Origin of the sequence: Lysinibacillus sp. NPDC096212 (assembly GCF_044763105.1) — a bacterium.
Classification (GTDB): Bacteria; Bacillota; Bacilli; order Bacillales_A; family Planococcaceae; genus Lysinibacillus.
The window spans coordinates 1-57,671 of record NZ_JBIWFQ010000013.1 but is presented as its reverse complement, the minus strand read 5'-3'; the positions used below and the strand labels follow the sequence as shown (position 1 = coordinate 57,671).

Genomic DNA, 57,671 nt, shown 5'->3' with positions numbered 1-57,671 from the left:
TGAGTGAAAAGCCCATCGCTTTAATGATTGGATCTGGAGCTAACATGAATCCAGTAAATACTGAAATCATAATCAACCCTGCAGCTGTTACTACTCCACCACTATCTTTCATTCCGACTAAAACAGCTTTGCGTGCATCCCCGGTATGTGTAAATACTTCACGCATTCTACTAACTAGAAAAACCTCATAGTCCATTGCTAATCCAAATAAAATTCCAATCACAATGACTGGTAAGAAGCTTAATACAGGATTGGCAATAGGAAACCCAAATATATCAATTAAATTTCCATCTTGAATAACAAATACAGTGAATCCTAATGTTGCACCTAAAGATAGTAAAAATCCTAGTACTGCCTTTAATGGAACTAGAATAGACCTGAATACTAGTACTAATAAGATGAATGAAAATCCAATAATTAATAAAGCGAATATAGGCAATGCTTCACTCAATTTTTGTGATATATCAATGTTTACCGCAGTAGTACCTGTAACCATTAATTTTATATGATTGGATTTTTCCAAGGTCTTTGCCTTTTCTCTAATATCGTTTACAAGATCTTTTGTTTCTGAATCGGCAGCTCCTGTCTCTGGAGTTATAGAAATAAGATACAATTCTCCTGAAGGTCCAGGAATTGCTGGACTAACATTTTTTACATTTGATAACCCACTTAACTCTTCTATAGTATCACTTAATGCTACTTGTGGATTGGTTGTTTCGCTTGAGGTTTTAGCCGCTACAATTAATGTTGAAAGATGACCAGGGCCATAGGCTTTGGTAAGTAAGTCATAAGCTCTTCTTTCTGTTGTCTCTTCACTTTTCGAACCGTTATCTGGTAATGCGAGTTCCATATGGAAAATAGGGATAGCAATTATAGATAGAAGTGCAATTCCAATAATTGCTACCTTCCACGGGCGTTTTGCTACGAAATTTCCCCATCTTTCGGAAGTAGTTTGTTTTTTATCACGTTTAATAATTTTGCTTAAAAAACTATTCTTTCTATCTGGTCCCACTTTATGTCCCATCAGACCTAAAAAAGCTGGAACCACAATTATTGCAATAAATATTGCGAATAATACGCAAAGGGCAGCAGATAGACCCATCATTGTTAAAAATGGTATTTTTGCAACAGATAAACCTAAGAGCGCAATGATGACTGTTATACCAGCAAACACTACAGCACTACCGGCTGTTCCATTTGAAATTGCTACAGACTCTTGGACAGAATATCCTTCTTTCCTTTGTTGTCTAAAACGAGTCATAATAAAGAGAGCATAATCAATGCCTACTGCCAGTCCCAACATTGCTGCTAACGTTATTGAAACTGAGGTAATATCCAAATAATTTGTTCCAATCATAATTAAAAAAATTCCTGTAGCTAGTCCAATAACCGCCGTAATAATTGGCAACCCAGCCGCTAATAAGGAAATAAAAGTAATTGCCAATATAACGAAAGCAACAACTACCCCAATTACTTCTGTTATTCCTCCAATTTCCATTTCAGAAAATGAAACATCACCAGAAAGTTCTGTTTGAATACCAGCATCACGTATGTTTTCGATGTTTTCTATAATATTTTCCTTTGATTTTTCCGATACCTTGTCTGCTGCTACATTATAAGTAACAATTGCATAACCAATATTCTTATCTTTATTTATATTCCCTAACTCTAATGGGCTTGCTACAGAAACAATATAACTATCTTTTTCTTTTATCACTTTCAATGTATCTGTAATTACATTATTAATCTCTTCAGAATCTAGGGTTTTATTTTCAGGTGCATTAAATACTAACTGTACTTGACCTGTATTAGAGGGGAATTCCTTTTGAATGAGGTGAAGGGCTTTTTCTGATTCTGATCCAGGTATAGACATATCCTCAGAAAAATTTGATCCCATGTTCATTGCAATAATTGCAAGCACAAAGAGAACAGTTACTGAGCCCCCAATTATTTTTTTACTATTGTTTGCCGCCAATTTTCCTAATTTATAAAGATACTTTGCCATTAACAGCTTCCTTTCATCCTAATATTACAGACAGCACATTAAAACAACTAGTTATTAATCGTACACTCTGTTGATTTAATGGCGTAGACAAAGTATATTAAAGCTAATTGAAGGTAACAATAAGCAAAATGAAGACATGTGTTATTAAATAATCATTTATTAATATTTTGTCTGTTTAAAAACATATTGAAGTGATTTGCTTAATAACCAGGAGGGAAAAACGTGGTTGGTACACCAGGAAACAGAAGAACACTGTATAGTAAAAAGGTAATAATAGAGGCTTTTTTACTGCTGCTACAAGAAAAAAACTTAAATAAAATTACTGTTACGGATATTTGCAAAATAGCAGATATTAATAGGGGAACTTTTTATTCTTATTATAATGATCCCTTTGATTTAATGAGAAGTATTGAAGAAGAATTGATCGAGAAAATGATGAGTACAATTAATATTTCAGAAGAACAAAATATACTAAATGAACTTTTAAATTTGATACTTATAAATAAGGATCTCTGTAAAATTATTTTTAATGAAAAAAATGGTTCTCATGTACTTAATACAGTTTTGAATTCTGCTCATGGTATAACAATTGCAGAAATACAAAAAAAGTTACCAAATGCTAATGAGACTCAGTTAGAATATTTTTTCACCTATTCAACAGGAGGGATCATTGAAGTAATCCGAAAATGGATAAATGATGATATGAAAATTCCGACTGAAGAAGTTGTCCAAATCTTAGAAAGTATGAACGTCACCTAATCTCCACTCCAATAAACTTACATATGGCAAAAACTTTTAAAAGGTACAAAAAAAGCTTCACGAAAATGTTTGGTCATATACATCTTCGTGAAGTTCAAACACTCTATATTCGGTTAGAAGAAAAGGAGGCCGATACTAATAATAATGCCCGTAAAGATTAAAACGAATAAACAGAAGCCCATTATATCTTTAGCCTTTAAGCCAGCGATTGCAAGGGCTGGTAGTGCCCAGAATGGTTGAATCATATTCGTCCAAGCATCACCCCACGCGATAGCCATAGCGGTTTTAGCGTAGTCGGCACCTAAAGTGGTTGCAGCATCTAGCATAATAGGAGCTTGCACCGCCCATTGTCCACCGCCTGACGGTATAAAGAAGTTAACGAGTCCCGCTGAGAAAAATGTAAACAAATAGAATGTATGTTCATTGGAAATATTAACGAACCATTTTGAAAATACGGCAGCTAAACCAGAAGCGGTCATCATACCCATAATCCCTGCATAAAACGGGAATTGAAAAACGATGCCTGTAGTTGTTTTAATGGCATCTTGTGCAGCAGCGAGGAAACGCTGTGGTGTCCCGTGGAAAATGATCCCTAACACAATAAAAATCGTATTAATCACATTTAAATCAAGAACAAAGCCTTTCGTCATAAAATGATGAACTAAATAAACAAGTCCGATAATAGCAATTAAAATCGTTAAAATATAACTTCGTTCAGAGCGACTGGCAAAGTTGTTTTCAGGCTTAGGTAACTCTGTTTTTTCTTCTACTAATAAAGTGGGGTCAACCTCAACCGTATCTTCTTCCTTTGGCATCATCCAACGGTTAAACAACGGTAAAGTGAAGACGATAACAATGACTATAAATAAGTTATATGTTGAAAAAAGTGTAACATTTGTTGGGATGATACCCATAATGTCAGCAAACTTATGACCTTCCGTCGCAATGGATAACGGAATGGAGCCAGCTAATCCGCCATGCCAAATTACAAAGCCTGAGTAGGCACTAGCGATTAATAAGCGATAATCTACCTTTTTAACATGACGAGCAATTTCCTTTGCAAAGAGAGCACCAATGACAAGCCCGAATCCCCAGTTAATCCAGCAAGCTATTAGTGATACGAATGTAATAACGATAATTGCCATGCCTGGTGTTTTTATTTTACTTGCAATGGCTGCTAATCCTTTCTTGAACACAGGACTATTCGCTAAAATGTGACCTGCAGCTAAGACAATCACCATTTGCATTGTAAATTCTAATAGTTCCCAAAAACCATCTCCCCAATAGATCACCATATCGAGCGGAGAAGAATCTGTTAATGCAACCCCTAATAATAACGTTAATACAGTGAGGATAGTGACAAATATGTATGGATCAGGTAAATATTTTTCCATAATAGCATTTGAAATTCTTGTTAACGTTTTCATGTTAGAAATCCCCCTTCCTTTTCTGCCATCCCTTATTGCTAATTGTACATAGAAAAACGAATTAAGGAAGATAAAAATGGTATTAAGCACAATAAGCGGGATGTAATGTAGAAATGAAATCATGATCGTTATTGTCCGATTAAATACTATTGAAATCATAGCAAAGCCTTAGTTCTATTGTATTTATCTACTTATTTTTAAGAAGAAGGATTAGTAGAAAATGAGGAGAATTTATTACTAAATAGGGGTTTTAGGAATATTATTTATAACAATTTAGAATAAATAGGGGGAATGTATATGGAGTTGCGAGATTTAAAAGCATTTATGACTGTTGTTGAACATGGGAGCTTTACAAAGGCAGCTAATGAATCCTTTGTATCACAACCTTCATTAAGCAAAAGCATTAGAAAGTTGGAGAATGCTCTTCATGTAGAGTTATTAAACCGCTCTACACGCAATATAGAGTTAACAGACGCTGGTAGTATCGTCTATAAACAAGGACAAAAAATAATACGTTCTGTACATGATTTACATATATTATTGGGTGATTTATCGAACATCGAGACAGGTACGATTAAATTAGGGATACCCCCATTAATTGGCACACTATTTTTCCCTGAAATCGCGCGAAAGTTTCATAAGCAATATCCAAAGGTGCATTTAGAGCTTGTGGAACGTGGAGCTAAAATGATCGGAACATTAGTAGAAAATGGCGATGTTGATATGGGGATTGTTGTCATACCTACAGATGAAAGAAAATTTACGGTCCAATCATTTGTGGAAGACCAATTTTTTGTCTTTATTAATGAGTCCCATCCATTGGCTCAGCAAGAACATATTCTATTACAAGATTTAAAAGATGAATCATTCATTATCTTCACAGAGGAATTCACACTGCATGATTATGTTATTAAATCATGTAAAAGCGCAGGATTTACACCAATAATCGGCTATAAAAGCTCGCAATGGGATTTAATAGTGGAGCTAGTTTCCTCGAATTTAGGGGTGACACTTTTACCATATTCAATAGCCGCAAAGCAGACGAATAAAAATGTCAAAATTATTCCGTTACTTAATTTTGACATGCCATGGCGTTTAGGTGTTATTACGAAGAAGAATACATATCAATCTTTTGCCTTAAAGCAGCTACTTAATACAATACGTTCAGAAAATTGATTTATGCACTTTTAGAATAAATAGTATTCTAATTTATTCCTTTACTTATAAAATAGTGTTGAGGTAGAATTTTTCTTAATAACTGAGCAATTTTAGGGGGTTTCGATATGGAGAAGGGGAAAGTGTGGAATTCGTTTGAGGAAGCCGTCGCCGACATTAAAGATGGAGATACATTAGCTGTAGGGGGCTTCGGGCTATGTGGTATCCCGGAAAAATCAATTGCGGCACTAGTCCAAAGGGGAACAAAGGATTTAACAGTTGTAAGTAATAACTGTGGTGTGGATGATTGGGGTTTAGGGCTTTTATTAGCAAATAAACAAATCAAAAAAATGATCGCATCCTACGTAGGTGAAAATAAAATTTTTGAGCAGCAGTTTTTAAGTGGGGAGCTTGAAGTAGAATTGACACCACAAGGTACGTTGGCAGAACGTATGCGAGCTGGAGGAGCTGGAATTCCGGGCTTTTACACAGCTACTGGGGTTGGAACACCCATTGCTGAGGGAAAAGAAGTAAAGGTTTTTGATGGCAAGGAATATATTTTAGAAAAAGGTGTTGTTGCAGATTTTGCTCTTGTCAAAGCATGGAAGGCAGACAAGCTAGGAAATTTAGTTTTCAGAAAAACATCACGTAACTTTAATCCTCTCGCTGCAATGGCAGGAAAAATTACGATTGCAGAAGTAGAGGAAATTGTTGAAGTAGGAGAGTTAGATCCAGATCATATTCATACTCCGGGAGTGTTCGTGCAACGCGTTTTACTAGGTGGCAATTATGAGAAGCGTATCGAGCGTTTGACAGTGAAAAAGGGGGATGCGTGATGGCTGATACAAGACAAAGAATCGTAAATAGAGCGGTAAAAGAAATACAGAACGGCATGAACGTCAATTTAGGTATTGGTATCCCAACGCTAGTGGCCAATGCAATTCCGTCTGATTATGACGTTCTTTTACAATCAGAAAACGGACTTCTTGGCATTGGACCATACCCAGTAGAAGACGCAGTCGATCCTGATTTAATTAATGCAGGTAAAGAAACGGTTACAGTTGTTCCCGGCGCTTCCTTCTTTGATAGTGCCGAATCATTTGCCATGATTCGTGGCGGTCATATTGATCTTGCTATTTTAGGTGGCATGGAAGTATCTGAAACGGGTGACCTTGCGAACTGGATGATCCCAGGGAAAATGGTGAAAGGTATGGGAGGCGCCATGGATCTTGTAGTCGGGGCAAAAAGAGTAGTCGTCGTGATGGAGCATGTCAATAAAAACGGCGAGTCCAAAATAAAAAAACAATGTGAGCTACCGTTAACTGGAAAGGGAGTTGTGCATAGATTAATTACAGATTTGGCTGTTTTCGATTTTACCGATGAAGGGATGCAGCTTATAGAATTAACAGAGGGTGTAACTTTAGAAGAAGTAAAAGAGAAGACAGCTGCTTCTTTTAGTGTCGCCTTAACAGTATAAAGTGGAACTTTAATCAGTGGGGATTTTCTTCATCCCCACTGATTATTAGTCTTCACCAATCGGGCGTTTACGGGCAGTTAAACCTCCTATAACTTTTTTGCTTCTGATTAATCTCCAGGTTGTACCCGACGCTTCTCTTTCGGTACACGATTACTGGTCGTTAATGCGAGGTAAAGTGATTGAATGTAACCAGTTCTTTGAATAGGGCTGGTTATTTTTCATTCGGAATGTCAATCAAAGGATAAATATGCGATTTTTTGTCACTTCGCGGGTATTTCTGAAGAGCATTAAAGTTGATTGCGATTTTTCAGACTATTGGCTGTTCCTTAGCTCTATTTTGCGATTGTACAATGGTTGAAAAGGAGAAAAATAACAATGAGACAACAATGGTCAGATGAATTACAGGTAGCGCAGGTACGTGTTGCACGGCCGACTGATAAAATAAAGGAAATTGAAAAATTTTACTGTGAAGGCGTAGGGTTAGAAAAAATCGGTTCGTTTTCAGGACATCGGGGCTACATTGGTATCATGATTGGTCTTCCGAATGCTGGTTATCATTTAGAGTTTACAGAGCATATTGAAGGAAGCCCGTGCCCAGCACCAACAAAAGATAATTTGCTCGTATTGTATATCCCGAAGCGTTCAACTATACAGTGTATTGCTGAACGCTTATTGCAAATGGGCTACCCTGAAGTGGAACCAGAAAATCAATATTGGGCCGTAAAAGGTGTCACAATTGAAGATCCTGATGGCTGGCGTCTCGTATTGATGAATACAGAGGGAATTTAAATCGGTAGGAGCCTATAATTTTATACCCTGAGCGGTATATGATTGCGACCTTTAATATCGAAAGATGGAAAAGGTATCTGGCAAAAAAAATTGTCTGAAGCAATTAGTAAAAAGAAAAAAGATACCTCTTCGTTATACACGGAGGGGTATCTTGTTGTTAGAATATTCTATTGTCCTAAAGAAGCACTTTGATGATAATGAGTAGCAATGGATTCAATATCTAGCTGGGTATAGTTTGCCCAATTAGCCTTTCTAAAATCTTCTTCACTAAAATAAATATTCAATAGCTCCGTCATAGATTTATCCCCCTTAGGGTCCGTTAAAGGTGCATACCAACTAATAGCTGGAGTTTTAACACTTTGAAGCTTAGACAGCTCTGCAAATATTTTTGTGGAATCCTTCAGCATTTGGCTTTTCATACCTTTTCTCACATCGGTATCCTGTATAGAGATTGATACGATACCATTCTTTTCTTCAACAGTGAATTTGTTTTTAATGATTGCTCCTACTATATCTTCAACGGAAGTATTTTTATCGACTGCAACTTCCTTTGGAGCGGTATTTTTCCCGCAAGCGGATAATAGTAGTGTGGCTAGTAAAAACAAATAAAATAACTTCTTCAATGTAATAACCTCCCTTGTTACTACCATATATGCGCAAAATGGAGGTGAATTATACAAAAAGAAGGGAGGTAATAAAAAAATCAATTATGCCCCAGCATAATTGCCGCTGACGCTATGTTTTCGCGCAGTTAACAATGTAAGAAGTTAAATTATAATGGAGCTGCATAAATCTGTTTTTCAGTTGGATCCCAGAGGACAATCCCGATATCTTGGTTTTGATCTTTAATACGAATAGAAATAGGAATATAATCAAATAAAATAGTATTCAATTTAGTACTAGTTAACTGTAAAAGACCTATCAATTCAGTATCATTTATTAAAGGCGCATTAACCTCTATTTTTAACTCGGTTAAATTCCCGTTTTCATATCGAAGTTTACCAACTATTTTAGGATTTATATGTTTAAAGCCTTCTTGGATATCTTCTTTGAAAATTAATAATTTACTATAAGTTTCTTTGTCTAAGCTATAAAGTGAATCTGAAGGGAATGTATAATTTTTTATATCTATACCAGCCCATTTATCTATTTTATCTTCGCCTTCAGGAATAAATGTTTGAGCTAAAAATATTCCGGGAATTATATCGTTTTTATTGGATTCTTGATATAAAGTTAAATAAATAGGGACATTGGGTATTTTATTATTTTCTCTTATATTTTTTATTATAGTTCCGGCTATTTCCTTACCGTATTTTTCTACGTCATTAACCTCATCTTCGTTCGTATCGACTTTAACTTGATCTGTATAAGTTAAGCCTTTATCATCATGTACTCTAATGTCATAAAATTCATTTAAGGATATGGCTAAAGACATTCCTTCTACTTTTCCGTTTTCTTTGTTAATAAAATTTTGTTCTAAGACATGAGATAATATTTTAGGATTATTTTTTTCATCCTCTAAAACATCTCCAGTACTTTTTTTAATGGGTGGGTTTAAACCAAAACCTTCTTTTGATTTTCTATCTAACCATTTATTTATAATCTCACCATCTAGATATTGACCTTCCTGCATATAAAATTTCTTTGTAGGAAAGTAATCGCCTGATAAATCCATTAATCCTTCTTCAATTTCACTGACGTTTAATGAATTGTTCATATTACTAAGTATCAACCCTCTTGAAACATTAGATTTTGCAGGTTGTTTAATTTCATATATCTCCTTTTGTTGAATTGATGATGCATACATTTTCTCATTATTTTTAATAACTGGATCATCATCACTACAAGAAGCTAATAGAAATAGTGGTGATATAAAAAACAACATACTCTTCTTTATTTTCATTTAAAATACTCCTTACTGATTCTTATGTAATTAATCGCGTATCAAAAGGTACGCTAATTTCAGTTTGGCTAATCAAACCTGAAATTGTTCCGATAAATCTTCAAAGTATTCCTATAAAAATGAATTCATCACAATAACGTGGAGTTGATTTCGTTCCACTTTGCGTATCCTATGAGCCACTTCGCTCCAGGATGTCTCCTCAAACTTTTGGTAATATAACAGTATATTTACATTTTAAGTTTGATTCTGGTAAAAGTATATAATAAAAAAACTGATATCTATTTCGTACGTCATAAAATCAAAATCCGCCTTACATCATCGCTTTAATTTTGGCTGTTTTCGTAAAGATTGTTGCTCTTCAACTCCCATGAAAGAACTTAATCATCTTTCATTTTTTGTGGTGAAGAGCTGATTTTTGCGCTTCATGGATGGCTAACGGGGCAGTTTAGTTGAAGAGTGTTGTTTAATTTGTGTTCAAAAATAGGAGCAATTTAGTAGAATAAGAATCAGTATATTGGGAGGATTTTTTTATGGAAAATAATTCATTTCGCAAGTTTCTTGATTTGTATCTAGAAGTTTGGAGAAATTCATCATTAACAGACTTGAAAAATATAATTTCCAAGGATTATAAAGCAAGAGAGATTTCAAGTGGCGAATTAGTAGACTTTGGTTATGAAGAGTCGATAATTGGTTGGGAACAAGGCTTTAATTTTTCAAAAGAAAAAGAAAATAAATGGGATTTAAATGAAATTTCAATAGTTCCTTTACGAGAAGATGAAGTTATGGTTATCTTGTCTGCTACATTAGTTATCGGTGGAAAGAAGTTAGAAAATGTTAGCTTGTTTTTTCAAACGTTTAAAAAGAAAGAAAACGATGAATGGAATTTGATACGAAGTTACATAGAAACAGGAGTACCTAATGAAAATATTAAAAAAATCCAATTCAACTAACGGGGTGCTTAAGTTAAAGAAGATAGCCAAACGTGAAGCAACAATCTTTGAGAAAACGGCCTTAATTTTTTAATAATTAATTAAAAACTATTGGAGGCATTGATAAAATGAATTTTCCGGAGTTTAAAAACTATCTTTTGACAATAAGCGAAATAATTTATTTTGATAGCAATGAGTATCTCCGCGAAAAAACTTCTAATCCTTTTAGATTAAAAGAAATGATAGACATTGCTGAAAATTTACTAGCGAATATAACGAATGAAAATGAGAAATATTTTCTAAAGGGAACGCTGGGGAATTTATATAGAATTTACGGGGAACCACAAAAAGCTGTTAAAATTTTAACTGAATGCTTTAATTTTGCTAGCAATCAGAATAACAGCAATCGAGAAATCGTATCATTAATACGTCTTGGAGAGGCAATAAAATATAATGGTAATCCAATAAAAGCATTAGGGATCTTCAACGAAGTTTTGGATAAATGTAAGGCAAATAATAATTTGGCATATTTGGACTTTGCCATACAACATAAAGGCAAGTGTTTGTTAGAATTAGGGGAAATTGCTGAGGCGGAAAAATGCTTTAAGGAAGCATTAAAGTTAAGGGAACTTAAAGGTGATGTATCACTTATTGAATCGACCCAACAAGCATTAAATTTTATAAAGAAATTGAAATGCTAATGAATAATCATAAAAAATTTTCGTAGGTGATGGGTGGTTTAAAAGTCACTTAGGTTATTGATTATTGGTATTTTTATGTAAAATAATCCGACAGATTTAAAGACATGATTCTTATCAGTTCATTTAAATCATTAAAATTTGAATAAAGAATACAAAAACTTGTAGCAAGCAGAGACCATCATATATGATGGTCTTTTTTTTATCAAACGATAATTTTGTAAGCGTATACACTTTTCGCATAGTTTTTTTCTTTTAACTATTGAATTGCTAGTGAAAACAATGTATAGTGAAGTGATTTGTCTGACGTCTGACTAACTACATATTTTCAGTTTTAAGATCTATAGCTGTTATTCAAGTTTCAATAATGGAACATAATGAGTGAAAGGATTTGTAGTTTCGGATATCGAACGCGCAAAAATTATCAATATATTTATGGAGGAACTCATGAGATACTTAATATCCTTTTGTGGATTGTTACTTGTTTTTGGTTTAGCTCTGTTAATGAGTAAAAACAAAAAAGAAATAAAATATAAAAACATAATTATTATGCTAATCATCCAATTTGTATTTGCAGCTATACTGCTAAATACAAAGGTTGGTTATGTTCTAATCAAAGGATTTACGAAAGTATTTGATCATTTATTGTCTTACGCAAGTACGGGCATAACTTTTGTTTTTGGTGGTTTAGCGAATGAAGGGGAGTATTCCTTCTTCCTAAATGTGTTATTACCTATTGTTTTTATATCTGTATTGATAGGGATCCTACAGCATTTTAAAATTCTTCCTCTCATCATGAAAGGGATAGGTTTACTTTTAAGTAAAGTGAGTGGTATGGGGAAATTGGAATCCTATAATGCTGTTGCTTCTGCAATGGTAGGCCAATCTGAAGTATTCATTACTGTTAAAAAACAATTAGATAAGATTAGTCCACAGCGAATGTATACATTATGCGCATCAGCAATGTCGACTGTTTCTATGTCAGTTGTTGGAGCATATATGACGATGATTGAACCAAAATATGTTGTAACGGCGATTGTCTTGAACTTGTTTGGCGGTTTTATTATTGTTTCAATCATTAATCCGTATACAGTAGAAGCAAGCGAAGATATTTTAAAGATAGATGAACAAAAGCAATCGTTCTTCCAAATGCTTGGAGAATATATCATGGATGGGTTTAAAGTAGCCATCATTGTTGGCGCTATGCTGATCGGTTTCGTAGCATTAATGGATTTAATCAATTCACTATTTGATATGATTTTCGGTATATCCTTCCAAGATATTTTAGGTTATATCTTTGCACCAATTGCTTTCTTAATGGGGGTACCTTGGGCAGATGCTATAACTGCTGGAGGAATTATGGCAACAAAATTAGTAACGAATGAATTTGTTGCAATGATAAGCCTTGGAGAAGTAGCTAAGTCTATGAGTGCGCATACACTGGCTATTATTTCAGTCTTTCTTGTATCCTTTGCAAACTTTTCATCTATCGGTATTATTGCCGGAGCAGTAAAAGGTTTGAATGAAAAGCAAGGGAATGTAGTTGCTCGTTTTGGCTTAAAGTTGTTGTATGGAGCTACACTTGTTAGTATCTTAACGGCTACAATTGTTGGTTTAGTTATTTAATTTATAAAAAAGAAGCAGTTGACTGCACTCTATCTATTGGAGTGCAGTTTTTTTATGATTAAAATTCGTACACAGACACTTTTACATTAGTACATATAAAAAAGCCACTTTATTTAAGTGACTTAAAAAACGACAAAGACCACCTTGATTAAGATAGTTTTTTTGTTGAAGTATTGGTTGTACCTTTTCTAACAAAATGAATAAAGATGAGTAGCATTAGTTGAAATAGTACAACAAATAAAAATACAATACCCAAAATAATAAATGAGACCATTCTAACTTCAGGAGTTTGCACTACCCCTGCATAATCAACTTCTCTTACTCCAATAAATATGGCCCCAGCAGCAAAAATGAATAGCCATACAATGTTTAAAGCCCACCATATTTTCATACTCAAAAATAAACACCTTCTTCTATTCGTAATTGTATATGGTTCACCACCATAACTTAGGGTTGATCTCCTTTTGGACGAGATGACCTTTGTGCCACTTTGGGGAAACAGGATGTTGGACACGAAGGAGTCACCCTTGGAACGTAGAACAATGAGCATTCTAAAAGCAATACGCTCTTTCATAAATGTAATTCCGACTTCTGGTGATGAATCTTAATGCTCCAATTAATGTTTTTTAATTGTAACACTTTTCCTTTTTACTGGAAACAAACTTTAGGCGGTGCCACTTCTCAGCCTTAAGACTGATTAAATGAACAAAAAAGTACACAACCAATATTTGTTATCTTTTTTAAACTTTTGGGAAGTAATAACGTAATATAGACATTAATGAAAACGTGGAAGTCTTAGTTGCTACAGGAAGAAAGAAAACAGGAGTTAATATAAGGGTAATAGTGGTTCACTGAACAAATTGAATTAAGGAAACGCTATTTAGAACTGGAGTTGCAAGGTGAAATAGATACGTATGTGTAACGGTAGCGTACCCGCAAGCTTCATTCAAAGTGAGGCAAGCAGGGGAGACAGGAAACACATAAGGCGCATATCAATCCTCCCTGACATAAACAACATTTCTCCATTCAAAAAAGCGCCAGTTAACCGTAGTTAACTAACGCCTTTTCATTATTGTTAAGAAGGTTTTATTTCTTTTCCTTCTTTATCTTTGAATTTGCCGACAATAATCATAATTAAATCGATCAATGCCCAGATACCTAGTCCGCCCAAAGTTATAATCATTAAAATACCAGTACCAATTTTACCTACGTAGAAGCGATGTATTCCTAGGCCACCTAAAAAGAAACATAGTAAAATCATTACTATATAGTTTTTTTCAGAAGTTTGTTGTTGCATTTTTATCAATCACCTTTCTTTTATGTAGTAATAATTAACTATATTTCCATTCAAAAGTCTATCATTCTTTTATGTTTTTCTCTACTTGAAATAAGTGCCAACCATAGTTAACCAAAGGATTATTCGTTACTGTTTATTAAGGTGGATTTTATAACCTTATTAGGGGGTGATTTTGCCGATGAAAATCATAAAAAAATGATTAATACCCAGGTACCCAAGCCTCTTAAAATTGCAATCATTAATATAAAGAACGGAGAATTAAATAAAGGGTGGTAGAGTCAAATGAAAGAGAAAAAGGAGGATGGGATGGGAACTATGAATCAAGAAGAAAAACAAGTCCTTTTACTACTCGTGAACCAATCGGTGAAGTGTTATCGGGGGAAGCGTTAGCTAAAGCAGCAATTAAGTATAAGGCTAATGGAGGTAAAAGAGGCATATAGTATTAGGTGAGCATCTTAATGATGGATTTTAATAAAATGAAAAAAGTAAATATGTTTCATAATAGATTTGCTTTTTCTTTTGTAAATATAGCTATCGTGATTAGATATAAACCATAGAGCAAAACTGTAGAATGTTTATTTCCCCCAACAATTCCCTTGTTTTTTCCCACAACAAAAAATCCCCCATAGTTTTCACTATGAGAGAAATGCTTCAAAGCCCTGAGGCCATATGATTAAATTAAAAAGCCGCGTATGCCGTAGTTATTATAGAAAGTTTTAAACCACCACTCCTCAAAGTGGGTGTTCGCAGAAGCTTTCCTGCTTATCCTCATGCACCTTAGTGTGAGGCCCGTCATTCCAACTCCAATAATAAAACTCCCTTTTACAGCTTAAAGGTTAAAACTTAATATTATACGAACAATGCAGCCTTTAAGGATATAATAAGGCATGTTAAACAAACTTGCAAGTAAGATGGTTTGTACAAAAAAGTCAATGGGCGAGTGTCCCAAATCATGAATATCCAGAATGAAATATCTCCAAAAGCATAAAACAGATTCAAATATTTTTCACAAATACGAACGAAAAATGCGAACATCCTTTACTTAATAGGGCGAAGTATGTAAAGATAAGAGAATATATAGGGTTTACCTTCATTCAGTAGAAGGCTACACATCTCAACAGGTGGTGAGATGAATGCAGTTTTGATTACCTTTCAGTGGGTATCCAAATCCCTACTGAATGAAGATAAAGCCTCCGGCGGATGTCATGGATTTTCAAAGGAATGAATTGTGCGGGCACAATTCAAAATCCAGACGCAATTACGCCAAGGCGAAATTGATCTAGGAGCAAAAAAGTAAAAGGAGGAAGCGGAAATGGCAGCTTATCCAAATTGTCCAAAATGTAATTCTGAATACACATATGAGGATGGAACAAACTTTGTATGTCCAGAATGTGCGCATGAGTGGGGCACTGATGTAACGGAGCAGGAGACAGATACGTTAATCGTAAAGGATGCTCATGGCAATCTACTTGCAGACGGTGATTCCGTTACAGTTATTAAGGATTTAAAGGTTAAGGGTAGTTCTTCAACGCTAAAAATTGGGACAAAGGTGAAAAGCATTCGTCTCGTTGAAGGCGATCACAATATTGATTGTAAAATCGATGGCTTTGGTGCAATGAAATTAAAGTCAGAGTTCGTTAAAAAAGCATAATTACTGAAAAAAGAGTCGTGTAATGAGGCGTCCCATTCTCGGAAATGATGTTGGGTGGCTATTCAAAACTGACTCTTTTTTTATTTCTGGATAAAAGGAAGTTGCCTCAATATATTGAGACAACTTCTTTCTGCTGGTGTAACATTATTTTGTAAACCTACGAAATAGAATAGCAAAGGCAGAACCGAATAGTGCAAAAATAGTATGTAAAATGGCTATGAAGCTAGCTCCAATCAACAGTGTCCCAATTTCTGTTAAGGAGTAGTGGGTGACGTAGAGAGAATTATTGATATTGTTAACAATAGCCCATACGAAAACAGGTATAAAGCTGATAGCAAAAACAATCCAAATATTTCTGTAAAAGAAATAAGTAAGACAGCCGAAAATCGCGTAAGATATAGCAAAGCTTGTTTGATTGCCAAGTAAGGAAGAGTTAATGGCAAACATAAAGGATAGTACGATAAAAACAAGGTGGAAAAACGTGAGCGTTCTTTTCATTAATAAATGATAGCCAAGTATTTGCTTTGAAGTAGCGAGCTGCTGACAATGCTCACAAGTAGCTAAATGTTGTTCGACGAATTCTACAGTAGTTGCTTGGAGCGCTTGTTTTTTATACAAAGGCCATAAATCCTCTACAATTGAACATTCCTGTGACAAAAGCTTCCCTCCAATCGATCTCCTTCTATTATACGACTTTTTAACTTCTTTCAGCAGATGAATGCGGGTTTAAGTTAATTTTCAGCGGGTGTCCAAACATCTGTACCTGTCGCTACGCTTTCGGTACAAAAAACATCCGCTGAAAGAAGTTAATGCCTCCGGCGGATGTCACGGAATCGAAAAGGCGTTCACATAGGATGTTAGCCTAAAATCATCGCATCCATGCGATAACGGCTAACTGACCTGCCTCACGCAGGCCTAGGCACGAAGCAGATTCCAGACGCAATTATGCCAAGGCATAATTGATGAAAATAAAAAAAGCCTTCCGTGAGTTAATTCGTTCGGAAAACTTACATGCACCTTATTAATTTGATGTTAATACTTCATTGGTCAAAGCTTGAATATCAATATGTGTTTTTTCCTTCACAGCATCCTTCAGAATCTCAGTACGGAAATAGTGAACCGACGCTTCAAGAGGAATAGTTAAAATCTTGGAAAGGGCTGATTGATACATATGCACAAATTCTTTATCTGTGTTTCCACGTTTTAACTCAGCAAAGGCTTCGTAGAATTGGTCAAGCTTATCAGCAAACTCGAGTAGAAGACCTTCTATAGTTTTATCCTTACCTTCTTTCATGCGCTCAAAGAAGACAGCCTGAAACTCTTGTGGGATCTCATCAATAATAAATTTCTCCATCATTTTTTCTTCCACATGTGCAAGCATTTGTTTAAGCTCTGGGCTCGCATGCTTTACTGGAGTTTTAATATCACCGATAAATACTTCAGCAAAGTCGTGGTTAATGGTTTTTTCATACAATGATTTCCAATTGACCGTAGCTCCGTTCATTTCTTCAAGTGTGGCAAAGAACATCGCATACTGCGATACCTTCCAAGAGTGAGCAGCCACATTGTGCTCTTCAAATTTGAAGCGTCCAGGGCAACGAATAATACGCTCTAGATCATTAAGACTTGTAAAAAATTGATGAATTCCTATAAAAATCACTCCTTTTTGGTCTATATGTGCATGTTACTATAATCCATACCCTCTTTGTGCAAATTTCAAACAACTTAACAATGATTCATTTTGCGTTTACAAAGGATTCACAATTGACGATAAAGCACGCTTATGTTGGTGCTATAATGAGGGGGACTGATTAAAAGGGAGTATGCACCGTGATTTCAATTTATACACTTCTTCTTTACATACATATTTTAAGTGCCATTCTTTCGATTGGGCCTTTGTTCGTGGTTTTAACAATTGTTAAAAAAATGCGTACAGCATCCCATGTTGAAATGTCACCATATATTGAAGCTTTTAAAGGAGCAATTACGATCGTCAAGCATTCGGGGCATGTCCTTGTTGCATCCGGTATTTTATTAATGTGGCATGCGGGTTATCATTGGAGTACCTCGTGGATTGTTCTTACATTTCTTGTGATGTTAGCCTCCATTGTTTTTTTAGCAAGAGCGTTCAAACCGACTTTACAGACATATAATACACCTGCCTATGACCAGCAAAAATTTGCTTCATTGTTACATCGCAAAGCATGGATGTACATTTTGTTATTGCTAATTATGTTATGGCTAATGGTAGCAAAGCCTGTGCTTTGGTAAGAAGCTAGCTCATCACCAAAACGTGTGGTTGATTTCCGTTCTGACTGGGCGCTTTCCTGGGGGCGTCCGATGAGCCGCTTCGCTTCGCTGCAGGGTCTCGGGCCAACACGATGTTGGTCACGAAGGTGTTATCACAGGATGTGATGGTTTTAGCCTTCGTTCCTCTATCGCTTATCCCCAAGGAGTCGCCCAGTCTCCACTCCCATCAACCACTTCACATAGCAAATATCTTCTGGCATGACACTCTAATTTATAGTTATAAAACGATACTAAAGCAATTTTATGCAATAGCGTAGTGCTAACGTAGCGGCAGCAACAGATGTCTTAGAAAACGAAGCATTAGAATAACAGGCGTACAATTGCGTCACTGTAATAAGTCTTTTTTGTAGATTAAGGTGGGTAGCAATAGTGTTCACTTTTGAAATGAATAAAATTTATAAAAGTTCTACACTATTGCTGATTGGAGTGGAAGGCTACTCGACTCCCGTGGGAAAGCGAGACAGGCGAGACCCTGCACGGAGCGCAGCGGAGGAAGCGGCTCGACGCTCGCCCACAGGAAGCTCTGCGCGAAAGCGAAGCGTCAGCGGCAAAGCGAGTAGCCTGGAACGGAAATCACCCTCATTCAATGTGCCACAACATTCTCAAAGACCACCTATAATTTTGTTTTTCAACACTATGAAAAATCGCACTCCACAAAGGGTGCGATTTTTTTCATTATAGACTAAGCAAGCGTTTGAAATAGCTTTTGCGAATAAAAATATAACTAACGAAGAACAGGGCAAAGAAGCATAAAGAGCTCATCGTAGAGACTTGTAAAAATGCTGCTGAAACCATTGTTCGCATGGCAAATAATGTAGCGAATAACATCGTAATGGCTATCGCGAATGGTACAAATATAAGGATTGCCAGCTCTTTAGAAACTACAGTGAATAACTCTTTTTTAGATAGCCCAAGTTTTCGTATGCCTGCATACTTTTCTTTTTCCTGAAGAAGTGTCGTTTGTAAATAGAAGTAGAGGATACTCATAGCTGCACTTAAGAAAATCAAGCTCAACATAGAGCCGATAAAGAACATAACACTTTTTGTGAACATCTCTGCGTCATACAATTCGATTTTTGAAGTTACATAACGTTCATCATATATATGTGGGAAATCCTTAATAATTTTTTTCGCCAACTCTGTATGTGCCGTCCAATTGTCTAGCTCAAATAAATAGGCTTTGTAGACAGGATATTTGATGCTGTTATAAACTTTATCAGGCACAATAAAATACGTTTTCTGGAAACCTGTTGTTAATAGATTTTTTTCATTTACAGATATAAGCTTAAAGTGCTGTAGATATGTGTCATCACTTACATTAGTAATTGGCAAAGTTTTACGATTACCAGCAACTGCTATAAATTCATTTGTACCTAAGCTTTCTTTTTCAGTGTGTAACAAATTATAATCAGAAACTGACATATAACCAATTCTACGTTCTTCATTCGATTTAAATTCAATAAAAAATTTATGTGAATCCACTGTGGATAATTGTTTTTCAATACTTTCGATATCAGCTTCTACCATACTTGGATCAGCCTTAGGCGTGGCAATATACTGAACACTGTATGGATAATTCTCTTCACTATCCTTTTTAACATTGTAGTAAGAGCTAAATAAAATGCTTGTACTTAAAAACACACCGCTTAACAAGAGAGTGATTAAAAATAGTATATTTGCGTGTGATTTCATTTTTGCATTCAGATTGGAAGCCAGTAGCATATTCGTTTGTTTCATATAGGCTGACGATCTCTCAAAAGCCTTTAGGAGGAAGCGCATTCCTTGTGAGATGATTAAATAAATTGTACAAAGAAAACTCACGAAAAAAGCTACATAGAAAAGACTACCGACAATGTCATGATCTCTTTTTAAAAAATAACCTAAACCAATGGAAATCATAATACTAATGAATAATAAAAGATAATGTGGTTTTATTGACTTTTCGATGACAACATCACTTTTTAATAGTTGAATGGAAGCTTCTTTATTAATAAATCTTGTCATTACTTTTGAAATAACAACGAATAATACAAGGAATAAAGCAATCGTTAGCATGATTGCTTTCATAGGGAAATACATACCGAAAGTTTCTGCATTTAAAACAACTTTGGCACCCATTAAGAAGAGTGGCGAAATGACAAGCCCAAGAATGATTGCTGTAATAATCGCCAATACACCGATAAGAATATTTTCACGAAAAACGAGCGTACGAATTTGTTTCATGGATGCACCAGTAATCATAAAAATACCTAGTGTTTTTGTTTTCTTCTTTAAAAAGGCCATGATGGAATAGGCGATATAAATAAATGAAAACAAATAGATGAGCAAACTCGCTAACATTAATGCAAGGCCAAGTGTTGAGTCTGGATCTAAACTTGCAAGACTTGGATGAAATACAATGACCGTAAACAGAAAGAAAATAATAATAGAAAACATACTGCTAAGGAAATACGAAACATAGGTCCATTTATCACGTAAAATATTTTGGATAACGATATGATTAAAGCTCATGCTGTCCACCACCTAAAAAAGCAAGTGTGTCCATGATTTCCTGGTAAAATTGTTTACGATTATGACCACGATGAATTTCGTTATATAATTTACCATCCTTAATGAATATAATACGATTTGCGAAGCTTGCTACATAAGGATCATGTGTCACCATTAAAATGGAAGTTTTCAGTTCTGTATGAATAGAACTAAATAAATTCATGACATCATTTACTGCTTTTGAATCGAGATTTCCTGTAGGTTCATCTGCCAACAGTAAACTCGGTTCATGAATAACCGCACGAGCAATAGCTACACGTTGTTTTTGCCCACCGGAAATTTCATAAATTCGTTTTGAAAGAAGTTCTTCAATTCCTAGAAATTGAGATACATGTTTAAGTCGTTGCTGCATTTTATCGGCAGGTAAACTATCTAAGGTTAACGGTAATAAAATATTTTCTTTCACCGTTAATGTGTGTACAAGATTAAAATCTTGAAAAACAAAGCCTAATTCTGAGCGACGGAACTTTGCAAGCTCTTCATCATCTAATGAATATGGATTTCTGCCATTTATAAGAATTTCACCAACAGTAGGGCGATCGATAGTTGACACGCTATTTAAAAATGTAGTTTTCCCACTTCCAGAAGGCCCCATAACGGCTACGAATTCATTCTCACCAAGTTGAAAATCTATGCCATTCAATGCTTTATATGTGATTTCCCCGATATATTCTTTTTGCAGATTGGTCACTTGTAGGATTGAGTCTCCCATCTTTCAACAACTCCCTTACTTCGATTGAATAGCTTAAGTATAAAGAAGGAGCAGCATTTTACCTATTTGGTTAAATGACGTCAATATGACAAAGTTGTCATATTACGAGCTTACAATGATGATTTTTTTACGCTATTTGAAAAATCTATAGAAAAGGTAGCGACGCACTCATGGGACTGTAAAGTAAAAGGGTGCTCTAATTCAGTTAAAATCTTTTTCACTAAATACAAGCCTATACCTGTTGCCTCACCGCTCGTTCTACCTTTCACACCTGTATAAAACAAATCAAAGACACGTGAAATTTCATTCTCAGGAATCGTATCTCCATAGTTTTGAATGCGTAAAGTAGCTTCGTCATAAATAATTTGAATAGAACTTTCGGACTCACCGTATTTAATGGCGTTATTGATGATTTGATAAAGCACAATTTTTAACCATTTTCGATCTGAATAAATAATAGTATTTTCAACAAGCGTCACTTTTGGAAAAACTTCTTTGGCAATGAAATAATCCTTTAAATCGTTCACAACTTCCTTAATAAGATCTTTTAATGAGAGTGCTTCTATTTTTAAATCCGCCACAAGATTGGACGTACGTTCATAAGTTAGTAACTGATTAAGGGTAAACGTCAGTTTATCGCATTCTTGATTAATTGTTTGCAAATGCTCGGATTGGCTATTTGCATTCGATTGGATCATCAGTTGAATAACCGACAATGGCGTTTTCATTTGATGGGCAAAATGAGAAAGCACAAGCTGCTTTTCTTTTCCTTGCTCTTCTAAATGTTGTTGCTGTGTTAAGTATAGATATTGCATTTGCCGTAGTTTTTGGCTATAGGCTTGCTCAATCATAGCCTGTGGTTCATACAGATGGAGGTCATCGTTTGTTAATGTGCTGTTCTGTAAATGAACATAGAGCTTTTTTCTGCGATAATAACGTCCGATCAGCCAAATGGTAAATAGGAAGCTAACGAGAAAGATAAAATAAAGATAGTGTGAAGATAAATCATCTAATGAATGAATGATCCAAGGTAATAATAGAAAACTTACACAATAAAGAATGATGACACTTACATGATCTCGAAAGAACAGCTTCATTCTTCTGCCTCCACTAATTGATAACCAAGTCCGCGAATTGTTTTAATTTCTAGTCTAGATTGAATAGCCTCGAATTTTTTGCGTAATCGGCCAATATTAACAGATAAAGTGTTTTCTTCAACGAAGGATTCATCATCCCAAATGGCACTTAACAATTTTTGACGAGGAACAACATTAGGATAAGCTTCAAATAGTAATTTGCTAAGTTGCATTTCTTTTAACGTTAACAGGCTCTCGTGTTTCTCGGTGTAAAGGCGAACTGTATTGGAATTTAACGTTGTATTAGTAATTGATATTGAATTAGATTCGGAGGAAGCATATTCTCCGTATGTACGGCGAATAAGCCCATTCACTTTTGCCATAAACACATCTAGTGAGAAGGGCTTAGTAATAAAATCATCTGCACCATTTTCAATCCCATGCACTTGATCGATATCATTCACACGAGCAGATACAATGATAATCGGGCATTTGGATAGCTGACGGATTTTGCGCGACCAAAAGTATCCATCATAGGTTGGTAGGTTAATGTCCATAATAACGAGATGAGGTTGAATAGCTTGAAATTCTTCTACTACATGATTAAATTGTTGAACGGTATAGCATTCAAATTGATATTTTGATAAATGCTCCACAATAATCTTTGAAATATTGGGATCATCCTCTATTATGTATATTTTGTACATAGTATCGACCTTTCTTTATAGACTATCACTAAAAAGTGGGTATTTAGTTAAAATATACGAAGGTATATTGGTTGATTGGAGTGGAGACTGGGCGATTCCTTGGGGATTAGCGTCACAGATGAGGCCCTGGAGCGAGCGCAGCGAGTGAAGCGGCTCATCGGACGCCCCAAGGAAAGCGCCCAGTCGGAACGGAAATCAACACTACGTTATGGTGAGCAGCCTTCTTTATTTATATATTTTTAATGTACCCTGATTTTTAGAAATCCATTAATATTATTCATTGAATACAATAATTGTAACTTGAAACTATAAAAAAGAGCCACCACAAACCCTATTGGGAAGGTGATGGCCACTTTATTTATTTTTTTGGAATATGGAAGGTGACAGTTGTTCCTTCATTTAATGTGCTTTTAATTTGTAACCTCTGTCCGTAAATCCTTTTAAGACGTAAATCTGTATTACGTAAACCTACGCCATTGTTTGGCGAAGTACTACCGGATAGTAGTTCATCTAATATACTTGGATCAATCCCAACGCCATCATCTACAACACTTACTGCCACATGATCCTGAAAATCCTTTATACGGATACAAACTGTACCGCCTTCTTCCTGTTTCAATACACCATGACAAATTGCATTTTCGATTAAAGTTTGTAAGGAGATAGGGGGGATTTCAATATTGATAGTGTCATCTATATCCCATTCGATGTTTAGTAAGTTCCCAAAGCGCTGCTGATTAATATAGAGATATGAGCGTACTAGTTCTAACTCATCCTTAAGTGGCACTACCCGCTGTAAATTCCTCACATCAAAGCTAGCATGTAGATACTCACCAAAATGATGCATTAAGTCAACCATTCGATCTGTATCGATTGTACTTAGTGATGCAATTGAATTTAATGTATTAAATAAAAAATGAGGCTGTATTTGGGCCTGAAGCCAAGCTGTTTCCAAATGCAGTCGTTGATTGATACTATATTTTAAATCGATTAAGGCTCTGCTCCTTACCTTTAACTCTAATGAATTAATAGGCTTCGTAACATAGTCATTTGCACCATGGGCGAAACCAGTATAGACATCCTCGGAATAACTACGAGCTGTTAGTAATAAGACAGGCAATTCAAGTAATGAGTAGTGTTCTCGAATACTTTCAATTAACGCATAGCCAGATATATATGGTAGCATCGCATCGATAATGACTAAATCCCAATCGTCTTGCTGTAGCACTTCTAATGCCTTTTCACTGCAAGTAACTGTAGTAACAGCATATTCTGGTGTTGCAAATAAACTTCGCATAATTGTTAAGTTTACCGGATCATCGTCGACCATTAAAATTTTAAATTGCTTTTCCATTGTCGGTGGGGAAATATGTTCTTCAATAGGAATATGTATGTCTTCTTCCTCTATATAGGATTGCTCCTCATTAAAGTCTCCTTCTGCTAATGGCAAAGTGAAATAGACATCTGATCCTTTGTTAGGAATAGAATGTATTCGCAAAGTTCCACCATGTAATTCGATGAGCTTCTTTGAAATTAATAAACCGAGACCAATTCCATCATTGTTGTCATTGCCTTGTTCGTAAGGGGAAAATAGACGACTTTGGATATCATCATCCATTCCTAACCCGGTGTCACGAATATGGATAACAGCCATACTATTTTCTATATGGGCACTGATTTTTATAGATCCTGCACTCGTATATTTAATGGCGTTGTGTAGGAGATTAAAAAGAATTTGAATCAATCGATTTTCATCAACCATTACATTAGGGAATGCCCTAGGAATCGTTGAATTCATTTGAATCTGTTTTCCGCCTATTACAAAGCGTAACATGTCAAAAACACCATAAACTATACTTTGGATGCTAACGTTCTTTTTATGGAGATGTAAATTACCTTCCTTTAAACGAGTAAAATCTAGTATGTCATTTAACGTAAAGGACATGCTTCTCCCGATATCAATTAAATGCTTCAGGTTTTGTTTATCATCAGTCATAAGCTTATTGTTTGGATTATCATAAATGGACTGTCCTAATGTAATCATTTTATTCATGGGATCCCACAGCTTTTGTGAGCTACTGGATAAAAATTCATCCTTTAATGCATCATCCTTTTGTAATTTAGCAATCAATTGATTAATTTGCTCTTTATTTTCAAAAAAGCGTTTAAACCAATAACCCGAAAAACCGAGCATGACAAATAAATAATCGAACGGATACATGGGTATATCAAAAACATAGATGGATTTGATATACGCCCATATGATGCCATTCATTGCACCAAGGGCCGTCAATGCAATAAAAGCAGTGCTCTGTTTTTGATCTTCAAGATACTCTCTTAAAGCGAGTACTACTACAAATAAAAATGAAACGACATAAAGTATAAAGTAAAAAGGATTTATTGCGAATAACCAATCAATCGGTAAGACGACAGTGAAAAATGCTGAAAGGAAATAGAAAGCACAGAGCCACTGAAAGCATTTAGCATTATGATATGTGACTAGTAAAACACGCATAAATTGGATAAAGAAAAAAGAAGACCCGAGATAAATGATAGTAGATAGCTTAAATGACCATACATAATCGAGATGTAACCAAGTGATAATAGATTGGTCATATGAAATTAATTCATCTGCTAAAGGCAAAAGAAAACCTACTGTGAACAGTAAAACAATTGGCTTTGGATTAATAAAAAAGAACACAAGGGTGCTAAAAAGTGCGAACAATATGAGCGTTATCGAAATTGTTGCAAGAGATAGATCGTTAATCATTTGGTGATGTGCCATAGCAGAAGCAGAGCCAAATAAAACTCTTTTATCAATGTTGGAACTTACTGATGTATCAAAATTAGATACATGTAAAATTAAGTCAATTTCAGGCTGCTTATTTGTAAAGTAAAGAGTATAAGGAGCGGCTTGACCTTTATGACTATGTGAATCAGTAGCTACTTTCCCTGATTGTTCAACCAACTTCCCATTAATATATAATGCTGAAGCAGTCGACACTGCAGGAATCCGAACGGCATAACGATGATCTTCGGGAGCATCGTGATTGAGTAAGATTTTTAAACGGTATGTACCATATCGTTGTATCGTTGTCTTTGAATCTCGCATGGGAACCGTTCGGGTAGTTTGTTCAAATGATTGGGTATTAATGTTTAAGGGATCTATTAATGATCCGGGATAATAGAGCCATTCACCATCTAAGTTAAGAACTTCTTCGTCGGATAACTGCTGATCCCGTATATCAAATATACCTTCCTGGGCAATCGGTTGATTACTTGAAGGGAGAAAGTATGCTAGCCAAAGTAAACGAAGGGTAGTAAGCAATATGAAAATTAAAATAATGAAAAGTGAATGTCGTATAGTCGCTTTTTTCAATAGTGACATAAGAACCTCCAAAATTTCTTCTTGTAATCAATTATGCCTCGGCATAATTGCGTCCGGAATCGGCTTTGTGCTTTGGCCTGCAGATGTTTTTTGTGCGAAAGCGAAGCGACAGCAACACAGCACTGATGCAGGTCAGTTAGCCTTTATCGCATGGATGCGATGATTTTAGGCTAACATCCTTTATTAACTCATTTCCGATTCTGTGACATCCGCCGGAGGCTTTAATTTCTGTAGCTGACGCTGCGCTTTCGCTACAGAAAACATTTGTACCTGTCGCTGCGCTTTCGGTCAAAAGACATCTGTACCTGTCGCTGCGCTTTCGGTCAAAAGACATCTGTACCTGTCGCTGCGCTTTCGGTCAAAAGATATCTGCTGAAAGAAGTTAAAAGCACTATATTTACCATGCCATGAAATTTAGAAAATGGAAATAAGAAATTTTTAAAAGTGTTACTTTCAGACTAATCAGAAAGGATAGGGGAGCTGATTTTCGCTACAGGCTACTTGTTTCCCTGAGGGCGTAGCGTGAGATTTGATACCCCTTCTTACTGTGCAGTCAAGTACATATTTTGAGGGAGAGTCATTAGTTTAAGTTTTTTTTAAGAGGCGTGACGTATGATGAAGGAATAAATAATTTGTGAGTTAAAGCGTATTAAAATTTAACAAAAAATCATCTCAATGGGAGAAATGATCTATTGTGGGAAAATTCAAGTTAAAGTTATCGTTTGTTATTGTTAGTATGACGGTAATTGTTGTACTTGCGACTGCTAGTATTAGTATTTGGAGTAGCTATCGAAATTTTAACGACATTCTTATGCAAAATAAGATTGCCATGCAGGAAAATTATGTGAAGGAAGTTTCAGTAATCACGGAGAGATACGTACAAAAAAAACAGATGGAACCAAATCAAGATAAGTCGATTGAACCTTATATGGTGCAAGTGGTTGACAAGTTACTTGATGAAAGAGTTGTTTCATTTAGTGCGTTCATAAAAAGTATAATCGTTCCTTTACTATTATGGTTAGTTGCAGTACTTGTGGTAGCTGTATGGCTTGCTTTCAAAATTGCACGACCTTTAAAAAAGCTTTCTACTAGCGTGGAGAGAGAAGAAGTACAGAAGCTTGAAGAAATGGATGACTGGTATTACGAAGCACATTCATTAAAAAAAGTAGTACAAAACATGGTCATAAGTTCGGAAAGCGAAATATTTGATTTAACGAGTCAACTGAATTTAGACTCCTTAACGGGAATTCCTAACCGTAGAAGGATGGATCAAATTTTAAATGAGCTAATCGTCAATACAGTGCCACATACAGTAGTGTTAATAGATCTAGATGACTTTAAAAGTATAAATGATACATATGGACATACTGTAGGGGATGAAGTTTTAAAAGCTTTCGCAAATCATATGCAGAAGGCCATTGAGCAACAGGGAATGTGTTTTCGATATGGTGGGGAAGAGTTTATGGTTATATTACCATCCACGACAATAGATGTAGCATTAGAATTGGCGGAGAATGTACGCATTAAGCAGGCCTTGTTAGATACGGCATGTGGAAGGCCAGTGACAATGTCTGCCGGCATTACAGCATTTACAGCAAATATTAAGACTGCTAATCAGATCATTACAATGGCAGATAAGGCATTATATAAGGCGAAACAGTCAGGAAAGAATTGTATCTGTGTCGTCGAAGAATTATCTGGAGAATTAATCAAATGAATATCAGCCAAACTCAAATAATAAATTTTTTCTTTTACAATTAATATTAAATAAAGGTCTGTTGATTCGAATGAATACCGTAAATGATATTTGCAAAACGCATGTTAGTATATAAGTCGGAACGGAAATCAACCCCACGCTATGGTGGTAAGACAGTTGATTTTCATTACTGGTGAAATGAATACGAGATAAGAGACCATCGAGAGTTATCTTCTCGATGGTCTCTTAGTTTCCGACAGATATAGCGTTAAATAGCTCAGTCGTTTCTTGCTCTGGTAAAATACCGAGATCTGCTAACAAGGTACTTTTAAAGGTATTGTAAACCTTCACTGCACTTGCTCGATTATCCACTTCTATATAGTGCTTTATTAGCTGCTGTATGGTTTTATCGGAATATGGATTATGGTCTATTGTTAAAAGTAAAATTTGCTCTCGTTTCTTAACATCATGAATTTCTGTATAATGCTCTACTAAATCATGAAGTAAAAGAGTAAATTTGTTGTTCATAAAATTTGCTTTACTAGTAATCCAGGGATAATCTAAGGTGGCCATATACTCACCTTGGTAGCTTTGTATTAGTGCCTCAGCCCTCTCTACATCAATCTTTCCAGTCTCTGCTTTAGCATTTAAAATATGCTCTAATTCATGGACATCACATTGAAAATCCTCTATTTGCAAAATATAACAGCCATTTGCATACTGTATGACTTCTAAATAGCCCAAAGTTGAAAGCGTAGTACGTAGATAGGAAACTGTTGTATGTAACTGTACCCTTGCTTTTTTTAATTCCGTATCTGCCCATAAAGCATCGATGATTGTATCACGAGGGACTTGGCTATTTAGGTTGGAAAAAAGAAAGGCAAATAATTCTTTTGTTTTAAGCGTTCTCCAATGGACGGCTTTGTTATTGTATAAAACAACGAATCCTCCAAAGCATTGTATTGCAAGAGCGGGTTTATTTCGTATTTGTATAGGAGTTGATTTATTTTCTAGGTGAAGGAGTTCTTGGATTCTGTTAATAGTTGTCTCTAGACGAGCTTTTGAAATAGGTTTTAGTAAATAGTCTATGGAGTGAATTTCAAATGCTTGAACAGCATAGTCCCGATACGCAGTGACAAATACAATAAAAATATTCTTGTTCCATTCTTTTAATAGCTGTGCAATCTCTAATCCGTTCATGCCGGGCATTTCAACATCTAAAAATGCTACTTGAAAATCCAAGCTCGGTCCCTCTGCCAGCAAATCTTTTACAGTTGTAAAAGATTTAATGACCTCTATTGAATTAAATTCCTTTAACTTCTTCTCCATATTTATAAGAGCTAATGGCTCATCATCCATTACTATCACTCGAATCAAAAAGGGCACCAACTTTCAAATATTAATTTTAACTTCTCTCAGCAAATGTTTTCTGTAGCGAGAGCAAAGCGACAGCTACAATTATGCCGAGGAATAATTGATATGTAGTGAAGTAGGTTAAATTGAAATGTCAATGACTGACCCTTTATGTGGATGTATAGCCACTTGTTGCTGTGGCAGATCTTTTAATAAATTGATAGCAGCTGCAGTATTTAGATTGAGCGCATTTTGCATAACACTCATTTGTACAGTTTGTTGTAGCTCCATAATCTGAGAAGACATTATTGTATTAACTTCCATCCTACATTCCTCCTTTACCATATTATCGGATAAAAGCACTGATTTTCCAACATATAAAAATTACAAATAGTTTTGCAGTGGTTTTACCTTAAAATTGTTCAATTTACCAAAAATATAATCGATATTGTATATTTTTCCTCCATTATAGTAATAATTCGTAATATCAGGTCCGTTGTCCTGAGTTATTAATTGCATTCTCTAGTATTGCTTGCATAAAAGAACCTAACTCTAGTGTGCTAGCAGCAGATTGCAAAGTATTAAAATATGGAGGTTATAAAATATGAAAAAACAAGCTTTAGCTTTAGCTGGAACATTAATCTTGGGATTAGGTTTATTTGCTAGCCCATCATTTGCTAAGGACAAAATCTCTTTTTGGCCATTCGATACATTGTGGGGAGTCTCGAAAATTTACAATTTATCTTTAGGAGATTATGAGCCACTGAATGAGACAGACTCGACATGGTTTTATCCAGAGCAAGATTTAAATGTAGTCGAGCCGAAAATTGATAGTGATCAACATTTCGTTGAGGCCGGGGATACATTATTTACAATTGCGCGCGTAAATGGAGTGTCAGTGCAAGAATTAAAGGAATGGAATAACCTTCCATCTGATCTAATTTATGTAGGTGAATCATTAGCTATCAAAGCATCAGCGGCAAAACCTAAAACTGCTGAAAGCAAAACTACAAAAGTGGCAACGACATCAAGTAAAAAGAAAGTAACGACATCGAGCACAAAAACAAATACAGTGAGTGCTCCAACAAATACAGGCAAAACGTTAACTATGCGAGCAACTGCCTATACAGCGTATTGTGAAGGATGTTCGGGGATTACAGCGAATGGAACGGATATCAGATCGAATCCAAACTTAAAAGTAATTGCTGTAGATCCGCGTGTAATTCCTCTTGGTACAAGAGTTTGGGTTGAAGGTTACGGAGAAGCAATTGCAGCAGATACTGGCGGAGCGATAAAAGGTAATAAAATTGACGTATTTATTCCTACCGAGGGACAAGCTCGTCAGTGGGGCGTCAAAAGTGTAACTGTAAAAATTTTAAATTAATGTAAGTGGAAGGGTGTCTCCTTGGGTTGGAGATATCCTTTTATTTTGCATTGTTTTTAAGAATCAACATTGATTAAAAGCCAAGTGTACAAAGTTTACTCTGTAACCAACAATTCACAAAATTCTCAGTGGAATTGCATAAGTGGAAGGATTGTTGGCAACCATCTGAAATAGAGGAGGTATTTTCATGAAAAAAATGAGCTTAATAATTATTTCTTTATTAGTATTTGTCGGTGGTTGTAGTTTCTTTGAAAAGAAGGAGCAAAAAGTGGCAGTTAACGCAAGTTCAGGACCAACTGCAACTGCGAAAGTAATTGGTAAAAATAATGAAAGCTACGGCAATGCATATTTTGAGGAAGAGGATAATGGGGTTAAGGTGACACTCGCACTATCAGGATTGCCAGCCGGAAAACATGGCATTCATATTCACTCCGTTGGGAAGTGTGAACCACCAACATTTGAATCGGCAGGTCCTCATTTTAATCCAACGAGTAAAGAGCATGGGAAGGATAATCCTAAGGGATATCATTTAGGAGATCTTCCGAATTTAGAGGTTGGAGAAGATGGTAAAGTTGATCTGAATTTCTTAGCTGAAGGGTTAACTTTAGAAAAAGATGCTGCTAACTCATTGTTACGTGATGGAGGCACTACATTAATCATTCATGAATCTGAGGATGATTATAAAACAGATCCTTCTGGTAATTCTGGTGCTAGAATTGCTTGTGGCATTATTCAATAAGGAAATTGAATCGACTGTATCTGGAGTAAAACACTTTAGATACAGTATTTTTGTTTTGGGGGTAAAAATCGACAACAAATGATTAATTTCCTGAAATCAACCACTTTGGTCTATGGAAAAAATAACTCGTCATCATAACGTAGGGTTGATTTCCGTTCCGGCTGGGCGCTTTGTTGTTGCTGTCGCTTCGCTTTCGCACAGACAAAACAGTTGTTGCTGTCGCTTCGCTTTCGCACAAAAAACATCTGCTTCGCTGCGGGGTCTCGGGCCAACACGATGTTGGTCACGAAGGAGTTATCACAGGATGTGATGGTTTTAGCCTTCGTTCCTCTATTGCTAATCCCAAGGAGTCGCCCAGCCTCCACTCCAATCAACTTATATACATAACATACATTTTTATAAAAGATAAAAATAAAATATGCATTTTTCATACATGTAGAAACTAAAAATGTTTTCTTGAAAAAAAGAATTTGATAGCTTAATGTAGATAAATTTAGTGTGAAGGAGATATTGATAAACGTTGGGAATAATGAGTATTTAAGAGAAATAGCATAATTATAAAAGACTGAATTTACAATAAATAGATTGACATTATTATACTATGTTTGATAATTTTAAATAGATTCTTATTTTTAACCAAAGGGGGAAGGTTACTATGAAGAAAAAACAATTCAGGTTATTAATGCTATTAAGTGCCTTTGCGCTATTGATTTTGGCTGCGTGTGGGTCTGATAGCGGAACAGGTTCAAAGGACACGAATAAAGGAGATTCGGCGTCGTCTGAAAAGCCATCATCCGACATTAAATTTTTGAACTTATTAACAGGGGGAACGCAAGGTACTTACTATGCACTAGGTGGAACGTTTGCTGATTTTATTTCTAAAGAAACGGGCATTAAAACAACTGCTGAAGTATCTCAAGCATCTGCTGCCAACATGACGGCTTTGCAAGATGGTAAAGGTGAAATTGCATTTGTACAATCAGATATTGCTTATTACGCTACTGAAGGAAAATTTATGTTTGATGGCAAAAAAATCGATTCAATTGCTGCTTTAGGTGCACTTTATCCAGAAACAGTACAATTAGTAACGACTGAAGCATCAGGCATTAAATCATACGCTGATTTAAAAGGGAAAAAGGTTTCTGTCGGTGCGCCAGGTTCTGGAACTTACGCAAATGCTGAACAATTACTTGAAATTCATGGTCTAAAAATGGATGATATCAAAGCACAAAACCTTGACTTTGGTGAGTCTACTGACGGCCTTCAATCTGGCCAAATTGATGCGGCGTTTATCACTGCAGGTACACCAACTAGTGCAGTAGAGGCATTAAACGCGACAACTAAAGTAAATATTATCGGTATGGATGCTGGTAAAGCAGATGAGTTAATTGCTAAATATCCTTACTATGCAAAAGATACAGTAACAAAAGGTACGTATGGTATTGCAAATGATACTGAAACAGTTTCAGTACTGGCGATGCTAGCGGTTAAAAAAGATCTTCCAGAAGATGTTGTTTATTCGATGACGAAAGCTATTTATGATAACGCAGGTAAAATTTCTCACGCTAAAGGGGCATTTATCAAAGCGAAGACAGGTTTAGACGGTATTAGTATTGATGTTCACCCAGGTGCTCAAAAATACTTTGATGAAAAGAAATAACGGAACATTCGGGTTTGGATTTTATCAAACTATAGCTTAAAGCGAGTAAAAAGTTATTTTCTTAATACGAAGAGGCTCGGATTGCGTAAAGCTTCGAGTCTCTTTTCTTCCGTTAAGTATAAGTCGTGAGTAATAGCGAATAGTTTTAACTTCTTTCAGCGGGTATTCAAACACCTGTATCTGTCGCTGCGCTTTCGGTACAAAAGACAATCGCTGAAAGAAGTTAAAGCCTCAGGCGGATGTCACTGAATTATGCCGGGGCATAATTGATGTGGGGGAACAGATGCAGTGCGAAAGAGAACATTAATAATTGTTTTAGCTTTTTTATGTATTTGCTTTAGTATCGTCATTTTTCTTCCTCTTCAAAAGGTATTCGCATTTACGGAAACACGTATAAATGATCCGATAGTGCATTATATACCACTGACAACTGAGGATACATTTGAAATTAGATATACTCACTCTATCCATAAAACGGATGTACTCGAACATTATAAATACATAGATGGAACACGTATTCAAATGTTAGGGATGGAGTATGAAAGTTTAGCAATCGGCATGCCGAGCTATGCAGAAAAAAATCAAACATTAACAGAACGCAATGGTAAGTATTTTTTGCAGTTTGACAATGAAGTCATTGAAAATTTTACGATCTATATTGCCGATTTGGATTTAGACCTTGTATTAGATTACGAGAATTATGAATACGATTTAAAAAAAGACTTACAAAGGGGAAAATCCTATTTATTTGAGGTGAAGCGTTTATCACTTTATGAACAATGGAAAGGAGTAAGGATGAAATGACGACACAGCATAAATCAAACGACGAAGTAAAAAAAGAAGAATTCGAACAAATATCAGCTGAAGAGCAACAAGCGATACTTGAGAAATATGATATTGAATCCAATGTCCGAACGGTATCGGGCATTATGAAGCATGTCATTTTCTTTGGACTGCTAGCGTTTTCATTGTTCCAGCTTTACACGGCAATTAAAGGCCAATTCCCAGCGCAAATTCAGCGTACGATACATTTAGGTTTTGGTTTGACCCTAATTTTCTTGCTATTCCCTGCTCGAAAAAAAGCAGCAAAGAATAAAATAGCGTGGTTCGACTATATTTTAGCGGTATTATCCATTGTAGTAGGTTCGTATTGGACAATGAATTATACAGAGCTTGTTAATAGTAACGGTACCATTACGCAAACAGATTTGATTGTAGGTCTCATAGCGGTCGTGTTGGTGCTTGAAGCAGCCCGTCGTGCAGTAGGTGTACCGATTACCATCATTGCTATATGTTTCTTAATATACGCCTATTTCGGACCGTATTTCCCAGATTTTATGGCGCACAGAGGGCAAGATATTGAGAGTATTGTTAATCTTATGTATTTTACGACAGATGGGATTTTTGGAACACCGATTAGTGTTTCTGCCACATTTATTTTTGTGTTTTTACTCTTTGGAGCATTCCTTGTCAAAACAGGCGTTGGCCAATACTTTAATGATTTAGCGGTATCTCTTGCGGGTAAATTAATTGGTGGTCCTGCAAAAGTGGCGGTTTTTTCTAGTGCGCTTCAAGGTACGATTTCAGGAAGCTCTGTAGCGAATGTTGTAACATCGGGATCATATACGATTCCAATGATGAAAAAGCTTGGGTACCGTAAAGAATTCGCAGGTGCGGTTGAGGCAGCGGCATCTACGGGTGGGCAGTTAATGCCTCCGATTATGGGTGCGGCAGCGTTTTTAATGGTTGAATTTATCGGTCGCGGAATAACGTATTGGGATATTGCGAAGGCGGCGGCGATACCTGCATTGCTTTATTTTACAGGTATTTGGATTATGACTCACTTCGAAGCGAAACGTGTAGGTTTAAAAGGCTTACGTGATGATCAAATGCCAAATCGTCGAGAGGTATTTAAGAAAATTTACCTTCTATTACCGATAATCTCTATCATCGTTTTAATGTTAACAGGTACACCAGTAATGCGTGCAGCGCTTTACGGTATTCTTATTTCTATTGGCGTTGCTATGTTTAATAAGGAAACACGTTTAAAACCAATGGATATTATTGATGCATTAGTTGAAGGGGCTCGTACAGCACTTGGTGTTGTAGCGGCAACAGCTTGTGCGGGTATTATCGTAGGTGTTGTTGTGAAAACGGGTCTTGGCTTAAGTTTAGCTAATAGTTTAGTGGAATTAGCTGGTGGTAGTATTATTTTAACGCTGATTTTTGTGATGATTGCTTCCCTAATTCTTGGGATGGGGGCTCCGACAACAGCGAACTATGTAATTACATCAACAATTGCTGCTCCTGCGATCGTAGCATTATTATCACCGAATACACCACAGGAATTAGTACCAGTAGTTGTTTTATTATCGGCACACTTCTTTGTATTCTACTTTGGTATTATTGCCGATATAACCCCGCCTGTTGCACTTGCAGCTTTTGCGGCTTCGGGAATCTCTGGTGGAGATCCGATTAAAACAGGTGTAAACTCAGCGAAGCTTGCTATTGCAGCGTTTATTATTCCGTATATGATTGTGTTTTCACCTGCATTGCTAATGATTGATACAACTATACCTGAAATTATATGGGTAGTAATTACGGCCATTACAGGAATGGTAGCCATAGGTGCGGGAGTAATCGGTTATTGGTATCGAAAAATGCTTTGGTTTGAACGCATTATTGCCATTGCAGCGGGTTTACTTCTGATCTATCCAGAAAAACTCTCGGATTGGGCTGGCTTAGCAATCTTTATTGTTATGTTTATTATTCAATATGTAACACAAAATAAAGGTGATGGTGATGACGATCAAAAAAGTAAAACGAGTGCTATAGTTTAAGAAATACGTAAAAAGGGCTTGGGACCGCATAATATTAAATAAAAAGAATCTGCTCATTTTCTGAGTTAGTAAGTGCATGCCTTGTATGTTTAGAAGGAATTTGCTTAACTTACAAGCTACAGGAACGAGCAGATTCTTTTTTTGCAGCGAAAGTGGAATAAGAAGCACATACATAACTTAGCACAAAATTTCAAGAAAAATGATTATCAAAATATGTTCAAAAGTATGCAAAAGTTGATTTGCATGTTTTTTTGAGAATTGTTAGTCTTTGATAAACCAAATAAAGGTTAGCCATTTAAAGGTAATTATCCTTTGTTATATTTTCAATGTATTGAAAGGAGATTTCGAAATGAAAAAAGCAAGTTTACTTTTAATGATTATCCTTTTAATCTTTTCTCAATTGTCATTGGGTAATCTATCTGTTTATGCGACAAGCAACAATGAAACTGATATTGTACAATCGAGAAATTTAAAAGATGAAAATATTCTAAAGGATGATGAAAACAAATCACCACCAGAAGATGCTTTTATAATAAAGGATCTTGGCGATGGTGTTGCTATTACTAAGCATTATTTTGGTATATCAAAGGATTATATTAATATACCTGATGAAATCTGGGGCAAACCCGTTATAGAAATAGGGAATGGAGCATTTTCTGGTAAGAGTCTAGCGAGTGTAAAGATTCCGTCAAGTGTGAAAACGATTGGGGAACTTGCATTTTCTAGTAATAAATTAACGAATGTGGATATTCCGCCGAACGTTCGAACAATAGGGCAAAGTGCATTTTTTGACAATCAATTAACAAGTGTAAAAATTCCGGATGGCGTTAAGACAATAGAGGCAGCCGCGTTTTTAAATAATCGATTAACAAACGTAGAGATTCCATCTAGCGTAACAACGATAAAGGATTTTGCATTTACTAATAATAAGTTAACAAGTATAGAGATTCCATCAGGTGTTACATCAATAGGATTTTCAGCTTTCAATGGAAATTCGATAACAAGTGTAGAAATTCCAGAAAGTGTTATAGAGATTAAAAGTAATGCTTTTTATAATAACAGTCTTGATTTTGTAACGTTTACTGGTACACATAATTTCCAATGGTCTGAGAAAAATTCTCCATTCAATCCACAAAAGAAGGAAGGGAGAACGTTTTTGGGTTGGTTTGAAGATGAGGATTTTACAAAAGTTTGGAGTTACTCAGTATCAAAACCAATGACAATTTATGCAAAGTGGAGCCATTATGCTGTCACTTTTGATTCTAATGGTGGAAGTGAAGTTCCGTCGATAATGGTAGCATATAACGAAACAATGGAAGCTCCGTCGAATCCAGTGAAAGAGGGCTACGCATTTGAAGGTTGGTATAAGGATAAAGAACTGACGCAATTATGGGATTTCGATCAAGATGTAGTGAAGAAAGATATCACGTTATATGCTAAATGGGAAAAAACGGAATATACAGTCACGTTTGATTCCGATGGAGGAAGCAAGGTACCATCCCAATCAGTAGAACCAGGTGGCTTAGTGAAAGTCCCATCCACTCCGTTAAAAGAAGGGTACACATTTGCGGGTTGGTATAAAGATAAAGGGCTTACGGAAGTTTGGGATTTCGATCAAGATTTAGTAACGAAAGACATCACGCTATACGCCAAGTGGTCGAAAGTAAGCTATATCGTTACTTTTGATTCCAATGGAGGAAGCAAAGTACCATCCCAATCGGTGGTACCTGGTGAATTAGTGAAAGCCCCATCCAATCCGGTAAAAGAAGGGTACACATTTACGGGTTGGTATAAAGATAAAGGGCTGGCAGAAGCATGGAATATCGATCAAGATGTAGTGGAAAAAGATATCACGCTATACGCTAAATGGTCGAAAGTAAGCTATATTGTTACTTTTGATTCCAATGGAGGAAGCGAAGTTTCATCCCAAACTGTAGGGTATAACGAATTAGTGAAAGCACCAGCTGCTCCAAAGAAGGAAGGCTATACATTCAACGGCTGGCATAAAGATAAAGAATTAACAGTGTTATGGGATTTTACAAAAGACGTAGTGACTAAAAATGTTACATTGTATGCGAAATGGACAAAGGATCACACATCAGGTGGAGGATCTGGCTGGACGCATCTAAACACTGTCACTTTTGATTCCAATGGTGGGAGTGAAGTACCGCCACAAACAGTTGGATTTAACGACCTAGTGAAGGCTCCGTTTACTCCAGTGAAGAATGGCTATCAATTTACTGGCTGGTATAAGGATGTAGAGCTTCAAAATGCATGGGACTTTACGAAAGATAAAGTAACAGCGGACATAACGTTGTATGCGAAATGGACAAAGGATAATGTGTCAGAAGGTAGCTATATCGTTACTTTTGATTCAAACGGAGGCAGTGAAATCCCGTCCCAAACAGTGGCGTATAAAGCTTTAGTAAAAGCCCCTTCTAATCCAAAGAAGGATGGCTACACATTTATCGGCTGGTATAAAAATAAAGAATTCATAAAGGCGTGGAATTTTAAGAAAGATGTAGTCACAGAAGACTTAACATTATATGCTCGATGGATGAAGGAGAGTAAAGGCTGTGATATTGCTTTTAAGGATATTGATCATAACTGGGCAAAAGATATAATTAAAGAAATTGCTAATCGATGCATTATTAAAGGATACCCAGATGGCACTTTCCGACCAAACGATCTGGCTCAACGTCAGCATGTGGTACTTATGATTGACCGTGCGTTACGACCAGCACCAATTCGAGAGGCTGTATCATTTTCGGATGTACCTGAAAACCATATATATTATGAACAAATTACACGACTGCAACGAGCAGGTATCGTGGATGGTTCAAACGGAGCTTTCCGACCAGATGCATATATAACACGTGCCCAAATGGCAAAAATAATGGTGCTTGCATTTGGCCTAACGCCTGAAGGAAAAAGTACGTTTAAAGATGTCGACCCATCACACTGGGCGAGTGGATATATTGCGACTCTAGCAGATCATAACATTGCACTAGGTGATGAAAACGGTAATTTTAGACCGAATGAAAACTTAACACGCGCACAATTTACAGCGTTTATGTATAGAGCGCTTGGTTTATAAGTCTTACTATGAAGGGGATGTATCGTAATTTGATACATCTCTTTTTCTATTCTGAATAAGCGAAACGATAATGTTTCTACACTTTTTTCATTGGTTAGTTTGAAAACTTCGATGTATTTATTTATCAAAAAAATATTTTAATAAAGTTTATAACTGCTTAATACGGGGTATCCATTTAATGGGTACCCATTTATTTCAAACTATTGAAAGGATACTACAAAATGAAAAAAACAAGTTTATTAGTAATGAGCATACTTTTGATATTCTCCCAATTAGCATTAAGTAATCAGCCTGTTTATGCAAATAGCGATAGTGAAGATGATTTTAAAACGACTAGCGTGGACGATGGTGTTGTTATTACAGGGTATAATGGTATATCGAAGGATATTGTTATTCCGAGTGAGATTAAAGAGAAACCAGTTGTAGCAATTGAACAATATGCGTTTTCAAATAAGAATCTAAAAAGTGTAAAGATACCATCAAGTGTTACAAAGATTGGCTATAAGACGTTTTATAATAATCTATTAACAAATGTAGAAATTCCTATAGGTGTTGAAAATATTGGAGGTCATGCATTTAGCAACAATAGTTTAAAGAATGTAGAGATCTCATCAAGTGTTACAACGATCGGGGATTATGCATTTTATAATAATCTATTAGCAAACGTAAAGATTCCATCGAGCGTTACAACTATAGGTAAGGGCGCATTTTATAGTAATCGATTAACAAGTGTAGAGATCCCATCCAGCATTACAAAGATTGGAGAACAAGCATTTCAGAATAATCAATTAACCAGTGTGGAAATCCCATTAGGTGTTCAAAATATTGAAGGTTCTGCATTTAGTTATAATCAATTAGCAAGCGTAGAGATCCCATCAAGCGTTACAACGATTGGACATTCAGCGTTTGCATATAACCAATTAACAAGTGTAGAAATTCCATCAAGTGTTGAGATAATTGAATACGGCGCATTTTCTAGAAATGAGTTAGATTTTGTTATATTTCATGGGACACCTCAATTAAATTCTGACCCTAACGGAGGCCCATTCGATTTTCAAATCAGAGGAGCCAAATACTTTAATGGGTGGTTTGAAGATTCAGGTTGTACTATTAGATGGACTAAATCTGTAGTGCAGCCAATGACAATTTATGCAAATTGGAACACATGTAAGGTGAAAGTAACTTTTGATTCAAATGGAGGAAGTGAAGTTCCGTTTAAAATAGTTACAGCTGGAGAATTGGTGGAAGGACCATCTGACCCAGTGAAGGAAGGGTATACGTTTGATGGCTGGTATAAGGATTCGGAGCTGACAACAGTTTGGGATCTTACAAAAGACATAGTCAAAGAAAATCTAACGTTATATGCAAAGTGGACGGAGGACGACACTTCGGAGCAAAGCTATATCGTCAGTTTTGATTCAAATGGAGGAAGTGAAGTCGCATCAGAAGAAGTGAAAGAAGGAGAACTGGTAAAACCCCCAACTGTCCCAACGAGGGAAGGGCATACGTTTGCTGGTTGGTATAAGAAATCGGAGCTGACAACAGCATGGGATTTTGCAAAAGATAAAGTCGAGGAAAACCTAACATTATATGCAGAGTGGATAGAGGACGACATTGCAGAGCTGAGCTATATCGTCACTTTTGATTCAAACGGTGGAAGTGAAGTCATACCAGTAGAAGTGAAAGAAGGAGAACTTATGAATACGCCAACTGCTCCAACGAAGGAAGGGTATACGTTTGCTGGTTGGTATAAGGATAGCGAACTGTCGGAAGCATGGGATTTTGCTAAGGATATAGTCAAAGAAGATCTAACACTATATGCAAAGTGGAAAGAGGACGACGCTTCGGAGCAGAGCTATATCGTCAGTTTTGATTCCAATGGAGGAAGTGAAGTCATATCAGAAGAAGTGAAAGAAGGAGAATTAGTAAAAACATCAACTGCCCCAACGAAGGAAGGATATACGTTTGCTGGTTGGTATAAGGATAGCGAACTGTCAGAAGCATGGGATTTTGCAAAAGATATAGTGACTAAAAACATCATGTTGTACGCGAAATGGACCAAGGACAATACTACTGAAGGTGGATCTAGTGAAGCTATGCCAAGCTATAACGTCACTTTTAATTCAAACGGAGGAAGTGAGGTTCCATCTAAAGAGGTTTCAAAAGGTGAATTGCTACAAGTGCCGCCTACACCTGTGAAGGAAGACCATACATTTGCCGGTTGGTATAAGGATGAAGGACTCATGAAAGCATGGGATTTCGAACATGATGTAGTAACAGCTAACGAAATATTATATGCTGAATGGACAAAGTATAATTCTTCTAACGGGGGATCTAGCCAAGGTTCGCCAAACTATAACGTCACTTTTAATACAAATGGCGGAAGTGAAGTACCGTCCCAAACTGTTGCCTATAAAGCATCGTTGCAAGCACCTTCTAACCCAATGAAGGAGGGTTATACTTTTGCTGGATGGTACAAGGATGAGGAACTCACAAAAGCATGGGATTTTGCTAATGATGAAGTGATAGAGAATACAACATTATATGCAAAATGGACGAAGCTAGGCAGTGACTGTAATATTACTTTCAAAGATATTGATAATAACTGGGCAAAAGAGATGATTGAACAAATTGCCAATCGATGCATTATTAAAGGCTATCCAGATGGCACTTTCAGACCAAATAACATGATTCAACGTCAGCATGTCGTACTTATGATTGAACGTGCCTTACCTCTAACACCACTCCGGGAAGCTGTACCATTTTTGGATGTCCCACATAGCCATCCGTACTATCAGCAAATCACATTACTCCAACAAGCGGGCATTGTAGACGGTTCAAACGGAACTTTCCGTCCAGATGCTTATTTAACACGTGCCCAAATGGCAAAAATGATGGTGCTTGCCTTTGATTTAACTCCAAGCGGGAATAGCTCGTTTAAGGATGTCGATCCATCACACTGGGCGAGTGGATATATTGCTACACTAGCGGACCATAACATTGCACTAGGCGATGAAAACGGTAATTTTAGACCGGATGAAAACTTAACACGCGCACAATTTACAGCGTTTATGTACCGAGCGCTTGGTTTATAAGTCTTACTATAAAGAGAGATGTATCGTAATTTGATACATCTCTTCCTCTGATTAACCTCAAAGTTCAATCTAAAAAGTAGATAGCTTTTATGCTTTTTATGCATAAAGAGCATCGTTTATTGCTTTTTTTACAAAGATCATTGTATAATTCTTTTATCAGAAAATTCAATTAAATTAAAAGGAGAGATGATTAAATGAAAAATTTGTTTAACTCAAAATTTGAAACATATCTAATGGATCAGGAACTGGAGCTTACTATGGAAGAGGAAAAAAATGAGGAGCAACTATCGATGGTGCATTATGAAGAATATCCTGAAGGTTTTTTTACAAGTTTATAATAAATATTTGAAGGACTGTGCTAAAGGTAGAAAAACTTTTAACACAGTCCTTCGTTTTTTTACATATATTAATCATTTTTGGATCATCATCATAGCGTGTGGTTGATTTCCGTTCCGACTGAACGCTTTGTTGTTGTTGCTGTCGCTACGCTTTCGCACAGAAAACATCCGCTTCGCTGCGGGGTCTCGGGCCAACAGATGTCTTTTGCGCGAAAGCGTAGTGCTAACGAAGCGTCAGCAGCACCGAGGCTGGTCACGAAGGCGTTATCACAGGACGTGATGGTTTTAGCCTTCGTTCCTCTATTGCTGAACCCCAAGGAGTCGCCCAGTCTCCACTCAACTTATATATGGCATACGTTTTAATAAATGTCATCAACTTTTGGTGAGGAGCCTCTTGAAAATATCATTGTTTTTCATATATATAGGTCTAATTCCATATGTACTTTTAAGAAATAGTTTCATGTATAATGGGAAACAAAAATGCGTATAGAGGTGTAGTTATGTCAAATGCTGTAATCTTAGAAGAAACAATTTATCAATGGTTTGATCATTTTCATAAATATCCAGAGATAAGTTGGAAGGAATTTGAAACTACTAAAAAGATTGCGTCGATTTTAGATGAGTTAAACGTATCCTATCATTTGTTAGGGGATGTTCCAGGGTTGATTGCGGAAATTGGTACAGGTGATGAAATTGTTGCTGTACGTGCAGATATAGATGCTTTATGGCAAGAAGTGGATGGAAAGTGGCAAGCAAACCACTCGTGTGGGCATGATGCAAATATAACGATGGTGCTTGGTGCTTTATTACTGCTGAAAGATCGACCATTGCAACATCGTGTTCGTTTTATTTTCCAGCCTGCTGAAGAACTTGGGAATGGGGCTTGTGCAGCCTTTGAGCGCGGAGCTGTTGAAGGCGTATCGCATTTATTTGGTGTTCATTTAAGACCAATTGAAGAACTGCCACTTGGCAAGGTATCACCTGCTATCCACCATGGTGCGGCTTATTTTTTAGAAGGAACAATACGAGGTACTGATGCCCACGGTGCTAGACCTCATCAAGGTAAAAATGCAATCGATGTTATTATGGCCGTACAACAAATGCTCAATAGTATACATTTATCGCCTTTCGAGCCTCATTCGGCAAAGTTAACGAAGATTGTTGCAGATGGTGGTAGTACGAATATTATTCCAGGTACTGCGAGCTTCTCTATGGATATTCGCGCGCAACGTAATAACCAACTAGAATTGCTTCGTAGTCGTATTGATTTTGGCTTAACATCAATCAAGCGGCAGTTTGAAATTGATATGGAGTGGGAATGGTTAGATTTCACACCTGGCGCTGAGGTTTCTTCAGTTGCTGCACGTATGGCTAAAGACGCAATTATTGAAACACTTGGAGAAACGTATCTAGCTGAGGAAATAACAACACCTGGAAGTGATGATTTCCATTTTTACACAGTTAAAAAACCTGAATTAAAAGCAACGATGATTGGGATTGGGGCCAACTTAACTCCTGGATTACATCATCCAAAAATGACTTTTGAACGAAATGCATTAATTGATGCTGCAAAAGTACTTGCTTGTGTGTTAGAAAAAAAACCTGAATACGAATAACGATAGCGAGAGGGAGCTATATCAAAAGTGCAAAATTCTTTTGGTAAAGTTTCTTTTTCTTTTCTTTTTTGTAGAAATGTATGAATATTTTGCATTGTCCTTAATAGCTATTTGAAAGCGTTTTTATGCGCAAAAACAGTCGAAATCGCTCGAGAGGCATAAAATTTTTGCGTTGACTTTTAATTTTTTGAATATTATGCTAAAAAACATAAAAAATTATTTGCATCTTTGCAAACCAAGATTAACAATTAGCGCAAAAAAGGGGATGGATTCATGAAAAAAGAAATTAATGCAGGTTGGGCACTTCTGACATTTGCAATAATGATTATAGCTATGCTAATTACAGTAGTTGTGTTAGAGCAAAGTCCTCACGTACCACTTATTGTTGGAACAACTGTAGCAGCTATTGTCGCTAAAATGCATGGATTTAAGTGGATAGAAATCGAGGAAATGATGTATAAGGGGATACGTCTAGCTTTACCAGCGATTGTTATTATTATTTTAGTAGGTTTGACAATTGGCGCATGGATTGGCGGCGGTGTTGTCGCAACAATGATTTATTTTGGTTTAAAATTAATTTCTCCAGCTTGGTTTTTAGTAACAATCATGCTGTTATGTTCAATTGTTTCCTTGGCAATTGGTAGCTCATGGTCGACGATGGCAACAATCGGTGTTGCTGGTATGGGTATCGGTTTAAGTATGGGAATCCCTGCAGCAATGATTGCTGGAGCAGTTATTTCGGGTTCATACTTTGGTGATAAGATGTCACCATTATCGGATACTACTAATCTCGCAGCAGGTTTAACAGGCACAGACTTATTTGATCATATTAAGCATATGCTTTATACGACAATTCCAGCTCTAGTCATTGCAATTGTTGTATTTGGAATTATGGGAAGAAGCTTCGCAGACATCTCAATGAAATCAGAAAGTATTTTAACAACATTAAAAGTAATGGAGGACAGTTTCGTTATTTCTCCTTGGTTATTGCTTGTGCCAGTTGGTGTAATTGTATTGGTAGCGAAAAAAGTACCTGCGATTCCAGCTTTAGTTGTCGGAATTATCTCAGGATTCTTACTACAAATCTTTGTACAAGGTGGTACACCTACAATGGCTGTACATGCTTTACAAGAAGGATTTGTTATTTCAACTGGCAATGACATGGTGGACAATCTATTTAACCGTGGTGGCTTAGATTCGATGATGAATACGGTTTCAATGACAATTGTGGCGATGACATTCGGTGGGGTGTTAGAATATTCCGGCATGTTAAAATCACTTATGAATGTTATTGTGAAGTTTGCTAAATCTACAGGAAGCCTAGTTGCTTCAACGATTGCTGCATGTATTACAACAAATGCTACATGTTCTGAGCAGTATATTTCAATTGTTGTTCCATCACGTATGTTTGCGAATGTCTATCGAGAGCGTGGTTTGCATTCGAAAAACTTATCTCGTGCGTTGGAGGATGGGGGAACACTAACTTCTGTATTCTTCCCATGGAATACTTGTGGAGTCTTTATCTTAGCAACATTAGGTGTAGGTGCAATGGAATATGCACCATATGCAATTATTAATTTCCTTGTACCTATTATTTCAATTTTTTATGCATATATCGGATTTGCGATTGTTAAGCTGACGCCGGAAGAAATGGAAGCAGCAGAGAAGCGCAAAAAAGAGGAAGAATTAAATGAAGCTAATATGGTCATGGCAGACTAAATCTAAAAGAGCAATTATGCCGAGGCATAATTGCTCTTAATAGGTTGCAAAGTTTAATTCATATATTGTGCGTGGGCGACCTTGTTGGTGTGTCATTTCTTCACCAACAACTTTAGCATAGCCGTTATCCACTAATTTTTTTATAATGCGCTCTGTTGTACGACGTGTAACCTGTAAGTATTCAGAAAGATTATGGGATGTAAATTGAGCTGATTGTCGCTCTCGGCTAAAATGAATGATCTTGGAAATATTTAATGGACTTAAGCTTGTTTGCTTTGCCATTTGTAAAACATAGGGATCATCTGTTTTTAAAGCTAGTTTTACTTCCGATTTTGGAAATGGACCTAGCAAATTTTTATGTTCATCTAGTATATAAATCTCACAAGGTTTAGCAAATGTTAAAGCATTTTTAGCATTTTGATTAGCCTCAAATATTGAATGGCCATAACCAAATGCTAGATTAAATGGCTTATCAGCTTGTTGTAATAAGTTCTGTAAATTCTCTTTTTCAAGTGCCTTTTGCAAATGCCCAGCTGTCGTATATAGCTCAAAAGAGTACGGTGAAATTTCTTTATAAGTTGAATGTGTAGCTGCTGTGATTTGCGTTAACATGTTAAAGTCTATAGGTTTATCTTCAGGAGCTTCTAATAGTCCAACAACGGCTTTGACAGATTCGGATTTTATAAGAAGTGATTGAGATTTCGTCTCCTCTAAGCATTGAACAATGGAGTTAGTTGCATCTAACATGCGCATTGCAGGTATTTGAAGAGCCTGTAATTCATCAAACACACTATGAATACTTGTTATGACAAAATCAATGCTATTAGCTTCCCATAAAGTTATATGATGCTGCAATATTGATTGGGTAGGTTTAGTGATAGAAATAGGCTGGATATATGGTTTTGGACCATAATACTCTATTTCTGTTAGAACATTTTCTACTATAGTAGGATTCATAACATCAATGGAAATTCTACTTAAAGGTACTGCATGATTAGCTATAAGCGATAATAAGGTTGTGGAAATTGCCGTCTCATCTTGTTTTATATAATTCCAAGGTATTGGTAGTTCTGACAGTGCAGATTGGGCATGTAAATAGGGTAGGGTTCCTCCGAATAAAAGTGCATCACATGGCTTCATTTCCTTTAACAAAACGGGTGATTCTGTAGGTTGCTTGTAAAGATAAAAATCTATTTGAATATTCTCTATGTTTTGTGCGATACTGTTTATACGCTTCATAAATGCTTTCGAGCAGATAACCGCTATTTTAGTAGACATAGGCAACGTTCCTTTTCTATTATTTTTTTGACAATTAGCGACGTATTAGCGACAACTATATTATACAGGAGACTGATAAAAATGAAAATCCAACAAGTAGAGATTTTTGCAATTCATTTACCACTTATTGATCCATTTATCATCAGTTATGCTACATATGATACAATGCCTTCTATTATTTTGAAGGTTACGACAGACACAGGTATTGTAGGCTACGGTGAAGCAGTACCAGATGAGCACGTAACAGGGGAGACGTGGGAGAGCACGTATGCTGTGTTAAAGAATCAGCTTGCTCCTGCAATCATTGGAGAAAATCCAATGGGCTTTGAAAAACTTCATGATAAATTGAACAAAGTTGTGAAGGATGTGCCAGCAGCGAAAGCAGCGATTGACATTGCTTGTTTCGATATTGCAGGTAAAGCGTTACAAGTTCCAGTGTACCAACTACTAGGTGGGCGTTATCATGAGAAATTCCCGATTACGCATGTACTGAGCATTGGAACATCTGAGGCGATGGCAGAAGAGGCGGCTAACCGTGTAGAGATGGGCTATCGATCATTTAAAATGAAGGTAGGGACAGAGGTAGCTCGTGATGTTGCTCGTATCAAAGCGGTACGTGAACGTGTTGGTGAAGACATCGCAATTCGAGTAGATGTAAACCAAGGGTGGGGCAATGCGTCAACTACTTTACAAGGTTTACGTGCATTAAAAGATTTAAATATCGATTGGTTAGAGCAGCCAGTTGATAGTGAAGATATTGATGGGATGGTAGAAGTGAAGTCGAAAACAGATGTACCATTAATGATTGATGAAGGACTTCGCGGTGTACGTGAAATGCGTGAAATTATTGCAAAACGTGCTGCAGATAAAGTCAATATTAAATTAATGAAGTGCGGTGGAATTTATCCTGCTATGAAACTAGCAGTGATGGCTGAAATGGCAGGCATTGAATGTCAAATCGGTTCAATGGTAGAATCATCAGTTGGTTCAGCAGCTGGCTTCCATGTAGCATTCTCTAAAAAAATAATGACGAGTGTAGAATTAACAGGTCCATTAAAGTTCTCTAAGGATGTCGGAAACTTACACTATGATGTGCCATTTATTTGTTTAAATGAAAAACCAGGATTAGGTGTAGACGTAGATGAAGAAACCCTTAAAGAATTATGTAAGTTCTCAACAATTGTAACAGCCTAAGGAGGCGGCGAAATGGAAAAAATTTATGAAGGCATGCTTGGAGAAACGCCGTTTTTTGTTACAACATTAAATCTTCAGCATTTGCAAGAAATTGAAAAATTACAGCTTGAGGTTTATCATTCATTAGCAGACCAAAGTGTTTTACAGCCATTAAGCACTGAGGAATTTGACTATATTTTAAGCGGCAATGGCATGATGATAGGTGCTTACGTAGGGGATGAGTTAATTGCCTTTCGCGCACTATTGAACCCACCTGTTGATGACGAGCACCTTGGCTATGATTGTGGGATTGTCGAGGATGAATTTCATAAAGTTTTATATCAAGAAATATCGAATGTCTCACCAACATATCGTGGCTATGGATTACAAAAAACATTAGCCCAAATTGTCATGGGTCATATCGATTTAGAAAAATATGATTATGTATGCTCAACGGTAAAGCCATATAATATCCCCAGCTTGAAAGATAAATTTTCTCAAGGGTTAGTGGTAAAGGGATTAAAAATTAAGTATGTAGACAAGCTACGATATGTTTTCTATAAAGACTTGCGACAAGAGCTACCAACCTTTACAGAAAAGATGACGATTTCGATGGATGATACGGTTGGTCAGCAACAGCTTTTGAAACAGGGTTATATAGGTACTTCTATGTATGAGAATCAAGATGATTGGTTCGTCGTTTATGAAAAATAAATAATAGTAAAAAGCCTTACCTTTTACTTATTGTGAGAGGTAAGGCTTTTTGGTTTAGGAGATTTTTATTTCATCGGGCAAAAGCCACAAGCCATTAAACCTGGTATGTCTTTTGAAAAACAACATGATTTCCGTACGGGAACGTTCACTAAATTAGTGGGGCTTTGACCTCCTGTATATTGTGCCCACCAAGATTTATTGGAGAAACGAGCCCATGTTTTAGGGTCCTCTAAAGCTTCAATATCCTCCATTGCTTGATCGGCTAGTCCAGGATTAGAAAGCAATATGTGATAGTGCCAAAGTAGATATCCAAAGAAATTCTCCCAAATAGTAAGAGGGGAAATAGATGTTACTTTACGGAGCTGTTGAACGATTACATGCCCATCATATAGAATCTTCTCAATAACTGCTTGTCGCTCATCCTCATCGACATAACGCCAATCATTGGGGTTAACAAACATTGCGACTGTAAAACTGTCGAATTCTTTTGCTGCATCAAAGCGAAGCTCGATTGGTTTACCGGCCCACACCTCGTCATAGGCGGCAAGCATGTAAAGTTGCATAGCGAAAAACATACCGTAGCGGCGTGAAAAATGAGAAATAGCGGCTGTTTCCGTTGCTGCGTCTGTAATGCCCATCATAAGGTTTAAAAAGTCAGGATGGTAAAAGTCCTTATGTATATCAGCTAATGTAAATAGTGTCCGCTTTGGTTCTGTCGTATAAATGCTATAGGAATTCAATTGTCGAACTTGATCCATCGTTAATGCTGGCATCGTGATCACCTTTTCTTTCAGTCTTCTGCTACTTCAATTATAAATTAATCATTTTTGCTTCACAAATGGTATGCAATATAGTAAAATACATTAAACATATCTGAAAGGTAGGTTTTAAAATGTCGCAGCCTCATGCAATTCCAAGGCCGCTCGTTCGACTCAATCAATGGACGATTCTGTTAAGTGTCATTCTAACGTGGGTAACAGGGTTCACTTGGATTTTAGCAATTCCTTTAGTAGCAAATTTACTTGGTGTTTTATGCAATTACAATCCTATTATTCGAGTAGGGAAGCTGTTTCTAAAAAAGGCTCCATCTACTTATATACCAGAGGATGCACAACAACAAAAATTTAATTCTAATATTGCTAGCTTTTGTTTAGCAGGCGGAATTTTAGGTTACTTGCTTAAATGGCAAGTGGTTGGCTACCTCTTTACGGGAATTGTTGCAATAGCTTCATCGATAGCAATTGCAGGCTTTTGTATAGGTTGTTTCCTACATTTTCAGCTAAAGCAATGGCAATATCGTCGCTCGCTGAAAAAGGCATAAAAAAACTTTAAAAAATTTTCAGATTAATGTTGACTTTATAATTGATAATGATTATCATTATCGTATAAAGATTATTCCTCCCCTACAATACAGTGTAGAGAGGATGAACTTTAGCTACTTTTCTCCAGAAGTTTGCTAGTTCATGAAGACGCTCCTAAAACCCCCCTCATTTTTTGGGAACGTAAAATCTCTAGACGACTCACTCCATTGTGATTGAGTCGTCTTTTTTTATCAAAACTGCAATTGTTCCGATAAAATGAGATATTATTCCGATAAAATGAGATTATGTTCCGATAAATCTTCAAAGTATCCCTATAAAAATGAAAGAAATCAGCTTTAGTGAATTCTGATTTTATTAATGAGTAAGTAAGGAATGACATTTGTTAAATCGTATGCCATGCATATAAGTTGATTGGAGTGGAGGCTTGGTGACTCCTTGGGGATCAGCGTCACAGATGAGACCCTGGAGCGAGCAAAGCGAGTGAAGCGGCTCATCGGACGCCCCCAGGAAAGCGCCCAGCCGGAACGGAAATCAACTACACGTTATGTCATTAACCCTAAAAATTGTAATTTAATATATGATATCCCTAAATGCATATAGTAATTAGAGTGACAATTTGATTGTTTAACAATATTAGGGGGCGGGAGTGATTATCTTATGTTTTATATTAGAAACTTCGAAGGTAATAAAAATGAGTTTGAATTCTTTCAAGAAATGTTATATGAGTCTGTAATTATTCCTGTCAATAAACCATCAAAAGAGGTTTTGCTAAACTCGCCTGACATAAGAAAATATCATGAAGGTTGGGGGAGAAAGGGAGATACTGTTTTGATTGCCTTTGACGCAGAAAATCAAACTGTTGGTGCAGTCTGGTACAGATTGTTTGATGAAAATAATAAAAGCTATGGATATATTGATAGCAATACTCCTGAAATAGGAATTGCTGTTTCAAAAGACGTAAGAGGAAGGGGATTAGGGACTTTACTAATGCGTAAAATAATTCAACAAGCGCAGGATGAAGGATACAATACCATTTCACTTAGTGTAGACCTTGAAAATAGTGTGGCCATTAATATTTATAACAAACTAGGCTTTCAAGATTATGAAGTAGTAGGAACATCTAAAACAATGATTTACAAATTATAGTGCTCTCTAGAATAAAAAATGTACACTACTAAGTAAATTTAGTAATGTACACTTTTAATATTACTGAGTAGGGCTGCTGTTATGAACAGCGCTTTTTTTCCCTAGTATCATCGTATAGTAGCTATGAAGTAGCATGCCCACAATGATGACACCTAAGCCCGCGAGTGCAATTGGATTTGGGAATGCAATGCCGAGCAATAATACTTCACCGATAATGACAAAGAGTATTTCAGTCGATTGTGTTGCTTCAACTGCTGCAAGCTTGCCTTGATGATCGCGAACACGGTCAGTTGCAATGAAAAATAAAGTTGTGGCGATGACACCAGAGCTTATACCTACAAGCAACGATTGCATTACTTGGCTGCTAGAAGGAAGCCCGACCGTTGCTAATGCATAAATAGCTAGAATAATCCATGCAGGCATCGAGGCGATGGTCATACCAAGAACTCGTTGATATGTATCGATACGTCCACCGCAGATTTCCATCATTTTACGATTACCAAGAGGGTAGGCAAAAGCAGCGATGACAACAGGTAAAATGCCAAGCATTAAACTTTTAAATGGGACAGATTGTGCCTGTGGTATTTGGATAAGTAAAATGCCGACTAAAATAACACATGAAATGAGTAATGAAATAAGCGGTATTTTTTGACGTACTGTTTTCCCAGCTACTATTGAAACAAATAGGGGTGCTAGTAATACGCCAGCGACAATTGTCAATTGCCATGTTCCAGAAACGAGCCACCCTGGACCGAATGCTGCTGCAAATGTCAGTGGGGCATAGAACAATACGAATCCAATAAAGCTCCAAAGTAGCCAAGCGGCAGGCTGTGCCTTCATTTCACCTGATAGTTGGGTAAAACCTTTTCGATAGAAGACAATCACAAGTAAAAACGGAAGCATGAAGAAATAGCGCAAAGATGCACTCCAAAGCCAGCTACCACCTTGCATTTCCATTGCATGATTTAATATAAATGTAACAGCAAAAAAAAGTGAGGCTAAAATGCCTAATGCAATTTCTTTCATTAAATTCACCTCAAAATCCTTTATGTAATTTGAAAATTCAGTTATCGTTTTTTAAAAAATTACGAAGAAGGGGTAAACCCTTCTTCGTAATTACTTTCCTTGTTGTTCAAAGAGCTGTACGATTTCGATAATCACTTGTGTAGCTTTCTCCATCGTTTCTCCAGATACATATTCGAATTTACCGTGCATATTTTCGCCACCTGCAAAAATATTTGGTGTTGGTAAGCCCATGTAAGAAAGCTGTGAACCATCAGTACCGCCACGGATTGGTAATGTAATTGGAGTAATATCTAACTTTTCCATCGCTGTGCGTGCAATATCAACGATTTCTTTTACAGGCTCAATTTTTTCGCCCATATTATAGTATTGATCTTCCATAGTAATGCTTAAAGCATGCTCGCCATATTGGGCTTTAATTTTCGCCGCAGCATCAAGCATTAATTGTTTTTTCGCCTCGAACTTTTGACGGTCATGGTCACGGACGATATAAGAAAGCTCAGCATGCTCGATCGCTCCGTTAAAGCCCATTAAGTGAATAAAGCCCTCATAGCCTTCCGTTTTTTCTGGTACTTCAGCAGTAGGCATTTCATTTTGGAAAGCGATCGCCATTGTGATGGCATTGACCATTTTATTTTTTGCAGATCCAGGGTGTACACTAGTACCTTTTGTCACAACCTTTACGCCTGCAGCATTAAAGCTTTCGTATTGTAGCTCGCCAAGTGGTCCGCCATCCATCGTATAAGCATAGTCTGCTCCAAAGGCAGCCACATCAAATTTATGAGGACCGCGGCCAATTTCTTCGTCAGGTGTAAATGCTACACGTAATTTACCATGTTTAATAGAAGGATTATTTACTAGGTATTCCATAGCCGTCATAATTTCTGCGATACCAGCTTTATCGTCAGCACCTAATAACGTAGTGCCATCCGTTGTAATTAACGTTTGACCTATATAATTTTTAAGCTCCGGAAAATCTGTTGGCGACATCGCTAGATTTTCATTGAGCTGGATCGTTCCACCATCATAGTTGTCAATGCGCTGTGGATTAACGTTTGTGCCGGTAAAATCTGTTGTAGTGTCCACATGTGCTAAAAAGCCAATTGTAGGCACTTTTTTATCTGTATTTGCTTCGAGTGTCGCAAATAAATAACCATTTTCATCTAATGTAATGTCAGTTAAGCCTATTGCAGCAAGTTCATCTTTTAGTACATGCAATAAGTCAAATTGTTTTTGTGTTGAAGGAGTTGTTTCGCTTGTGAAATCAGATTGTGTATCAATTTTTGCATAACGAATTAAACGCTCGATTACTTGTTCTTTCATAAGTATGGCCTCCTAATGTGTATGTTTAACTACTTTCAGCCCCCGGCGGATGTCACGGAATTGGCTTTGTGCAAGGACAAAGCCGATTCCGTGACATCCGCCAAGTTATAATTGATATTATTGTAACACTTTACTTCGGATTTCGGAATATTGAGAAATACTTAAGGCAATTAGTATTTGGGCACTGTAATATGTCAACATAATAAACTCATGTGAAAATGGTAAAGGCATAACAAATTTATTAATAGCTAAATAGGAATCTGATGAAATAAAGAGCAGAGCGCCGATCGTTGCAAATGTAGAACCTGTTCGAATCGCAGTCCAACCCATCGTTAATATGACGGAAATATAAGCAATGACCGCGATACCAAGCACGACTTCTCCTGATGAAAATACAGTACCTGCAATCCACACAGCCATACTTGCACCGTAAACGAGTAAGACAATCTTCGCCCAAGTCGGTACTTGTCGTTCATTAGTAGAAGAAAAGGCCAGGATATAAAAAATATGCCCGATTAAGAAGCTTGTTAGCCCAATTAGAAACCACTGTAGCGTATAATCGCCGACCATACAAAACACAAGTCCGATGACAATCAGTAGTTGATACTTTTTAATGCCTAAATTTTTTGATGTAGCGGCTAAAATAATGATTAAAAGCATTGGGATGACTTTAAAGATAAGTATCAAGCTTTCTGCAATATGAGACAGGAAAAAAACATAATAAAGACCAAACAAAATAATAAATGCTATTAAAACTTTTTTAGACAAATTTCTCAGCTCCTTTTCTTTGAAATTCTTTATCTATGTAACAATTTCCTTTATTCTTTTGTGAAGGAAATGTACGAGAGGGTACTCATTCATCTTATGTATGAAACTTTTTTGGTATGTAGCCGTAAATAAGAGGACAGTAAGCTTAGAGAGGGTGAACAAAATGACTAAGCTATTAATAGCTTCGGCAGTCATTGGGCTAATCGCGAGTGTTTTATTAACACCGATTATAACGAAAAAACGAGAAGATGGCGGATCTAAAAAAGTAATTGGCTACTTCTTTATAGGTGTATTTGTACTAGGGTTTTTAGCTACTGGTATAACAGTATATGTGACAAACATGGATGTAAACTGGCTTGCTTTTTGGCCCGCTATTATTCTATTAACATTAGGTGGCGCGCTTCTTGCAGGTGGTATAGAAAGAAAAATAAAGGGTGTTTTATTTTTAGCTAGTTTAGGTGTTGCAGTGTATGTATTATCAGCTCCTTTATGGAATGCTAACGAAAAATTCAAATCAGCTGAAATGAAGGAAGAGGTTGAAATAAAACCATTCGATGAAACACAAACACCAGCTAGTGTTCCTCCTAAATTTGCGCGCAATAAGATGAAAAAAGCGTTCGGACAAGTACCGAATACGAGTTATTATGAGCTAGGGCGCTTACAAATTCAAAAAGTGAATGGTGAGTATGTTTATATTGCACCAGTTGAGTTCTCTGGTTTCTTTAAATGGATGAACGGCGGGTCGACTCCTGGTTACTTTATAATGAGTGCAACGGATTCGGCAGATAACCCTAAATTTGTTAAGCAGGAAATGAAGTATGTTCCTTCTGCGTATTTAAATTCAAATTTAGAGCGTCATATACGTTTACAACATCCATTCCTTGTTTTTTGCGGAGATGTACAACTTGAAATAGATGATGATGGTAAACCATACTACATCCGTTCATATGGTGAGTTTATCTCAGCACGTAATGGCTTCGATGTAAAAGGGATCGTGCTTGTAGATGCGCTAACAGGAAAATCAGAAGTTATTAAGCTGGAGGAAGTCCCAGAATTTATTGATGGAGCGGTTTCTCCAGAGACAGTAAGCTTACAAAATAGTTATTTCGGTAATTATGTACATGGATTTTGGAACAGTCAGTTTGGTAAGAAAGATGTAAAACTTCCTTCTGATGAGGGAACAGAGGCAAATGTTAGCCCAATTTTTGACGAGAAGGGCGATATGTATTATTTCACAGACTTTACGAGCCCTAAAGAGGGTGTCGATTCAATGCTTGGCTATTCCTTAACAAATGCACGAACAGGTCAAGCAACCTATTATACTGGAAATCAAGACGCTTCTTACATGGATTCACAAGGTAACTTGCAAATTATCGAGAAGAAATTTATAGAGAAAAAATGGTCTGGAGAAATGCCAGTGTTGTATAACTTTTATGGCGAAGCTAGCTGGCTAACAGCGGTACTTGATTCAAATGGTTTCTTACAAAATTATTTCATTGTATCTGCGGCAAATCCTGAAATTTCCGTATATGCGACAACTCCTAAAGAGGCATTAAAATTATATAAAACAGCCTTAAGTCGCGGTGGAACTACAGTCGAAGGAAGTTCACATGCGGAAGAGAAAAATGCAAGTGGAAAGGTGCTTCGCGTTTACAAGGAACGTCTCGGAGACTATACAGTTGTATCATTTTTACTAAATAACGGTGAAAACTATTTAGTAAGCTCAGAAACAGAATCGCTTGCAATTTATTTGCAAGAAGGTGATGAGGTCATTCTCACTTATGGTGATACGGGAGAGCAATTCTTACCAGTTCGATCAATGATTATTAAAGGATTACAATAAAAGAAAAAAGACGATCTTTGTAGCTTAGTACTACTTGATCGTCTTTTTTATGTTGGTTGAGATTCTATATAGTGAAGCATCTTTTCCTGATGATTAGTATAAAGTGCTTTTGCATGATCGTTTAACGCAAATATTTCATGAATGTACCCTTGAAGTAAATGTTGTTCATATTCAAAATCAGAATGGTCTTCGTTTTCTACTATATGCGCTAATAAAAGTGCATGTAACACAACGACCTCTAAATTTTGTGTATTTGTAATGAATTTTAAGTTGAGTATGGTAGTATGGGAAACGAATTGATTCACATAATCAATAGCATTCTTATAAACAGCTAAGTCGATCTGTGGTTCAAGTCGTTTACTTAATAGTGTACAATTATTATTTAAGTCTTGAATTTTTAAAAATAAACCTCTTATACTTCGCTTATGTTGCTGTTCTAAAGTACGAGCAAGATTTTTATCGACATAGGACATTTATACATAACTCCTTTCCACATAGTGGTCATCTATTAGTATTAATGGAATTATTTTAAAAGAAAAGAGTCTTTTTGTTTAATTTATACCTAGATTTAACTTCTCCCACAAAAAAGTCTCTTACTTTAAACGTGAAAAACAATGTACTTTTTCATTTAATCAGCTATTGAACAAAGTTTGATCAAAACGATAATTCAATTATTATATAGGAAGCTTTTCAACGAAATGAAAAAATATAAATATTTATTAGAAAAAGTATTGACCTTTTTAAAATACGGGTGTAATATTATACAAGTCGTTAGGACAGCTACTAAAAAACAACTAAATTAGTTGTTGACATAGAGTTTGCGACATGATATTATATAAAAGTTACTGTTGAAGAAATGGTAACGAAATGAACCTTGAAAACTGAACAAGCAAAACGTAATCAATAAAGTTTTTAGTAACTAACTTCGAGTTAGTGAACGAAACAAAATTTTGGACATCAAACATGATGCCAGCAAAACAATTTGAGCTTATCAAATTTCTTTTTATGGAGAGTTTGATCCTGGCTCAGGACGAACGCTGGCGGCGTGCCTAATACATGCAAGTCGAGCGAACAGAGAAGGAGCT

At 36.4% G+C, this 57,671-nt stretch carries 48 protein-coding genes, 1 rRNA gene and 1 other RNA gene (1 of these 50 running past the window's edge); 28 read left to right on the top strand and 22 right to left on the bottom strand.

The genetic code is table 11. The annotated features are described in order from the left end of the window. Positions 1-2,005 carry the 5' portion of an MMPL family transporter gene (locus ACIQ7T_RS14115; RefSeq protein ID WP_370080864.1) on the bottom strand. It extends 173 nt beyond the left edge of the window, so only the first 2,005 of its 2,178 coding nucleotides appear in the window; the start codon lies at positions 2,003-2,005; the stop codon falls past the left edge of the window. 222 nt (positions 2,006-2,227) lie between these two features. Between ACIQ7T_RS14115 and ACIQ7T_RS14110 the strand changes: the two genes are divergently transcribed. After that, the gene (locus tag ACIQ7T_RS14110; protein ID WP_402871076.1) at positions 2,228-2,764 is read left to right on the top strand and encodes a TetR/AcrR family transcriptional regulator; all 537 of its coding nucleotides are present in this window, start codon (positions 2,228-2,230) and stop codon (positions 2,762-2,764) included. 113 nt (positions 2,765-2,877) lie between these two features. Here the strand turns inward: ACIQ7T_RS14110 and ACIQ7T_RS14105 are convergent, their stop codons facing one another. Beyond that, the gene (locus ACIQ7T_RS14105; protein WP_370080868.1) at positions 2,878-4,191 is read right to left on the bottom strand and encodes a short-chain fatty acid transporter; all 1,314 of its coding nucleotides are present in this window, start codon (positions 4,189-4,191) and stop codon (positions 2,878-2,880) included. A gap of 297 nt (positions 4,192-4,488) precedes the next feature. Between ACIQ7T_RS14105 and ACIQ7T_RS14100 the strand changes: the two genes are divergently transcribed. The 4 genes from ACIQ7T_RS14100 (at position 4,489) to ACIQ7T_RS14085 (ending at position 7,612) form a co-directional block, all read left to right on the top strand. After that, a complete protein-coding gene (locus ACIQ7T_RS14100) occupies positions 4,489-5,367 on the top strand; it encodes a LysR family transcriptional regulator (protein WP_370080870.1) in 879 nt (292 codons plus the stop codon). Positions 5,368-5,474: 107 nt separating this feature from the next. Then, positions 5,475-6,182: a CoA transferase subunit A gene (locus ACIQ7T_RS14095; protein WP_370080872.1), complete on the top strand. Its 708-nt coding sequence runs from the start codon at positions 5,475-5,477 to the stop codon at positions 6,180-6,182. Beyond that, positions 6,182-6,823 carry a 3-oxoacid CoA-transferase subunit B gene (locus ACIQ7T_RS14090; RefSeq protein WP_370080874.1) on the top strand — a complete coding sequence of 214 codons (642 nt, stop codon included), beginning with the start codon at positions 6,182-6,184 and terminating at the stop codon, positions 6,821-6,823. Before ACIQ7T_RS14095 ends, ACIQ7T_RS14090 begins: the two co-directional genes overlap by 1 nt. A gap of 375 nt (positions 6,824-7,198) precedes the next feature. After that, positions 7,199-7,612 (top strand): VOC family protein, encoded by a 414-nt coding sequence (locus tag ACIQ7T_RS14085; protein ID WP_370080876.1) that lies wholly within the window; start codon positions 7,199-7,201, stop codon positions 7,610-7,612. A 167-nt stretch (positions 7,613-7,779) separates the two neighbouring features. On the opposite strand, the gene ACIQ7T_RS14080 is transcribed toward ACIQ7T_RS14085, so the two are convergent. Together ACIQ7T_RS14080 and ACIQ7T_RS14075 are read right to left on the bottom strand one after the other, a co-directional pair. After that, entirely contained in the window at positions 7,780-8,235 is a 456-nt protein-coding gene (locus ACIQ7T_RS14080) for a hypothetical protein (RefSeq protein ID WP_370080878.1), read from the bottom strand. A gap of 149 nt (positions 8,236-8,384) precedes the next feature. Next, the gene (locus ACIQ7T_RS14075) at positions 8,385-9,515 is read right to left on the bottom strand and encodes a CamS family sex pheromone protein (RefSeq protein ID WP_370080880.1); all 1,131 of its coding nucleotides are present in this window, start codon (positions 9,513-9,515) and stop codon (positions 8,385-8,387) included. Positions 9,516-10,045: 530 nt separating this feature from the next. Here ACIQ7T_RS14075 and ACIQ7T_RS14070 point away from each other — a divergent pair. The 3 genes from ACIQ7T_RS14070 to ACIQ7T_RS14060 all read left to right on the top strand — a co-directional run bounded on the left by ACIQ7T_RS14070 (position 10,046) and on the right by ACIQ7T_RS14060 (position 12,768). Beyond that, positions 10,046-10,465 (top strand): flavoprotein, encoded by a 420-nt coding sequence (locus tag ACIQ7T_RS14070; protein ID WP_402871070.1) that lies wholly within the window; start codon positions 10,046-10,048, stop codon positions 10,463-10,465. A gap of 107 nt (positions 10,466-10,572) precedes the next feature. Beyond that, positions 10,573-11,145 (top strand): tetratricopeptide repeat protein, encoded by a 573-nt coding sequence (locus ACIQ7T_RS14065; protein WP_402871067.1) that lies wholly within the window; start codon positions 10,573-10,575, stop codon positions 11,143-11,145. A gap of 444 nt (positions 11,146-11,589) precedes the next feature. Then, on the top strand, positions 11,590-12,768 hold the full coding sequence (locus ACIQ7T_RS14060) for a NupC/NupG family nucleoside CNT transporter (RefSeq protein WP_370082861.1): 1,179 nt from the start codon (positions 11,590-11,592) through the stop codon (positions 12,766-12,768). 148 nt (positions 12,769-12,916) lie between these two features. Here the strand turns inward: ACIQ7T_RS14060 and ACIQ7T_RS14055 are convergent, their stop codons facing one another. Continuing rightward, positions 12,917-13,159, bottom strand: coding sequence for a DUF3923 family protein (locus ACIQ7T_RS14055; RefSeq protein ID WP_402871168.1), 243 nt, complete (start codon positions 13,157-13,159; stop codon positions 12,917-12,919). Between the two features lie 684 nt (positions 13,160-13,843). Beyond that, positions 13,844-14,065: a TM2 domain-containing protein gene (locus tag ACIQ7T_RS14050; protein WP_370082865.1), complete on the bottom strand. Its 222-nt coding sequence runs from the start codon at positions 14,063-14,065 to the stop codon at positions 13,844-13,846. A gap of 269 nt (positions 14,066-14,334) precedes the next feature. Here ACIQ7T_RS14050 and ACIQ7T_RS14045 point away from each other — a divergent pair, with 269 nt between their 5' ends. After that, positions 14,335-14,505: a hypothetical protein gene (locus tag ACIQ7T_RS14045; RefSeq protein ID WP_402871063.1), complete on the top strand. Its 171-nt coding sequence runs from the start codon at positions 14,335-14,337 to the stop codon at positions 14,503-14,505. A gap of 239 nt (positions 14,506-14,744) precedes the next feature. Here the strand turns inward: ACIQ7T_RS14045 and ssrS are convergent. Continuing rightward, positions 14,745-14,937, bottom strand: a non-coding RNA gene (gene ssrS / locus ACIQ7T_RS14040) — 6S RNA. Between the two features lie 440 nt (positions 14,938-15,377). Here ssrS and ACIQ7T_RS14035 point away from each other — a divergent pair. Beyond that, on the top strand, positions 15,378-15,716 hold the full coding sequence (locus ACIQ7T_RS14035; protein WP_370082867.1) for a zinc ribbon domain-containing protein YjdM: 339 nt from the start codon (positions 15,378-15,380) through the stop codon (positions 15,714-15,716). Positions 15,717-15,860: 144 nt separating this feature from the next. Here the strand turns inward: ACIQ7T_RS14035 and ACIQ7T_RS14030 are convergent, their stop codons facing one another. Together ACIQ7T_RS14030 and ACIQ7T_RS14025 are read right to left on the bottom strand one after the other, a co-directional pair. Next, the gene (locus tag ACIQ7T_RS14030; protein ID WP_370082869.1) at positions 15,861-16,373 is read right to left on the bottom strand and encodes a zf-HC2 domain-containing protein; all 513 of its coding nucleotides are present in this window, start codon (positions 16,371-16,373) and stop codon (positions 15,861-15,863) included. Positions 16,374-16,737: 364 nt separating this feature from the next. Continuing rightward, on the bottom strand, positions 16,738-17,376 hold the full coding sequence (locus ACIQ7T_RS14025) for a YfbR-like 5'-deoxynucleotidase (protein ID WP_370082871.1): 639 nt from the start codon (positions 17,374-17,376) through the stop codon (positions 16,738-16,740). Positions 17,377-17,546: 170 nt separating this feature from the next. Between ACIQ7T_RS14025 and ACIQ7T_RS14020 the strand changes: the two genes are divergently transcribed. Next, positions 17,547-17,987, top strand: coding sequence for a hypothetical protein (locus ACIQ7T_RS14020; protein WP_370082873.1), 441 nt, complete (start codon positions 17,547-17,549; stop codon positions 17,985-17,987). A gap of 714 nt (positions 17,988-18,701) precedes the next feature. On the opposite strand, the gene ACIQ7T_RS14015 is transcribed toward ACIQ7T_RS14020, so the two are convergent. The 5 genes from ACIQ7T_RS14015 to ACIQ7T_RS13995 form a co-directional block, all read right to left on the bottom strand. Further along, on the bottom strand, positions 18,702-20,537 hold the full coding sequence (locus ACIQ7T_RS14015; RefSeq protein ID WP_370082875.1) for an FtsX-like permease family protein: 1,836 nt from the start codon (positions 20,535-20,537) through the stop codon (positions 18,702-18,704). Next, positions 20,527-21,288 (bottom strand): ABC transporter ATP-binding protein, encoded by a 762-nt coding sequence (locus ACIQ7T_RS14010; protein ID WP_370082877.1) that lies wholly within the window; start codon positions 21,286-21,288, stop codon positions 20,527-20,529. Before ACIQ7T_RS14010 ends, ACIQ7T_RS14015 begins: the two co-directional genes overlap by 11 nt. Before the next feature lie 110 nt (positions 21,289-21,398). Continuing rightward, positions 21,399-22,385 carry a sensor histidine kinase gene (locus ACIQ7T_RS14005; protein WP_370082879.1) on the bottom strand — a complete coding sequence of 329 codons (987 nt, stop codon included), beginning with the start codon at positions 22,383-22,385 and terminating at the stop codon, positions 21,399-21,401. Then, positions 22,382-23,071: a response regulator transcription factor gene (locus ACIQ7T_RS14000; RefSeq protein ID WP_370082881.1), complete on the bottom strand. Its 690-nt coding sequence runs from the start codon at positions 23,069-23,071 to the stop codon at positions 22,382-22,384. The genes ACIQ7T_RS14005 and ACIQ7T_RS14000 overlap by 4 nt, the downstream gene beginning before the upstream one ends. Before the next feature lie 358 nt (positions 23,072-23,429). Beyond that, complete coding sequence (locus ACIQ7T_RS13995; RefSeq protein ID WP_402871056.1) at positions 23,430-26,459, bottom strand: hybrid sensor histidine kinase/response regulator; 3,030 nt, start codon at positions 26,457-26,459, stop codon at positions 23,430-23,432. A gap of 694 nt (positions 26,460-27,153) precedes the next feature. On the opposite strand from ACIQ7T_RS13995, the gene ACIQ7T_RS13990 reads away from it, so the two are divergent. Next, a complete protein-coding gene (locus tag ACIQ7T_RS13990; protein WP_370082885.1) occupies positions 27,154-28,176 on the top strand; it encodes a GGDEF domain-containing protein in 1,023 nt (340 codons plus the stop codon). A gap of 225 nt (positions 28,177-28,401) precedes the next feature. On the opposite strand, the gene ACIQ7T_RS13985 is transcribed toward ACIQ7T_RS13990, so the two are convergent. Next, on the bottom strand, positions 28,402-29,514 hold the full coding sequence (locus tag ACIQ7T_RS13985) for a response regulator (RefSeq protein ID WP_402871053.1): 1,113 nt from the start codon (positions 29,512-29,514) through the stop codon (positions 28,402-28,404). A 135-nt stretch (positions 29,515-29,649) separates the two neighbouring features. Beyond that, on the bottom strand, positions 29,650-29,832 hold the full coding sequence (locus ACIQ7T_RS13980; protein ID WP_370082887.1) for a putative motility protein: 183 nt from the start codon (positions 29,830-29,832) through the stop codon (positions 29,650-29,652). A gap of 280 nt (positions 29,833-30,112) precedes the next feature. Between ACIQ7T_RS13980 and ACIQ7T_RS13975 the strand changes: the two genes are divergently transcribed. From ACIQ7T_RS13975 to nhaC, 10 genes are all read left to right on the top strand, one after another. After that, positions 30,113-30,892 (top strand): 3D domain-containing protein, encoded by a 780-nt coding sequence (locus ACIQ7T_RS13975; protein WP_370082889.1) that lies wholly within the window; start codon positions 30,113-30,115, stop codon positions 30,890-30,892. Positions 30,893-31,079: 187 nt separating this feature from the next. Beyond that, positions 31,080-31,631, top strand: a complete 552-nt coding sequence (locus ACIQ7T_RS13970) for a superoxide dismutase family protein (protein ID WP_370082891.1) — start codon at positions 31,080-31,082, stop codon at positions 31,629-31,631. A gap of 655 nt (positions 31,632-32,286) precedes the next feature. After that, positions 32,287-33,291 (top strand): TAXI family TRAP transporter solute-binding subunit, encoded by a 1,005-nt coding sequence (locus ACIQ7T_RS13965; RefSeq protein ID WP_370082893.1) that lies wholly within the window; start codon positions 32,287-32,289, stop codon positions 33,289-33,291. A 288-nt stretch (positions 33,292-33,579) separates the two neighbouring features. Further along, a complete protein-coding gene (locus ACIQ7T_RS13960; RefSeq protein ID WP_370082895.1) occupies positions 33,580-34,095 on the top strand; it encodes a DUF1850 domain-containing protein in 516 nt (171 codons plus the stop codon). Then, the gene (locus ACIQ7T_RS13955) at positions 34,092-36,131 is read left to right on the top strand and encodes a TRAP transporter permease (protein ID WP_402871047.1); all 2,040 of its coding nucleotides are present in this window, start codon (positions 34,092-34,094) and stop codon (positions 36,129-36,131) included. The genes ACIQ7T_RS13960 and ACIQ7T_RS13955 overlap by 4 nt, the downstream gene beginning before the upstream one ends. A gap of 349 nt (positions 36,132-36,480) precedes the next feature. Further along, the gene (locus ACIQ7T_RS13950; RefSeq protein WP_370082899.1) at positions 36,481-39,228 is read left to right on the top strand and encodes an InlB B-repeat-containing protein; all 2,748 of its coding nucleotides are present in this window, start codon (positions 36,481-36,483) and stop codon (positions 39,226-39,228) included. 221 nt (positions 39,229-39,449) lie between these two features. Beyond that, complete coding sequence (locus ACIQ7T_RS13945) at positions 39,450-42,323, top strand: InlB B-repeat-containing protein (protein ID WP_370082901.1); 2,874 nt, start codon at positions 39,450-39,452, stop codon at positions 42,321-42,323. A 194-nt stretch (positions 42,324-42,517) separates the two neighbouring features. Beyond that, positions 42,518-42,661 carry a hypothetical protein gene (locus ACIQ7T_RS13940; RefSeq protein WP_370082903.1) on the top strand — a complete coding sequence of 48 codons (144 nt, stop codon included), beginning with the start codon at positions 42,518-42,520 and terminating at the stop codon, positions 42,659-42,661. Positions 42,662-43,161: 500 nt separating this feature from the next. Further along, entirely contained in the window at positions 43,162-44,277 is a 1,116-nt protein-coding gene (locus ACIQ7T_RS13935) for an amidohydrolase (protein WP_402871042.1), read from the top strand. Between the two features lie 273 nt (positions 44,278-44,550). After that, positions 44,551-45,996 carry a Na+/H+ antiporter NhaC gene (gene nhaC, locus ACIQ7T_RS13930; RefSeq protein ID WP_402871040.1) on the top strand — a complete coding sequence of 482 codons (1,446 nt, stop codon included), beginning with the start codon at positions 44,551-44,553 and terminating at the stop codon, positions 45,994-45,996. 36 nt (positions 45,997-46,032) lie between these two features. Here the strand turns inward: nhaC and ACIQ7T_RS13925 are convergent, their stop codons facing one another. Continuing rightward, the gene (locus ACIQ7T_RS13925; RefSeq protein ID WP_370082909.1) at positions 46,033-47,274 is read right to left on the bottom strand and encodes a hypothetical protein; all 1,242 of its coding nucleotides are present in this window, start codon (positions 47,272-47,274) and stop codon (positions 46,033-46,035) included. A gap of 81 nt (positions 47,275-47,355) precedes the next feature. Between ACIQ7T_RS13925 and ACIQ7T_RS13920 the strand changes: the two genes are divergently transcribed. Further along, positions 47,356-48,468, top strand: a complete 1,113-nt coding sequence (locus ACIQ7T_RS13920; RefSeq protein WP_402871036.1) for a mandelate racemase/muconate lactonizing enzyme family protein — start codon at positions 47,356-47,358, stop codon at positions 48,466-48,468. 12 nt (positions 48,469-48,480) lie between these two features. Further along, a complete protein-coding gene (locus tag ACIQ7T_RS13915; protein ID WP_370082912.1) occupies positions 48,481-49,161 on the top strand; it encodes a GNAT family N-acetyltransferase in 681 nt (226 codons plus the stop codon). Between the two features lie 65 nt (positions 49,162-49,226). On the opposite strand, the gene ACIQ7T_RS13910 is transcribed toward ACIQ7T_RS13915, so the two are convergent. Further along, on the bottom strand, positions 49,227-49,934 hold the full coding sequence (locus tag ACIQ7T_RS13910; protein WP_370082914.1) for a Fe-S oxidoreductase: 708 nt from the start codon (positions 49,932-49,934) through the stop codon (positions 49,227-49,229). A gap of 119 nt (positions 49,935-50,053) precedes the next feature. On the opposite strand from ACIQ7T_RS13910, the gene ACIQ7T_RS13905 reads away from it, so the two are divergent. Next, on the top strand, positions 50,054-50,482 hold the full coding sequence (locus tag ACIQ7T_RS13905; protein WP_370082916.1) for a DUF4395 domain-containing protein: 429 nt from the start codon (positions 50,054-50,056) through the stop codon (positions 50,480-50,482). Positions 50,483-51,140: 658 nt separating this feature from the next. Beyond that, on the top strand, positions 51,141-51,629 hold the full coding sequence (locus tag ACIQ7T_RS13900; RefSeq protein ID WP_370082918.1) for a GNAT family N-acetyltransferase: 489 nt from the start codon (positions 51,141-51,143) through the stop codon (positions 51,627-51,629). A gap of 60 nt (positions 51,630-51,689) precedes the next feature. Here the strand turns inward: ACIQ7T_RS13900 and ACIQ7T_RS13895 are convergent, their stop codons facing one another. From ACIQ7T_RS13895 to ACIQ7T_RS13885, 3 genes are all read right to left on the bottom strand, one after another. Beyond that, positions 51,690-52,655 (bottom strand): DMT family transporter, encoded by a 966-nt coding sequence (locus tag ACIQ7T_RS13895; RefSeq protein ID WP_370082920.1) that lies wholly within the window; start codon positions 52,653-52,655, stop codon positions 51,690-51,692. A gap of 90 nt (positions 52,656-52,745) precedes the next feature. After that, positions 52,746-53,975, bottom strand: coding sequence for a peptidase T (gene pepT / locus ACIQ7T_RS13890; protein WP_370082922.1), 1,230 nt, complete (start codon positions 53,973-53,975; stop codon positions 52,746-52,748). A gap of 117 nt (positions 53,976-54,092) precedes the next feature. Next, positions 54,093-54,743 (bottom strand): lysoplasmalogenase, encoded by a 651-nt coding sequence (locus ACIQ7T_RS13885; protein WP_370082924.1) that lies wholly within the window; start codon positions 54,741-54,743, stop codon positions 54,093-54,095. 163 nt (positions 54,744-54,906) lie between these two features. Between ACIQ7T_RS13885 and ACIQ7T_RS13880 the strand changes: the two genes are divergently transcribed. Further along, a complete protein-coding gene (locus ACIQ7T_RS13880; protein ID WP_402871031.1) occupies positions 54,907-56,586 on the top strand; it encodes a hypothetical protein in 1,680 nt (559 codons plus the stop codon). 47 nt (positions 56,587-56,633) lie between these two features. Here the strand turns inward: ACIQ7T_RS13880 and ACIQ7T_RS13875 are convergent, their stop codons facing one another. Continuing rightward, entirely contained in the window at positions 56,634-57,059 is a 426-nt protein-coding gene (locus ACIQ7T_RS13875) for a hypothetical protein (RefSeq protein ID WP_370082928.1), read from the bottom strand. A gap of 529 nt (positions 57,060-57,588) precedes the next feature. Between ACIQ7T_RS13875 and ACIQ7T_RS13870 the strand changes: the two genes are divergently transcribed. Next, positions 57,589-57,671 (top strand): 16S ribosomal RNA (locus tag ACIQ7T_RS13870); the annotation flags it as partial.

What these genes read in the sequence shown, in the direction of transcription:
- ACIQ7T_RS13925 (WP_370082909.1), bottom strand. Translation starts at nt 47,274, where the DNA reads ATGTCTACTAAAATAGCGGTTATCTGCTCGAAAGCATTTATGAAGCGT.
- ACIQ7T_RS14100 (WP_370080870.1), top strand. Translation starts at nt 4,489, where the DNA reads ATGGAGTTGCGAGATTTAAAAGCATTTATGACTGTTGTTGAACATGGG.
- pepT (WP_370082922.1), bottom strand. Translation starts at nt 53,975, where the DNA reads ATGAAAGAACAAGTAATCGAGCGTTTAATTCGTTATGCAAAAATTGAT.
- ACIQ7T_RS14065 (WP_402871067.1), top strand. Translation starts at nt 10,573, where the DNA reads ATGAATTTTCCGGAGTTTAAAAACTATCTTTTGACAATAAGCGAAATA.
- ACIQ7T_RS13970 (WP_370082891.1), top strand. Translation starts at nt 31,080, where the DNA reads ATGAAAAAAATGAGCTTAATAATTATTTCTTTATTAGTATTTGTCGGT.
- ACIQ7T_RS14005 (WP_370082879.1), bottom strand. Translation starts at nt 22,385, where the DNA reads ATGAAGCTGTTCTTTCGAGATCATGTAAGTGTCATCATTCTTTATTGT.
- ACIQ7T_RS14055 (WP_402871168.1), bottom strand. Translation starts at nt 13,159, where the DNA reads ATGAAAATATGGTGGGCTTTAAACATTGTATGGCTATTCATTTTTGCT.
- ACIQ7T_RS13875 (WP_370082928.1), bottom strand. Translation starts at nt 57,059, where the DNA reads ATGTCCTATGTCGATAAAAATCTTGCTCGTACTTTAGAACAGCAACAT.
- ACIQ7T_RS14060 (WP_370082861.1), top strand. Translation starts at nt 11,590, where the DNA reads ATGAGATACTTAATATCCTTTTGTGGATTGTTACTTGTTTTTGGTTTA.
- ACIQ7T_RS13935 (WP_402871042.1), top strand. Translation starts at nt 43,162, where the DNA reads ATGTCAAATGCTGTAATCTTAGAAGAAACAATTTATCAATGGTTTGAT.
- ACIQ7T_RS13910 (WP_370082914.1), bottom strand. Translation starts at nt 49,934, where the DNA reads ATGCCAGCATTAACGATGGATCAAGTTCGACAATTGAATTCCTATAGC.
- ACIQ7T_RS14105 (WP_370080868.1), bottom strand. Translation starts at nt 4,191, where the DNA reads ATGAAAACGTTAACAAGAATTTCAAATGCTATTATGGAAAAATATTTA.
- ACIQ7T_RS14075 (WP_370080880.1), bottom strand. Translation starts at nt 9,515, where the DNA reads ATGAAAATAAAGAAGAGTATGTTGTTTTTTATATCACCACTATTTCTA.
- ACIQ7T_RS13920 (WP_402871036.1), top strand. Translation starts at nt 47,356, where the DNA reads ATGAAAATCCAACAAGTAGAGATTTTTGCAATTCATTTACCACTTATT.
- ACIQ7T_RS13950 (WP_370082899.1), top strand. Translation starts at nt 36,481, where the DNA reads ATGAAAAAAGCAAGTTTACTTTTAATGATTATCCTTTTAATCTTTTCT.
- ACIQ7T_RS13880 (WP_402871031.1), top strand. Translation starts at nt 54,907, where the DNA reads ATGACTAAGCTATTAATAGCTTCGGCAGTCATTGGGCTAATCGCGAGT.
- ACIQ7T_RS13895 (WP_370082920.1), bottom strand. Translation starts at nt 52,655, where the DNA reads ATGAAAGAAATTGCATTAGGCATTTTAGCCTCACTTTTTTTTGCTGTT.
- ACIQ7T_RS13995 (WP_402871056.1), bottom strand. Translation starts at nt 26,459, where the DNA reads ATGTCACTATTGAAAAAAGCGACTATACGACATTCACTTTTCATTATT.
- ACIQ7T_RS13900 (WP_370082918.1), top strand. Translation starts at nt 51,141, where the DNA reads ATGTTTTATATTAGAAACTTCGAAGGTAATAAAAATGAGTTTGAATTC.
- ACIQ7T_RS13945 (WP_370082901.1), top strand. Translation starts at nt 39,450, where the DNA reads ATGAAAAAAACAAGTTTATTAGTAATGAGCATACTTTTGATATTCTCC.
- ACIQ7T_RS14090 (WP_370080874.1), top strand. Translation starts at nt 6,182, where the DNA reads ATGGCTGATACAAGACAAAGAATCGTAAATAGAGCGGTAAAAGAAATA.
- nhaC (WP_402871040.1), top strand. Translation starts at nt 44,551, where the DNA reads ATGAAAAAAGAAATTAATGCAGGTTGGGCACTTCTGACATTTGCAATA.
- ACIQ7T_RS14015 (WP_370082875.1), bottom strand. Translation starts at nt 20,537, where the DNA reads ATGAGCTTTAATCATATCGTTATCCAAAATATTTTACGTGATAAATGG.
- ACIQ7T_RS13940 (WP_370082903.1), top strand. Translation starts at nt 42,518, where the DNA reads ATGAAAAATTTGTTTAACTCAAAATTTGAAACATATCTAATGGATCAG.
- ACIQ7T_RS13975 (WP_370082889.1), top strand. Translation starts at nt 30,113, where the DNA reads ATGAAAAAACAAGCTTTAGCTTTAGCTGGAACATTAATCTTGGGATTA.
- ACIQ7T_RS13905 (WP_370082916.1), top strand. Translation starts at nt 50,054, where the DNA reads ATGTCGCAGCCTCATGCAATTCCAAGGCCGCTCGTTCGACTCAATCAA.
- ACIQ7T_RS13955 (WP_402871047.1), top strand. Translation starts at nt 34,092, where the DNA reads ATGACGACACAGCATAAATCAAACGACGAAGTAAAAAAAGAAGAATTC.
- ACIQ7T_RS14095 (WP_370080872.1), top strand. Translation starts at nt 5,475, where the DNA reads ATGGAGAAGGGGAAAGTGTGGAATTCGTTTGAGGAAGCCGTCGCCGAC.
- ACIQ7T_RS13980 (WP_370082887.1), bottom strand. Translation starts at nt 29,832, where the DNA reads ATGGAAGTTAATACAATAATGTCTTCTCAGATTATGGAGCTACAACAA.
- ACIQ7T_RS14010 (WP_370082877.1), bottom strand. Translation starts at nt 21,288, where the DNA reads ATGGGAGACTCAATCCTACAAGTGACCAATCTGCAAAAAGAATATATC.
- ACIQ7T_RS14070 (WP_402871070.1), top strand. Translation starts at nt 10,046, where the DNA reads ATGGAAAATAATTCATTTCGCAAGTTTCTTGATTTGTATCTAGAAGTT.
- ACIQ7T_RS14035 (WP_370082867.1), top strand. Translation starts at nt 15,378, where the DNA reads ATGGCAGCTTATCCAAATTGTCCAAAATGTAATTCTGAATACACATAT.
- ACIQ7T_RS13965 (WP_370082893.1), top strand. Translation starts at nt 32,287, where the DNA reads ATGAAGAAAAAACAATTCAGGTTATTAATGCTATTAAGTGCCTTTGCG.
- ACIQ7T_RS13915 (WP_370082912.1), top strand. Translation starts at nt 48,481, where the DNA reads ATGGAAAAAATTTATGAAGGCATGCTTGGAGAAACGCCGTTTTTTGTT.
- ACIQ7T_RS14050 (WP_370082865.1), bottom strand. Translation starts at nt 14,065, where the DNA reads ATGCAACAACAAACTTCTGAAAAAAACTATATAGTAATGATTTTACTA.
- ACIQ7T_RS13985 (WP_402871053.1), bottom strand. Translation starts at nt 29,514, where the DNA reads ATGGATGATGAGCCATTAGCTCTTATAAATATGGAGAAGAAGTTAAAG.
- ACIQ7T_RS14000 (WP_370082881.1), bottom strand. Translation starts at nt 23,071, where the DNA reads ATGTACAAAATATACATAATAGAGGATGATCCCAATATTTCAAAGATT.
- ACIQ7T_RS14085 (WP_370080876.1), top strand. Translation starts at nt 7,199, where the DNA reads ATGAGACAACAATGGTCAGATGAATTACAGGTAGCGCAGGTACGTGTT.